The organism is Klebsiella sp. S69, assembly GCF_016516145.1.
GTDB lineage: Bacteria > Pseudomonadota > Gammaproteobacteria > Enterobacterales > Enterobacteriaceae > Klebsiella > Klebsiella oxytoca.
Genome location: NZ_JACVUU010000019.1, coordinates 115344 through 159276 on the forward strand (window position 1 = coordinate 115344; position 43933 = coordinate 159276).

At 55.9% G+C, this 43933-nt stretch carries 40 protein-coding genes (1 of these 40 running past the window's edge); 24 read left to right on the forward strand and 16 right to left on the reverse strand.

Annotated features, from left to right (window positions below; all coding sequences use genetic code 11):
• The 5 genes in view from pcaD to IAE27_RS19010 are tightly spaced (at most 10 nt apart) and all read right to left on the reverse strand, a layout consistent with a single transcriptional unit that may run on beyond the window.
• A protein-coding gene (pcaD, locus tag IAE27_RS18990; protein ID WP_004102547.1) for a 3-oxoadipate enol-lactonase crosses the window boundary here: on the reverse strand, positions 1–18 show its beginning. Its footprint begins 753 nt before the window's first position; 18 of the gene's 771 nt are visible here — the first part of the coding sequence; the start codon lies at positions 16–18; its stop codon lies off the left edge, out of view.
• Positions 8–1360, reverse strand: coding sequence for a 3-carboxy-cis,cis-muconate cycloisomerase (locus IAE27_RS18995; RefSeq protein ID WP_070557517.1), 1353 nt, complete (start codon positions 1358–1360; stop codon positions 8–10). The genes pcaD and IAE27_RS18995 overlap by 11 nt, the downstream gene beginning before the upstream one ends.
• 9 nt (positions 1361–1369) lie before the next feature.
• Positions 1370–2572 (reverse strand): 3-oxoadipyl-CoA thiolase, encoded by a 1203-nt coding sequence (gene pcaF / locus IAE27_RS19000; protein WP_004102552.1) that lies wholly within the window; start codon positions 2570–2572, stop codon positions 1370–1372.
• A 10-nt stretch (positions 2573–2582) separates the two neighbouring features.
• The gene (locus tag IAE27_RS19005) at positions 2583–3239 is read right to left on the reverse strand and encodes a 3-oxoacid CoA-transferase subunit B (protein WP_004102554.1); all 657 of its coding nucleotides are present in this window, start codon (positions 3237–3239) and stop codon (positions 2583–2585) included.
• A 10-nt stretch (positions 3240–3249) separates the two neighbouring features.
• On the reverse strand, positions 3250–3936 hold the full coding sequence (locus tag IAE27_RS19010) for a 3-oxoacid CoA-transferase subunit A (protein WP_004102556.1): 687 nt from the start codon (positions 3934–3936) through the stop codon (positions 3250–3252).
• 167 nt (positions 3937–4103) lie between these two features.
• On the opposite strand from IAE27_RS19010, the gene IAE27_RS19015 reads away from it, so the two are divergent.
• Positions 4104–4910 (forward strand): IclR family transcriptional regulator C-terminal domain-containing protein, encoded by an 807-nt coding sequence (locus IAE27_RS19015; RefSeq protein WP_004102558.1) that lies wholly within the window; start codon positions 4104–4106, stop codon positions 4908–4910.
• Here the strand turns inward: IAE27_RS19015 and smrA are convergent.
• Together smrA and IAE27_RS19025 are read right to left on the reverse strand one after the other, a co-directional pair.
• The gene (gene smrA, locus IAE27_RS19020) at positions 4907–5470 is read right to left on the reverse strand and encodes a DNA endonuclease SmrA (RefSeq protein WP_004102559.1); all 564 of its coding nucleotides are present in this window, start codon (positions 5468–5470) and stop codon (positions 4907–4909) included. The two genes, IAE27_RS19015 and smrA, sit on opposite strands and share 4 nt — an antisense overlap.
• A gap of 102 nt (positions 5471–5572) precedes the next feature.
• Entirely contained in the window at positions 5573–6481 is a 909-nt protein-coding gene (locus tag IAE27_RS19025; protein WP_004102561.1) for a LysR family transcriptional regulator, read from the reverse strand.
• Positions 6482–6647: 166 nt separating this feature from the next.
• Between IAE27_RS19025 and IAE27_RS19030 the strand changes: the two genes are divergently transcribed.
• The 6 genes from IAE27_RS19030 to uspE all read left to right on the forward strand — a co-directional run bounded on the left by IAE27_RS19030 (position 6648) and on the right by uspE (position 14055).
• On the forward strand, positions 6648–7958 hold the full coding sequence (locus IAE27_RS19030; protein ID WP_108704988.1) for a M20 family metallo-hydrolase: 1311 nt from the start codon (positions 6648–6650) through the stop codon (positions 7956–7958).
• Positions 7958–9403: a M20 family metallopeptidase gene (locus IAE27_RS19035; protein ID WP_108704987.1), complete on the forward strand. Its 1446-nt coding sequence runs from the start codon at positions 7958–7960 to the stop codon at positions 9401–9403. The genes IAE27_RS19030 and IAE27_RS19035 overlap by 1 nt, the downstream gene beginning before the upstream one ends.
• A 112-nt stretch (positions 9404–9515) precedes the next feature.
• Positions 9516–11042: a p-aminobenzoyl-glutamate transporter gene (gene abgT / locus IAE27_RS19040; protein ID WP_017145760.1), complete on the forward strand. Its 1527-nt coding sequence runs from the start codon at positions 9516–9518 to the stop codon at positions 11040–11042.
• Between the two features lie 462 nt (positions 11043–11504).
• Positions 11505–12020 carry a methylated-DNA--[protein]-cysteine S-methyltransferase gene (gene ogt, locus IAE27_RS19045; RefSeq protein ID WP_004113396.1) on the forward strand — a complete coding sequence of 172 codons (516 nt, stop codon included), beginning with the start codon at positions 11505–11507 and terminating at the stop codon, positions 12018–12020.
• A gap of 193 nt (positions 12021–12213) precedes the next feature.
• Entirely contained in the window at positions 12214–12966 is a 753-nt protein-coding gene (gene fnr / locus IAE27_RS19050) for a fumarate/nitrate reduction transcriptional regulator Fnr (protein ID WP_004102577.1), read from the forward strand.
• Positions 12967–13104: 138 nt separating this feature from the next.
• Entirely contained in the window at positions 13105–14055 is a 951-nt protein-coding gene (gene uspE / locus IAE27_RS19055) for a universal stress protein UspE (RefSeq protein ID WP_004102579.1), read from the forward strand.
• A 127-nt stretch (positions 14056–14182) separates the two neighbouring features.
• On the opposite strand, the gene IAE27_RS19060 is transcribed toward uspE, so the two are convergent.
• The 3 genes from IAE27_RS19060 to pntA form a co-directional block, all read right to left on the reverse strand.
• Entirely contained in the window at positions 14183–14371 is a 189-nt protein-coding gene (locus tag IAE27_RS19060; protein WP_004102581.1) for a YdiH family protein, read from the reverse strand.
• 145 nt (positions 14372–14516) lie between these two features.
• Positions 14517–15905: a Re/Si-specific NAD(P)(+) transhydrogenase subunit beta gene (pntB, locus tag IAE27_RS19065; protein ID WP_004102583.1), complete on the reverse strand. Its 1389-nt coding sequence runs from the start codon at positions 15903–15905 to the stop codon at positions 14517–14519.
• A 10-nt stretch (positions 15906–15915) separates the two neighbouring features.
• Entirely contained in the window at positions 15916–17445 is a 1530-nt protein-coding gene (gene pntA / locus IAE27_RS19070; protein WP_070557515.1) for a Re/Si-specific NAD(P)(+) transhydrogenase subunit alpha, read from the reverse strand.
• 522 nt (positions 17446–17967) lie between these two features.
• Between pntA and ydgH the strand changes: the two genes are divergently transcribed.
• The 3 genes from ydgH to folM all read left to right on the forward strand — a co-directional run bounded on the left by ydgH (position 17968) and on the right by folM (position 21242).
• A complete protein-coding gene (ydgH, locus tag IAE27_RS19080) occupies positions 17968–18918 on the forward strand; it encodes a DUF1471 family protein YdgH (protein WP_004102587.1) in 951 nt (316 codons plus the stop codon).
• Positions 18919–19097: 179 nt separating this feature from the next.
• The gene (locus tag IAE27_RS19085) at positions 19098–20480 is read left to right on the forward strand and encodes an amino acid permease (RefSeq protein ID WP_016810120.1); all 1383 of its coding nucleotides are present in this window, start codon (positions 19098–19100) and stop codon (positions 20478–20480) included.
• Between the two features lie 36 nt (positions 20481–20516).
• A complete protein-coding gene (gene folM, locus IAE27_RS19090) occupies positions 20517–21242 on the forward strand; it encodes a dihydromonapterin reductase (protein WP_016810119.1) in 726 nt (241 codons plus the stop codon).
• On the opposite strand, the gene IAE27_RS19095 is transcribed toward folM, so the two are convergent.
• On the reverse strand, positions 21239–21574 hold the full coding sequence (locus IAE27_RS19095; RefSeq protein ID WP_004102593.1) for a GlpM family protein: 336 nt from the start codon (positions 21572–21574) through the stop codon (positions 21239–21241). The genes folM and IAE27_RS19095 overlap by 4 nt on opposite strands.
• A gap of 1031 nt (positions 21575–22605) precedes the next feature.
• On the opposite strand from IAE27_RS19095, the gene iraM reads away from it, so the two are divergent.
• The 4 genes from iraM (at position 22606) to tus (ending at position 26309) form a co-directional block, all read left to right on the forward strand.
• Complete coding sequence (gene iraM, locus IAE27_RS19100) at positions 22606–22953, forward strand: anti-adapter protein IraM (RefSeq protein ID WP_004102595.1); 348 nt, start codon at positions 22606–22608, stop codon at positions 22951–22953.
• A gap of 310 nt (positions 22954–23263) precedes the next feature.
• Positions 23264–23983, forward strand: coding sequence for a two-component system response regulator RstA (gene rstA, locus IAE27_RS19105; RefSeq protein ID WP_004102597.1), 720 nt, complete (start codon positions 23264–23266; stop codon positions 23981–23983).
• A 15-nt stretch (positions 23984–23998) separates the two neighbouring features.
• Complete coding sequence (gene rstB / locus IAE27_RS19110) at positions 23999–25300, forward strand: two-component system sensor histidine kinase RstB (RefSeq protein ID WP_004113401.1); 1302 nt, start codon at positions 23999–24001, stop codon at positions 25298–25300.
• A gap of 76 nt (positions 25301–25376) precedes the next feature.
• Entirely contained in the window at positions 25377–26309 is a 933-nt protein-coding gene (gene tus / locus IAE27_RS19115) for a DNA replication terminus site-binding protein (RefSeq protein ID WP_004113404.1), read from the forward strand.
• Here tus and fumC read toward each other — a convergent pair.
• Both fumC and fumA read right to left on the reverse strand, forming a co-directional pair.
• Entirely contained in the window at positions 26299–27699 is a 1401-nt protein-coding gene (gene fumC / locus IAE27_RS19120; RefSeq protein ID WP_023329779.1) for a class II fumarate hydratase, read from the reverse strand. The genes tus and fumC overlap by 11 nt on opposite strands.
• Before the next feature lie 142 nt (positions 27700–27841).
• Positions 27842–29488 (reverse strand): class I fumarate hydratase FumA, encoded by a 1647-nt coding sequence (gene fumA, locus IAE27_RS19125; protein ID WP_004102605.1) that lies wholly within the window; start codon positions 29486–29488, stop codon positions 27842–27844.
• Positions 29489–29685: 197 nt separating this feature from the next.
• Between fumA and manA the strand changes: the two genes are divergently transcribed.
• Together manA and IAE27_RS19135 are read left to right on the forward strand one after the other, a co-directional pair.
• A complete protein-coding gene (manA, locus tag IAE27_RS19130) occupies positions 29686–30864 on the forward strand; it encodes a mannose-6-phosphate isomerase (RefSeq protein WP_070557513.1) in 1179 nt (392 codons plus the stop codon).
• A gap of 98 nt (positions 30865–30962) precedes the next feature.
• The gene (locus tag IAE27_RS19135; protein WP_017145757.1) at positions 30963–32510 is read left to right on the forward strand and encodes a YdgA family protein; all 1548 of its coding nucleotides are present in this window, start codon (positions 30963–30965) and stop codon (positions 32508–32510) included.
• 25 nt (positions 32511–32535) lie between these two features.
• On the opposite strand, the gene IAE27_RS19140 is transcribed toward IAE27_RS19135, so the two are convergent.
• Positions 32536–33564 (reverse strand): Mal regulon transcriptional regulator MalI, encoded by a 1029-nt coding sequence (locus tag IAE27_RS19140; RefSeq protein ID WP_017145756.1) that lies wholly within the window; start codon positions 33562–33564, stop codon positions 32536–32538.
• Positions 33565–33738: 174 nt separating this feature from the next.
• Between IAE27_RS19140 and malX the strand changes: the two genes are divergently transcribed.
• The 5 genes from malX to yedF all read left to right on the forward strand — a co-directional run bounded on the left by malX (position 33739) and on the right by yedF (position 38709).
• Positions 33739–35331 carry a maltose/glucose-specific PTS transporter subunit IIBC gene (malX, locus tag IAE27_RS19145; protein WP_017145755.1) on the forward strand — a complete coding sequence of 531 codons (1593 nt, stop codon included), beginning with the start codon at positions 33739–33741 and terminating at the stop codon, positions 35329–35331.
• Positions 35332–35378: 47 nt separating this feature from the next.
• Positions 35379–36551: a MalY/PatB family protein gene (locus tag IAE27_RS19150; protein WP_154022430.1), complete on the forward strand. Its 1173-nt coding sequence runs from the start codon at positions 35379–35381 to the stop codon at positions 36549–36551.
• A gap of 324 nt (positions 36552–36875) precedes the next feature.
• Positions 36876–37079 carry a putative selenium delivery protein YdfZ gene (ydfZ, locus tag IAE27_RS19155; protein ID WP_004102617.1) on the forward strand — a complete coding sequence of 68 codons (204 nt, stop codon included), beginning with the start codon at positions 36876–36878 and terminating at the stop codon, positions 37077–37079.
• Between the two features lie 188 nt (positions 37080–37267).
• Complete coding sequence (gene yedE, locus IAE27_RS19160) at positions 37268–38479, forward strand: selenium metabolism membrane protein YedE/FdhT (protein ID WP_004113413.1); 1212 nt, start codon at positions 37268–37270, stop codon at positions 38477–38479.
• Positions 38476–38709 carry a sulfurtransferase-like selenium metabolism protein YedF gene (yedF, locus tag IAE27_RS19165; protein ID WP_004102619.1) on the forward strand — a complete coding sequence of 78 codons (234 nt, stop codon included), beginning with the start codon at positions 38476–38478 and terminating at the stop codon, positions 38707–38709. Before yedE ends, yedF begins: the two co-directional genes overlap by 4 nt.
• An 82-nt stretch (positions 38710–38791) precedes the next feature.
• Here yedF and metQ read toward each other — a convergent pair whose 3' ends face one another.
• On the reverse strand, positions 38792–39607 hold the full coding sequence (gene metQ, locus IAE27_RS19170; protein ID WP_004102620.1) for a methionine ABC transporter substrate-binding lipoprotein MetQ: 816 nt from the start codon (positions 39605–39607) through the stop codon (positions 38792–38794).
• 272 nt (positions 39608–39879) lie between these two features.
• Between metQ and add the strand changes: the two genes are divergently transcribed.
• Positions 39880–40881 (forward strand): adenosine deaminase, encoded by a 1002-nt coding sequence (add, locus tag IAE27_RS19175; protein WP_135799976.1) that lies wholly within the window; start codon positions 39880–39882, stop codon positions 40879–40881.
• A 62-nt stretch (positions 40882–40943) separates the two neighbouring features.
• Here the strand turns inward: add and IAE27_RS19180 are convergent, their stop codons facing one another.
• Positions 40944–41984 (reverse strand): oxidoreductase, encoded by a 1041-nt coding sequence (locus IAE27_RS19180; protein WP_115239495.1) that lies wholly within the window; start codon positions 41982–41984, stop codon positions 40944–40946.
• Positions 41985–42168: 184 nt separating this feature from the next.
• Between IAE27_RS19180 and blr the strand changes: the two genes are divergently transcribed.
• Both blr and IAE27_RS19190 read left to right on the forward strand, forming a co-directional pair.
• Positions 42169–42318 carry a division septum protein Blr gene (blr, locus tag IAE27_RS19185; RefSeq protein WP_017145752.1) on the forward strand — a complete coding sequence of 50 codons (150 nt, stop codon included), beginning with the start codon at positions 42169–42171 and terminating at the stop codon, positions 42316–42318.
• 103 nt (positions 42319–42421) lie between these two features.
• Positions 42422–43792, forward strand: coding sequence for a GH1 family beta-glucosidase (locus IAE27_RS19190; protein ID WP_070557509.1), 1371 nt, complete (start codon positions 42422–42424; stop codon positions 43790–43792).
• Positions 43793–43933 lie beyond the last annotated feature (141 nt).

Here is a 43933-nt window from a genome sequence, read left to right on the forward strand (position 1 = left end):
CTGATAATCAACATTCAAGACGTTGCTCCTTATATCGCGCCACAACCTGGCGCACGAAGAGTGCTGAGCTGCCGGTCGCCGTTGCCGGGTCCAGCAGTTGGGTTAAGCGGCTGGCGGAAAGATGCTCGCTGACCAGCGGATCGTTTTCCAGCACGCTCAGCAATGAGCGAGACGTATCCTGCGCCTGACGACACAGCGCTTCAACCCGGTGATGGGCCTCGGCTTTACCGATAAATTCCGCCAGTGCCAGGGTAACAGCCTCAGCCATAATCAGGCCGTGGGTCATCTCAAGGTCGGCGCGCATCTTGTGCGCGAAGACCTGCATGTCGCTGACCAGCGCCTCGCTCTGCGTCAGCGCGCCGCCGACGAGGGTGATGAGCTCCGGCAGCGTTTCCCATTCCGCCTGCCAGCCGCCCAACGCCCGCTCATGCTGCTGGATCTGGCCAGCATACAGCGTCGCCACCAGGCCCGGCGTTCGCTGAGCGGCGGTCAAAATAGCGGCGCAGGAGATCGGGTTACGTTTGTGCGGCATGGTTGACGAACCGCCGCGACCTTCGGCAACCGGTTCACCCACCTCTGCCACTTCGGTTTGCATCAGTAGAGAAAAATCATTCGCGAATTTACCCAGCGTACCGCAGACGCCTGCGTACCATGCCCCGACTTCCAGCAGCCGGTCGCGCTGGCTGTGCCAGGGTGCGTCCGGAAGCAGCAGGTCGAGCGCTTTCGCCAGCGCGGCGGCGATCGGCGGCGCCTGCGTTTTTAGGGAATCCAGGGTGCCCGCTGCGCCGCCAAACTGCAGCGCCAGCACCCTTGCCCGCATCTCTCGCAGACGCACTTGCCAGCGCAGCAGCGCATCCAGCGTCCCGGCAAGCTTCAGGCCGAAAGTGACCGGCAGCGCATGCTGCATCCAGGTACGGCCAGGCATCACCGTATCCTGATGGCGCTCCGCCTGACGGGCTAATGCGTCGAGCAGACGCTGTAACAGAGACTCCGTTTCCGCCAGCGCGCCGCGCAGCTGTAGAATAAAACCGGTATCGATAGCATCCTGGCTGGTGGCCCCCCAGTGTACGTAGCGCGCTGCCGCCTCATTCCGCTCTTTGACCCGAGCGGTCAGCTGTTTGACCAGCGGGATCGCCAGATTCCCGGCGCTGGCGGCGGCCTGCCCCAGCGCGGAAAAGTCGATTTTTTCGTGCCGGCAGCTCTCGATGATGGGATTGAGCGCCGTCTGCGGCACGAGGCCGCATTCGACCTCGGCGCGAACCAGAGCGGCCTCAAAGTCCAGCATCCCCTGCACCCGCTGTACATCGCTGAACCAGTCTGTCAGCGGGCTGGTACGCAGCATCGGGGTCAACAAACTCATTATGGCTCCTTAAACGCGTTCAATTATCAGCGCGATCCCCTGACCAACGCCGATACACATAGTGCACAGCGCATAGCGCCCGCCGGTACGACGCAGTTGATACGCTGCGGTCATTGCCAGACGACCGCCGGAGGCGCCCAGCGGATGACCGAGGGCAATGGCGCCGCCGTTAGGATTGACGTGCGCCGCATCGTCGGGCAAACCCAGATCGCGCGTGACCGCCAGCGCCTGAGCGGCAAAGGCTTCATTCAGTTCAATGACGTCCATCTGCCCAAGCGTTAACCCGGTTTGCGCCAGCACTTTACGCACCGCCGGCGCCGGACCAAATCCCATAATTCGCGGCGCAACGCCTGCCGTCGCGACGCCCACTACGCGCGCCAGCGGCTGTAAATCATTGGCGGTCAGCGCCTGCTCGCTGGCTAACAGCAGCGCACAGGCGCCATCGTTAACTCCGGAGGCGTTGCCTGCCGTCACCGTACCGTCGGCGCGCACCACGCCGCGCAGCCTGGCCAGCGCCTCCGCCGTGGTGCTGCGCGGGTGCTCGTCGCGGCTAAAGAGTAGCGGTTCACCCTTACGCTGCGGCACCGAGACGGCGATCAGCTCGTCGGCAAATCGCCCCGCTTCCTGCGCCGCCGCCGTGCGCAGCTGGCTGCGCAGCGCAAACGCATCCTGATCGGCACGAGAAATGGCGAAATCACCGGCCACGTTTTCCGCCGTTTCCGGCATCGAATCCACGCCGTACAGCGCTTTCATCTGCGGGTTGATAAAGCGCCAGCCGATGGTGGTATCTTCCATCTGCATCGTGCGGCTAAAGGCGCTTTCGGCCTTGCCCATCACAAACGGCGCCCGCGACATGCTCTCCACGCCGCCGGCGACCATCAACTGAGTTTCGCCGCTTTTAATCGCGCGCGCTGCGATGCCGATCGCATCGAGGCTGGAACCGCACAGGCGATTGACGGTACTGCCCGGCACGCTTTCCGGCAAGCCAGCCAGCAGCAGCGCCATCCGCGCGACGTTGCGGTTATCTTCACCCGCCTGGTTAGCGCAGCCATAAATCACATCATCAATGCGCGCCGGATCGAGGCCCGGGTTGCGCTCCAGTAGCGCCTTGAGCGGCAGTGCCGCCAGATCGTCGGCGCGTACGGTGGCAAGAGTACCGCCAAAGCGACCAAACGGCGTACGCACCGCATCACAGATAAATGCCTGATTCATCATAGGTTCCTTACGCGCTTTCCGCCAGTTGTGCAAAAGTCAACGTCACCGGAGTGATGCGCTGCAGTTCCTCAAAAGAGAGGCCGTTAAAGATTTCCCGTACCACCGGGCCGCTTTCGCTGATATCGATGACCGCCAGGTCGGTATAGATGCGGCTTACGCAGCCGACGCCGGTCAGCGGATAGGTGCAGTGCTCTACCAGCTTGCATTCACCGTCGCGGGTCAGGTGATCCATCATCACGAAGACCTGACGAGCGCCAATGGCCAGATCCATCGCCCCGCCAACGGCAGGTATCGCGTCGGGCGCGCCGGTACTCCAGTTCGCCAGATCGCCGCTGGCGGAGACCTGGTAAGCGCCGAGTACGCAGATATCGAGATGACCGCCGCGCATCATGGCGAAGGAGTCGCCGTGATGGAAATAGCAGCCCCCCTCAAGCAAAGTCACATACTCTTTTCCGGCGTTAATCAGCTCCGGGTCCTCTTCCCCCGGTAGCGGTTTCGGCCCCATCCCCAGCAGGCCATTTTCGCTGTGCAGAAAGATTTCTTTATCAGCGGGAAGATAGTTAGCAATGCGGGTAGGCAAGCCGATCCCCAGATTGACATAAGCGCCTTCAGGTATATCGCGAGCCACGCGCTGGGCCATCTCATCGCGAGTCAGTTTTTGCATAACGGGGTCCTCAGGCGCTTTTAGCGGCAATCAGGTTTTCCAGGGAGAAGACGCGCTGAACAAAAATGCCCGGGGTAATGATGCTCTCCGGGTCAAGGCTACCGAGGGGCACCAGCTGCGAGACTTCCACGATAGTGGTTTTCGCGGCGGTCGCCATAATCGGGCCGAAGTTGCGCGCCGCCTTGCGGTATACCAGGTTTCCCCAGCGGTCGCCTTGATGGGCTTTGATCAACGCAAAGTCGGCCTTGATAGGATATTCGAGCACATAGTGACGCCCGTCGATCTCGCGAGTCTCTTTCCCTTCCGCCAGCGGCGTACCGTAGCCGGTTGGAGTGAAAACCGCGCCGAGGCCCGCCCCTGCCGCCTGAATACGCGCCGCGAGGTTCCCCTGCGGAACCAGCTCCAGCTCGACTTTGCCGCGGCGATAGAGGTCATCGAAAATCTGCGAGTCAACCTGCCGAGGGAACGAGCAGATCATTTTGCGCACCCGCCCGGCTTTCAGCAGCGCCGCCAGTCCCACTTCGCCATTGCCCGCATTGTTGTTGATAATGGTTAAATCGCGGGCCCCCTGTTCTATCAAGGCATCTATCAGGTACGTTGGCTGGCCGGCGGGGCCAAAACCGCCAATCATAATCGTCGCCCCGTCGTGGATCCCGGCGATGGCATCACTTAGCGTCGACACGCTTTTATCAATCATCAGGTCGCTCCCGTATGTGCGGTAATCGCACTTTTATTCGTTGTTCGCACAAAATGTGACCCGCTTAACGATGCTGGTCAAGGGCGATAATCGAAATATGGTGCGATAATCGAACATCGTGTATGTTTAGCGAAAGAATGTGATCGACGGCAAATTGGGAGAGGAAAATGGAGAAACATCCAGACGATTTATTGACCGGCGATAGCGAGCCGTTTAAGGGCGATCCCAACTTCATGGCCTCGCTGGCGCGCGGGCTGGAAGTGATCCAGGCGTTCACTCCGCAGCGCCCGCTGCTCTCTATTTCGCAAATCAGTCAAAAAACCGGCATTCCGCGCGCGGCGGTACGTCGCTGTCTGTATACGCTGAGCAAGCTGGGGTTTGTGTACGCCGAAGATGGTAAAAATTTCCAGCTGCGGCCGAAAATTCTGGCGCTGGGCCACGCCTGGCTGGCCTCCACGCCGCTGGCGCGCTCGGCGCAGCCGGTACTCAAGCATTTAAGCGAAATGCTCAATGAATCCTGCTCTATCGCCACCCTCGACGGCGACGATATTCTTTATATCGCCCGCGCCTCCAGCTCGCGAATTATGACCATCGACCTGGACATCGGCAGCCGCCTGCCGGCATGGGCAACGTCAATGGGGCGCGTGCTCCTGAGCTATCAGCCGGAAGAGAAGCTGAACGATATGCTGGGTCGGGTTACGATGATTCGCTACACCCCGCAAACCGTTGATTCGGTCGCCAGGCTGCGCGCTGAGCTCAAACGCGTACGTCAGCAGGGTTATGCGCTCAACGATCAGGAGCTGGAGATGGGGCTGCGCTCGCTGGCGGTACCGCTGTTTAATCCCCAGGGCCAGATTCAGGCGGCGCTGAACGTCGGGGTGCACGCCGGGCAGGTTTCCGCCCAGGAGATGCTCGAACGCGTATTACCCGAGCTCCAGAAGGCAGCCCGGGAATTAACGCTGCTGATGCGCTAGCGGCTGCGCTTGGCGTGGCGCTCCCGGTTCTCCAGCTTAGCCTCGGGCGATTTTCGTAGCGCCACGTAGCAGGCGCCGCTGCCGCCGTGGTGCGGTAGCGCCGCGCAGAATGCCTGGACTTCCGGTAGCTCCACCAGCCAGCGCGCCAGGTAGCTACGGATAATATTGGCGTGCGCGTTGTCGTCGCGCCCTTTGCCATGAACGATCAGCAGATTCCGCAGCCCCTCTTTTTGCGCCTGAACCACAAAAGCAAATAACATCTGTCGGCACTTTTCCACCGGCTGACGCAGCAGATTAAGGCTCGCCTGCTGGCCATATTTGCCGCGCCGGAGCTTCTCCAGCACGCCGCTTTGCAGCCCTTCGCGTTTAAACTCCAGCGCGGTGGCCAGCGGCACGATATCGAGATAACCGGTGGTCAAAAAGTTATCCAGCTGCAGGGTGTCAACCCGCTGTACGGCGCGGGTTTTCCGCTCGGGATGCCAGTGAACATCGTTGTTGCGTTTCAGAGGCTGAACGTCCTCCATGGCGCCAAGAAATAGGGATTTGTCGTCAAGGTTCATGCGCGTTCCTCCAGCTACTACCGGGAGGGTACTATAGCCGCCTCACGACGCCTCCTCAACGCGTTTAGCCATTTATGCTGGCAAATCGGAGGCCCGAGGCGATTAGGGAAACAGTTGACGGCTTTGGCGACGAAACAGGGTGATTAATGATGCCGTCAAAGGCGTTTGCCGCATATCGCGGCGCTGAATCAGATAGTAGGTGGCTTTGGGTAATGCTTCGCAGATGGGGATCATCACCAGCTTATCCGCCATCATCGGGTCGTTACCCAGTTCTACTGGCAGAATGCTGAGAAAATCGCTTTTCACCACCAGACTGATGCACGAAGAGAAAGTCTCGCAAACGATATCCACTTTCGGCGCCAGTCCGGCCTGGTTAAACATTTCCTGTAACTGTTTGAAATAGCTGCCACGCGGCGTCGGCATCGTCCAGTGATGTTCGAGCAACGCCTTGAGTGAAGTCGCTTTTGCCGCCGGGTGACCGGCGCGGGCGAATACCGCAAAGGGTTTCTCAAATAGCTTCTCAAAACTGAATTCATGATCGTACGGACCGGGATAGTAAGTATTGATAGTGAAGTCCAGCTCACCCTGCCGCAGTTCATTAATCATCGCCAGCAGCTGACCTTCCATAATCCGCACCTTCACCAGCGGATGCTGCTGATGAAAACGGCAAATGACCGAAGGCATCAGCGATCGCGCTACGCTGGCGCCAAGGCCGATATTAATCTGCCCGGCCTTTTCTCCCTGGCGCTGCAGCAACTCATCCTGCGCCGCCCGTAGCTCTTCCAGAATCAGGCTCGCATGTTGATAAAAGCTTTCGCCGTTTTCAGTCAGCGCCACCCCCTGGCTACGGCGCACAAACAGCTGTGCGGAGAGCCCTTCTTCCAGCTCTTTAATCGCTTTAGTTAACGCCGGCTGCGAAATCGCCAACGCCCGACTGGCACCGCGAATACTGCCTTCACGCGCGACCTCAACAAAGGCGCGAATCTGATGAAATTTAATCTGAAATGACATATCGCAAGTGATAACCAATGTTTATCAGACAGAAGAAAATGACATCTACTGTAATCGATCATGCTGTGGCAGGTTAAGGGTGAGTATGCATGAAAGGGCATAGCGATAAGCAAACGCTATCACTTCGTGAACACTATCACAGTTTTTGATTATGACAGGAAAGGTTATGCCGCAACTTAATGAATTCATCCGCCAGCTGGCGCCAAAAATGATCGAATGGCGTCGCGATTTTCACCTGCATGCGGAATCCGGCTGGCTGGAGTTCCGCACTGCCAGCAAGGTGGCGGAGATATTAGACGCTCTGGGTTATCAGCTGGCGCTGGGGCGCGACGTTATCGATGCCGATAGCCGTATGGGGCTGCCTGATGAAGAGACGCTGGCGCAGGCGTTCCAGCGCGCTCGCGCCCAGGGTGCACCGGGGCGCTGGCTACCTGCGTTTGAAGGCGGCTTCGCCGGGGTGGTAGCGACGCTCGACACCGGGCGGCCCGGGCCGACTTTGGCGTTTCGCGTCGATATGGATGCGCTCGATCTCAACGAGCAGCACGACGATAATCATCGTCCGCATCGCGATCGTTTTGCCTCCTGCAACGAAGGCATGATGCATGCCTGCGGCCACGACGGTCATACCGCAATCGGCCTGGGGCTGGCGCACGTGCTCAAGGAATATGCCGCGCAGCTCAACGGGACGATTAAGCTGATTTTCCAGCCGGCAGAAGAAGGTACCCGCGGCGCTCGCGCCATGGTGGCGGCGGGCGTACTTGATGACGTGGACTACTTCACCGCCATTCATATCGGTACCGGCGTCCCTGCCGGCACCGTCGTTTGCGGCGGCGATAACTTTATGGCCACCACCAAATTCGATGTGCAGTTCAGCGGCGTCGCCGCCCACGCTGGCGGTAAACCTGAAGATGGACGTAATGCGCTGCTGGCTGCGGCTCAAGCCGCCCTTGCCCTGCATGCCATCGCGCCACATAGCGCCGGGGCATCAAGGGTTAACGTCGGCGTCATGCAGGCCGGTACCGGGCGTAACATAGTTCCCTCCTCCGCGCTATTAAAAGTCGAAACCCGGGGCGAAACCGACGCTATTAACCAGTACGTATTTGAGCGGGCTAAGCAGGCTATCGCCGGCGCGGCGACGATGTATGCAGCCAGCTACCAGCTGCACCTGATGGGCGCGGCCACCTCCAGCGCCCCGTCGCCGGCGTGGGTGGACTATCTGCGTCAACAGACAGCGCAGGTCCCCGGCGTTAAACAGGCCGTCGATCGTATCGCTGCCCCGGCGGGTTCCGAAGATGCCACCCTGATGATGGCCCGGGTCCAGGAGCGCGGCGGTCTCGCCTCATACATGATATTCGGCACGGAACTGAGCGCTGGCCACCACAACGAAAAATTCGATTTCGACGAAAGCGTGATGACCCAGGCCGTCGCCACGTTAGCGCGCATCGCCCTGAACTTTCCCTGGCAGCGAGGTGTGTAATGGAACAGGTTTATCAATTTGTCGATGACATTATTGAGGGGCGGCGCAACGATTTTTGCGCCATTGCCGATGATATCTGGGATCATCCGGAAACCCGCTTTCAGGAGTTCTGGTCCGCCGCGCGTTTGGCCGATGCGCTGGAAGCGGAAGGTTTTCAATTGACCCGCAATGCGGGCGGGATCCCCAACGCCTTTATCGCCAGCTTTGGTGAAGGCCAACCGGTAATTGCCCTGCTCGGCGAATTTGACGCCCTGGCGGGGCTCAGCCAGCAGGCTTACTGCGCAGCGCCCGCATCTCCAACGCCGGGGGAAAACGGCCATGGGTGCGGGCATAACCTGCTTGGTACGGCGGCGGTCGCCGCGGCGGTCGCCGCCAGGAACTGGCTGCTGCAACAAGGCGGCGTCGGCACGCTTCGTTTCTACGGATGTCCCGGCGAGGAAGGCGGTTCCGGGAAGACCTTTATGGTCCGCGAGGGGTTATTCGATGACATCGACGCCGCCCTGACCTGGCACCCGGAAGCCTGGGCCGGGATGTTCAGCACCAGTACCCTTGCCAACATTCAGGCGGCATGGCGGTTTACTGGCACCGCGGCGCACGCGGCAAACTCTCCGCATCTTGGCCGCAGCGCGCTGGATGCCGTGACGCTGATGACCACCGGCAGCAACTTCCTTAACGAACATATTATCGAAAAGGCGCGGGTGCACTACGCCATCACCGATACCGGCGGCGTCTCTCCTAACGTTGTTCAGGCGCAGGCGGAAGTGCTGTATCTCATTCGCGCCCCGGAAATGGCCGACGCACAGCAAATCTTCGCCCGGATCGAAAAAATCGCCCAGGGCGCCGCGCTGATGACCGAGACCAGCGTCAGCTGTCGCTTCGAAAAAGCCTGTTCCAGCTATCTCCCCAACCGCACCCTGGAAGCGGCGATGTATCAGGCGGTATGCCATTACGGCACGCCGCACTGGAGCGAGGAAGAGCGCGCTTTCGCCGCCGAAATTCGCGCGACCTTAAGCGCTAACGATATTCATAACAGCCTGAAAAACATTGCCGATACCAGCGGAGACAAGGGGAAAGCATTCGCCCGCCGCCACCGCGAGACGATCCTTATCGATGAAGTGGCGCCGTGGGCGGCTACTGATAACATCCTTGCGGGCTCTACCGACGTCGGCGACGTAAGCTGGAAAGCTCCCGTAGCCCAATGCTTCAGCCCCTGCTTTGCCGTCGGGACGCCGCTGCATACCTGGCAACTGGTGAGCCAGGGCAGAACCTCCATCGCTCACAAAGGAATGCTTCTGGCGGGGAAAATACTGGCGGCAACGGCCATTCGTTTGTTCAGCGACAGGTCGCTACTGACTACCAGTCAGCAGGAACTGGCACAGGTTTTAGCCGAAAGGCCCTACCGGTGTCCGATCCCGCAGGACGTTAAACCTTCGATTTTAAAATAATAAAAGACCTCCGGATGGAGTACAGCAACGCGTTAAGCGCAAAAAAAACAACTGCTGACACGCCCTGGGGTTAAGAGACAAACAACACAACAACGACAACTGAGGAACGCCCATGAGTATGTCATCCATACCGTCGCCTTCCCCCACCGGTAAGCTCTATGGCTGGGTTGAAAAAATTGGTAATAAGGTCCCGCATCCGTTTTTACTGTTTATCTATCTGATCGTGGTATTAATGGCCGCCACCGCCATCCTGTCGGCGCTGAACGTCAGCGTCCAGAACCCCACCGACGGCTCGCGAGTGGTGGTGAAAAATCTGCTCAGCATTGAAGGATTACATTGGTTTTTGCCGAACGTGATTAAAAACTTCAGCGGTTTCGCGCCGCTGGGAGCCATTCTGGCTCTGGTTCTGGGGGCTGGATTTGCTGAACGAGTGGGCCTGCTGCCTTCGCTGATGGCAAAAATGTCATCACACGTTAGCGCCCGTTACGCCAGCTATATGGTGCTGTTTATCGCCTTCTTTAGCCATATCTCTTCCGATGCCGCGCTGGTGATTATGCCGCCGTTAGGCGCCCTGATGTTCCTCGCCGTCGGCCGCCACCCGGTTGCCGGGCTGCTGGCGGCAATCGCCGGGGTCGGCTGCGGCTTCACGGCCAACCTGCTCATCGTCACCACCGATGTCCTGCTCTCAGGAATCAGTACCGAAGCGGCCAAAACCCTTGACGCCTCGCTGCACGTCAGCGTGATCGATAACTGGTACTTTATGGCAACTTCGGTGATCGTTCTCACTCTGGTCGGTGGATTGATTACCGATAAGCTGGTCGAGCCGCGCTTAGGTCAATGGCAAGGCAAAAGCGATGAAACGCTGCAATCGTTAACGCCAGAACAGCGCTTCGGCCTGCGCGTGGCCGGTATTGCCGCGCTGTTATTCATGGCGGTTATCGCGCTGATGGTCGTGCCGGAAAACGGTATTTTGCGTGACCCTATTAAGCATACCGTGATGCCTTCGCCATTTATAAAAGGGATCGTCCCGCTCATCATCTTTTTCTTCTTCGTCGTCTCACTGGCTTACGGCATTGCCACCGGCAAAATTCGCCGCCAGGCCGATCTGCCTCCGCTGATGATTGAACCCATGAAAGAGATGGCAGGTTTTATCGTGATGGTCTTCCCGCTGGCCCAGTTCGTCGCCATGTTTAACTGGAGCAATATGGGAAAATTTATGGCCGTCGGTTTAACGGACCTGCTGGAGAGCGCGGGAATGAGCGGCGTGCCGGCGTTCGTCGGCCTGGCGCTGCTATCCGCCTTTTTGTGTATGTTCATCGCCAGCGGTTCGGCAATCTGGTCGATTCTGGCGCCGATCTTCGTGCCGATGTTTATGCTGCTGGGCTTTCACCCGGCATTCGCGCAGATTCTGTTTCGTATTGCCGACTCATCGGTGCTGCCGCTGGCGCCGGTATCGCCGTTTGTGCCGCTATTTCTCGGCTTCTTACAGCGCTACCGGCCCGAGGCTAAACTGGGGACCTACTACTCGCTGGTCTTGCCTTATCCACTCATTTTCCTTGTCGTCTGGCTACTGTTGCTGGTGGTCTGGTATCTCGCGGGACTCCCTATCGGTCCGGGTATTTATCCGCGATTGCCTTAACGTCGCCAAAGGCCAGGGAAGGCCGCCAAACGTTAGCGCCAGGTCGTGCGGTTACGGATAACTTTATACAGGCCCTCAATCGCCAAAGAGATCAGATGAATTGCTAAGCCGCTGATAATCACTACTACAACGCCAGTCATCATATATTGCATATCACCACCTTTGTTGAAAAAACAGCGAAGAAACGCCAGGAAATATGGCCTCAAAGAATGCCAGTCAATTCATAAAGAGTACCGGCGCCTGCCGGTAAATAGCCCTCTCTGTACAGGAAAATTCGCCGCCGGATAACATCGCATTGCCCGCGCGCCAGTTAGTGAATACCGCAATAAACATCGCTTTACTCACATCATAATTAATAGTCCATGTTGACCCTCTCTGTTGACCTTTTCGGGGTATAGTTTGCCAACCTCGCCTCATGCTATGGTGATGTCCTGTCAAACTAACCTCGATGAAGGATTACCGATGCTGACGCTGCTACAAGATAAAATTGACACCCCGCTGGGGCCGCTCTGGGTGATTTGCGATGAGCAGTTCAACCTGCGGGCCGTTGAGTGGGATCAGCATCGCGATCGCATGGAGCAACTGCTGGATGTTCATTATCGGCATGAAGGTTACCAACGGGTAGATTCCCGCAATCCCGGTAACCTGAGCAGTAAGCTCAGTGATTATTTCGCGGGCGATCTCGCCATTATTGATACGCTTCCTACCGCCACCGCAGGCACCCCTTTTCAACGGGAAGTCTGGAAAACGCTGCGCACTATCCCCTGCGGTCAGGTCATGCATTACGGTCAACTGGCGGAGGCGCTGGGCCGACCGGGCGCAGCGCGCGCCGTGGGCGCTGCTAATGGTTCAAATCCGGTCAGCATAGTGGTGCCCTGCCATCGGGTGATCGGACGCAACGGAACCATGACCGGCTATGCCGGAGGCGTGCAGCGAAAAGAGTGGTTATTGCGCCATGAGGGGTATCTGCTTCTTTGACCGTAAGTGCCTTTTTGGAAGCTTCCGGTAACTTTACAATCCAAATTAGCCAGATAACCTATTAATAATCAAATGGATAACTAACAAAATGGATTTACCCTCTTAATATTACGTGTTTCAGAGGTTCGAGGCTTACCTGCTCACCAAAAAGATGTTAAAATTGACCAATATCAATTAAAGCCTGAGCAGACTTATGATCCCGGAAAAGCGAATTATACGACGCATTCAGTCTGGCGGTTGTGCAATCCATTGCCAGGATTGCAGCATTAGCCAGCTTTGCATCCCTTTTACTCTGAACGAGCATGAGCTTGATCAGCTTGATAACATTATCGAGCGGAAAAAGCCTATCCAGAAAGGACAGACCTTGTTCAAAGCCGGTGATGAGCTGAAATCGCTGTATGCAATTCGTTCTGGCACCATTAAAAGCTACACCATTACCGAACAGGGTGATGAGCAGATCACCGGTTTCCATCTGGCGGGCGATCTGGTCGGCTTTGACGCTATCGGCACCGGCCACCACCCGAGCTTTGCTCAGGCGCTGGAAACCTCAATGGTCTGCGAAATTCCGTTCGAAACGCTCGACGACCTATCCGGCAAGATGCCGAATCTGCGTCAGCAGATGATGCGTCTGATGAGCGGTGAGATCAAAGGCGATCAGGATATGATCCTGCTGCTTTCCAAAAAGAACGCAGAAGAGCGCCTGGCGGCCTTCATCTACAACCTGTCCCGCCGTTTTGCACAGCGTGGTTTCTCCCCGCGAGAGTTCCGCCTCACCATGACGCGCGGCGATATCGGCAACTATTTGGGCCTGACGGTTGAAACCATCAGCCGCCTGCTGGGTCGTTTCCAGAAAAGCGGTATGCTGGCGGTTAAAGGAAAATACATCACTATCGAAAACAGCGACCTGCTGGCGCAGCTTGCTGGTCAGGCCCGCAACGTCGCCTGACAGTTCCTTCCTATCCGGCCAGATCGCGAATTTTTTTCTCATTTGTTGATCTGGCCAGGCTTATCCCCTGTTTCATTTCATCCATATAGGTTATCTTTTTAATTACAGACTGTAGTTACAGTTGTAAGGAGACCCTGTATGGCGAAGTATCAGAACATGCTGGTAGTAATCGACCCCAATCAGGACGACCAGCCTGCATTGCGGCGTGCGGTGTATCTGCACCAACGGATTGGTGGACGCATCAAAGCCTTTTTGCCGATCTATGATTTTTCCTATGAAATGACCACACTGCTCTCCCCGGACGAGCGTACCGCTATGCGCCAGGGCGTAATCGGGCAGCGTACCGCCTGGATTCGCGAGCAGGCCAAATTTTATATTGAGTCCGGCGTACCCATTGACATCAAAGTGGTGTGGCATAACCGCCCCTTCGAAGCCATTATTCAGGAAATCATAAGCGAGAAGCATGATTTGGTTCTGAAGATGGCGCATCAGCACGACAAGCTGGAAGCGGTGATTTTCACGCCTACGGACTGGCATCTGCTGCGCAAATGTCCGTGCCCGGTCTGGATGGTTAAAGATCAGCCGTGGCCGGAAGGCGGCAAAGCGCTGGTGGCGGTTAATCTCGCCAGTGAAGAGAACTACCACAACGCGCTCAATGAAAAGCTGGTAAGAGAAACCATTGAGCTGGCGGAACAGGTTAACCATACTGAGGTCCATCTGGTGGGCGCCTATCCGGTTACGCCTATCAATATTGCCATTGAGCTACCGGATTTTGACCCCAGCGTCTACAACGACGCCATTCGCGGCCAGCACCTGCTGGCCATGAAAGCGCTGCGGCAGAAATTCGGCATCGATGAAAACCGTACTCATGTTGAAAAAGGGTTACCTGAAGAGGTCATTCCAGACCTGTCGGAGCATCTCCAGGCGGGGATCGTGGTGCTGGGTACGATTGGCCGTACCGGGCTTTCAGCAGCTTTCCTCGGCAATACCGCTGAACAGGTAATCGACCACCTGCGCTGCGATCTGCTGGCGCTGAAACCGGATCAGTATCAGACGCCGGTTGAGCTTGATGACGAAGAAGACGATTAACCAGCGCCGTTTATCGCTGTCATAACAATCATCCCCCGCCCGCGCGGGGGATTTTTTTGCAATGTCGATAGCAAAAATAAAGGGCCTCATGGCCCTTATTTCAACAGCTATATCGGTAACGAAAACGTTAGTGGATACCTAAACGCCAGGCGTGATCGATCTCTTCTTTAAGCTCCATGGATGAGAGCGCCATCAAATCAGCAAACTCAAGTTCCAGTAGTTTCAGCTTTTTCAGATACTGCGCGGGGGTTAGTGCAGCGGGGTCACGACGCAGAAATTCGATAGCCAGTTGCGTGGGGGTTAACTCGGTATCCATAATATCCTCAGTTTGGGTGAAAAACAGGCGTATTATATCACTCTGAACTGATGATTTTATGAGCAAATCATGGCTTCGCTGGCTATATAAAAAAGCCGTCTCAGAAGAGACGGCTTAAGAAGCACAGGTTTTAAAAGACCTGACTCTACAGCGCTTTCAGAATCGCATCGACGCTGGCTTTGGCATCGCCAAACAGCATGTGGGTGTTCTCTTTGAAGAACAGCGGGTTCTGTACACCTGCATAGCCGGTGTTCATTGAACGCTTGAATACAATCACGTTCTGCGCTTTCCACACTTCCAGCACCGGCATACCGGCGATTGGGCTGCCCGGATCGTCCTGCGCCGCCGGGTTAACGGTATCATTAGCGCCGATAACCAGCACGGTGTCAGTGTCGGAGAAATCATCGTTGATCTCGTCCATTTCCAGCACGATGTCATACGGGACTTTCGCTTCCGCCAGCAGGACGTTCATATGGCCCGGCAGACGTCCGGCGACCGGATGAATACCAAACCGGACTTTGATTCCGCGCGCGCGCAGTCGTTCGGTGATTTCCGCTACCGGATACTGGGCCTGCGCAACCGCCATGCCGTAGCCCGGAGTGATAATGACCGACTGGGAACTTTTCAGCATCTCAGCGGTTTCTTCAGCGCTGATTTCGCGATGCTCGCCCACTTCTTCATCTCCTGTGGACGCCGTACCGTCAGAACCAAAACCACCGGCAATAACGCTGAAGAACGAACGGTTCATCGCCTTACACATGATATAAGACAGAATCGCACCGGAAGAACCCACCAGCGCACCAGTGACAATCAGCAGGTCGTTGCTGAGCATAAAGCCCGCCGCCGCCGCCGCCCAACCGGAGTAGGAGTTCAGCATTGACACCACCACCGGCATATCCGCGCCGCCAATGGAGGCCACAAGGTGCCAGCCAAAGGCCAGCGCGATGACGGTCATCACCAGCAGGCACAGCACCTGCATGCCAATGCTGTCGGTACGCACGAAGACGATCAGCAGCAGGAAGGATACGACCAGCGCCGCCAGGTTCAGCTTGTGGCGGTTCGGCAGCATCAGCGGCTTAGAGGACATCTTGCCGCACAGCTTGCCAAAGGCAACCACGGACCCCGTAAAGGTGACCGCACCGATGAAGATGCCGAGGAACACTTCGGTCAGATGAATATTGACCAGAATCTGTTCCATACCGGTTTCGTGCTGCAGATAGCTGTTAAAGCCAACCAGCACCGCCGCCAGGCCAACGAAGCTGTGCAGAATCGCCACCAGCTCCGGCATCTCGGTCATTTCGACTTTCTTCGCCAGACGAATACCGATAGCGCCGCCGATGACCATCGCCAGCAGGATCCACGCGACGTTGCTGCTGTCCGGCCCCAGAATGGTCGCCACCAGCGCAATCGCCATCCCGGCAATACCGTAGTAGTTGCCCTGCTGGGAGGTTTCGTGTTTGGAAAGCCCCGCCAGGCTAAAAATAAACAGAATCGCGGCAACAATGTATGCAGCTGTAACTAATCCACCAGACATTTGTTACCCCTTATCCTTTGCGGAACATTTTCAGCATGCGCTGAGTGACGGTGAAACCACCAAAAATATTAATGCTGGCGATCAGCACCGCGATAAAGCTCAGAAAGCTGACCCAGCCGCCGTGGCCTATCTGCAATAATGCCCCGACGACGATAATGCCGGAGATGGCGTTGGTGACCGACATCAGCGGCGTATGCAGCGCATGGGAGACGTTCCAGACTACGTAATAACCGACCACGCAGGAGAGCGCGAAGACGGTAAAGTGGCCGAGAAACTCTTTCGGCGCGACGCTTGCCAGCCAGCCGAACAGAATAATCGCCAGCGCCATCAGCGCATACTTGCGCAGCGGCGAGCTCGGTTTCTCCTCTGCTTTTGGCGCTTCAACCTTTTTCGCTGCCGCCTGCGGCTGAGCAGAAACCTGAATGGGCGGAGCGGGCCAGGTGATTTCACCCTCGCGAACCACGGTAACGCCGCGGATAACGACATCATCAAAATCGATAACGACATTGCCGTCTTTCTCTTTACACAGCAGTTTAAGCAGGTTAACCAGGTTAGTGCCGTACAGCTGCGACGACTGCGTCGGCAGACGTCCCGGCAGATCGGTATAACCGATGATCTTCACGCCGTTAGCGGTGGTGACCACTTCGCCCGGTACGGTGTATTCGCAGTTGCCGCCGTTTTGTGATGCCAGATCCACCACTACGCTGCCCGGTTTCATGGAGTCAACCATTTCGCGGGTGATCAGCTTCGGCGCCGGTTTGCCCGGAATCAGGGCGGTGGTGACAATAATATCAACATCTTTGGCCTGCGCGGCAAAGAGCGCCATCTCGGCTTTGATAAAGGCTTCGGACATGACTTTGGCATAACCGTCGCCGCTGCCCGCCTCCTCTTTAAAATCCAGCTCAAGGAACTCGGCGCCCATACTCTGCACCTGCTCTTTGACTTCCGGGCGGGTATCGAACGCGCGGACAATCGCGCCCAAGCTGTTCGCCGCACCGATGGCCGCGAGCCCGGCAACCCCTGCGCCGATGACCATTACCTTCGCAGGAGGAACTTTACCTGCTGCGGTAATCTGCCCGGTAAAGAAGCGACCAAACTCATGGGCGGCCTCAACAATCGCGCGGTAGCCGGCGATGTTGGCCATCGAACTTAACGCATCCAGCGACTGCGCGCGCGAAATACGCGGCACCGAATCCATCGCCATCACGTTAATATTCCGCGCCGCCAGTTTTTCCATCAGCTGCGGATTTTGCGCGGGCCAGATGAAGCTGATCAGCGTCGTGCCCGGATTCAGCAGCAGAATTTCATCGTCATCAGGGGCGTTAACTTTCAGAATGACGTCAGACTGCCACACGTCATTACCGCTCACGATCTCCGCTCCAGCCTGAACGAAGGCTTCGTCGTCGAAACTGGCCAGTTTACCGGCGCCGCTTTCTACCGCGACGCTGAACCCGAGTTTCAGCAGCTGCTCCACCGTTTTCGGCGTTGCGGCGGCCCGGGTTTCCAGGGCGAGTCTCTCTCTTGGTACACCAATACGCATAGTTTTCCCTTCCATCGGTTTTTGATGATGGTTTACTTTTCTTACAAACGACCGTTGCGAAGGCGGATGAACGCACCTGGCAACATATGTCTGAAAAAATGAAACAGTAACAAACTTTTTATAACCTACTGAAAATACCGATTGTGATCTACAGCGATAAAACAGAAATTTTGATTTTATTGGTAAAACGCACGGCTAACCGTGTCAGGCAGCAATATTTACCTCATTTTCATGCCAGCACCTGATAATTCGCCTGGATGAGGGGTTAATTCACCATTTATCGCCATCTGGATCATAGTATTAACATTACATTAACTTATGAAAGTGATATTGATTATCGATTTTGCTGGTCAAGCGGCTGTTTTTTCAACATATCGAAAAATGTTATATTTCTGCACTATACGTTTAGAGCGACAACTGAAAATTGACGCAGACAGTCACTCACGATAAATGCAATAATCAAACGTTTTCAGTCAACAACAACACCAGTACATGGTTTGCGCAAGGCAAAGGATTATTTTTATGAAGCTTAAGAACTCACTCCTGGCGTCTGCTCTTCTGGCTACAACCGCGTTGTCTGCCCACGCAGCGACCGAGCTGACCCCGGAGCAGGCGGCGGCGCTGAAGCCCTACGATCGCGTAGTGGTCACCGGTCGTTTTAACGCCATTGGCGACGCCGTGCAGGCAGTTTCCCGTAAAGCGGACAAAGAAGGCGCAGCTTCCTTTTATGTTGTCGACACGTCTGATTTTGGCAGCGGCGGCAACCTGCGCGTAACGGCCGATTTTTATAAAGAAAACGCCCCGCAGGCCGACGCGCCTAAAAATCGCATTATCAACGGCGTGATGGAATTACCGAAAGACCAGGCCGTTGAGCTGGAACCGTTCGATACCGTTACCGTGCAAGGTTTCTACCGCAGCCAGCCGGAAGTCAACGACGCCATCACTAAAGCGGCTAAGGCCAAGGGCGCCGCCTCTTTCTTTATCGTGCGCCAGGTTGATGCTAACCAGGGCGGCAACCAGCGTATCACCGCTTATATCTACAAAGCGGATGCCAAAAAGCGCGTTCTGCAAAGCCCGGATGCGATCCCGGCCGATTCTGAAGCCGGACGCGCCGCGCTGGCAGAAGGCGGAGAAGCGGCTAAGAAAGTGGAAATTCCGGGCGTTGCGACGACCGCAGCGGTCGGTTCCGGCACTGGCGTAGGCCGTTTCTTTGAAACGCAATCCTCTAAAGGTGGACGTTACACCGTCACGCTCCCGGACGGCACCAAAGTTGAGGAAGTGAACAAAATTACCGCCGCGCAGATGGTTCCTTATGACAGCATCAAGTTCACCGGTAATTTCGGTAACATGACGGAAATCTCCTACCAGACGGCTAAGCGCGCCGCGAAGAAAGGCGCGAAGTACTATCACATCACACGCCAGTGGCAGGAGCGCGGTGGCAACATCACTATCAGCGCCGACCTGTATAAATAACGGCGTCTGAACTGAACAAAAAGGCGGCGATCTGTCGCCTTTTCTTTTTTTTTCATTTATCTCCATTGCATGCATACAAAACACTCCGTAAAATCCCGCGCCTTAGCGTAATCCTCCATTTTTATGCGATTCCGCCAAATAAATATTCTTAGATTGATGATTGTCACCTCGGGAACGCCATGGAAAAGAAACTGGGCCTTAGCGCCCTGACCGCGCTGGTACTCAGCTCGATGCTGGGCGCGGGTGTATTCAGTCTGCCGCAAAACATGGCGGCCGTCGCCAGTCCTTCCGCGCTGCTGATTGGCTGGGGCATTACCGGCGTGGGGATCCTGTTCCTCGCCTTCGCTATGCTGCTGCTTACCCGCATCCGCCCCGACCTCGATGGCGGCATATTTACCTACGCCCGCGAAGGCTTCGGTGAACTGATTGGTTTCTGCTCCGCCTGGGGCTACTGGCTGTGCGCGGTTATCGCGAATGTTTCCTATCTGGTTATCGTGTTCTCGGCGCTAAGCTTTTTTACCGATACTCCCGAGCTACGCCTGTTCGGCGATGGCAACACCTGGCAAGCTATCGTCGGCGCATCCGCGCTGCTGTGGATTGTCCATTTCCTGGTGCTGCGCGGCGTCCAGACGGCGGCGGGTATCAATCTCGCCGCGACGCTTGCCAAGCTGCTGCCGCTCGGCGCATTTGTCGCGCTGGCCGCCTTTGCGTTTCGCATGGAGACCTTCCGGATTGATTTTAGCGGTCTGGCGCTGGGCGTGCCGGTATGGGAGCAGGTGAAAAACACCATGCTGATCACCCTGTGGGTATTCATCGGCGTGGAAGGCGCGGTCGTGGTTTCCGCTCGCGCGCGTAATAAACGGGATGTCGGACGCGCAACGCTGCTGGCGGTACTCTCCGCGCTGGCGGTCTACCTGCTGGTGACGCTTCTCTCTTTAGGCGTCGTACCGCGGAGCGAGCTGGCGGAAATACGCAATCCGTCAATGGCCGGGCTGATGGTGCAAATGATGGGCCCGTGGGGCGAGATCGTGATCGCTGCCGGGCTGATTATCTCCGTCTGCGGCGCTTACCTGAGCTGGACGATAATGGCGGCGGAAGTCCCCTATCTGGCTGCAACCCATAAAGCCTTTCCGCGTCTGTTCGCGCGCACCAACAAAAACAATGCGCCGTCGTCTTCGCTGTGGCTCACCAATATCAGCGTGCAGGCTTCACTGGTATTGATTTGGCTGACCGGCTCGGATTACAACACGCTGCTGACGATCGCCTCAGAGATGATTCTGGTCCCTTATTTTCTGGTCGGCGCATTTCTGCTGAAGATTGCCCGGCGCCCGCTGCACAAGGCGGTAGGCGTCGGAGCCTGCATTTATGGCTTATGGTTATTATATGCGTCCGGCCCTGTGCATTTATTGTTGTCAGTGATACTTTACGCTCCGGGTCTTCTGGTGTTCCTGTATGCCCGTCGTACACACCAGCACGATCGCCCGCTTAAACGCCGTGACCTGGCATTAATTGGTTTTTTGCTGGTTGCCGCCGTACCGGCAACGTGGATGTTGGTAGGGTAAGCGGTTACCCTGCCGCTGAACTCATAGGAGATACCCATGGCTGACATCCAGCCTCGCCCGATCCTGATTACCGGTGGAGGCCGTCGCATCGGTCTCGCCCTGGCTCGCCATTTTCTGGCCCGGCAGCAGCCCGTTATGATCAGCTACCGCACATGGTATCCGGCCATCGACGAACTGCGTAATGCGGGTGCCGTTTGTCTGCACGCGGATTTCAGCACTGACGACAGCATTCTGGCGTTCGCCGAAGAAGTAAAAGCGCAGGCCGCCGCCGGCCTGCGCGCCGTCATTCATAACGCCAGCGGCTGGATGGCTGAAAAACCGGGGATCCCGTTAACCACGGTGCTCGCCAGCATGATGCAAATTCACGTCAACGCCCCTTACCTGCTCAACCATGCGCTGGAGAGCCTGCTACGCGGTCACGGACAGGCCGCCAGCGATATTATTCACATTACCGACTACGTCGTGGAGCGCGGCAGCGACAAGCATATTGCCTATGCGGCCAGCAAGGCGGCAATGGATAATATGAGCCGCTCGTTCGCTCGCAAGCTGGCGCCGGAAATCAAAGTTAATGCCATCGCCCCATCGCTGATTTTATTTAATGAAGGCGATGATGCGGAGTACCGCAAACAGGCCCTCGACAAATCGCTGATGAAAATCGCGCCGGGTGAAAAAGAGATCGTTGATCTGATCGAGTATCTCTTCGGCAGTCACTACGTTACCGGGCGCTCGTTTGCCGTCGACGGCGGACGACATCTGCGCTAGTGAAAACGGCTCCAGCCGATAATCAACAGCCACGCGCACAGGCTCCAGCACACCACCGCGCCTGCCAGAGCAAACGGCAGGCGCATGATGCCGGTGAAATACCATAGCGAAAGCAAATAGATAAAGTACGGAATGATCGACCACATTCCGAATACGATGGTGGTTCGCAGCGCCTCGATCCCCCGCTCGCTGGCAACGATATAGTGCGCAATCAGGGCGAAAGTGGGAAAGAGCGGAATCAAGCCGGCGATATAGTAATTCTTCGTTTTAGAAAGTACGCCGATCAACACGACGACCAGCGCGCCGAGCAGCGCTTTTATCAACAGCCCCATTCCTTTGCCTTAACATTTAAACAACAAGAACCTGCAGCATAACCTAAGTCCCGCTGTTGATAAATGTGCAAACGCAGACACCATGGCGCAGAATCCGCCAGCGCCCTGAATCCCATCATCACAATGGCCTCGCCTATCACTCTGATGCCTTATGAACAGTTATTAATGCTTGCCGTAGTGACAATTTACCAGGAAACAGAGTCTGCTATTTCCGGCTAATTTTACGCCTGCTAACCCCATGAGCTTAAATAAATTATTTTATCAAACGAGGCGTAAAGGATTAGTCGATTTTTCGTTCATTATAGCGGATTAAGATTTATCGCAAGCATTATTGCTCATCCATTTAGCGTTTTTCTTTTTTGCAGCCTCCGCAGGCAAAGCCCCCTTCCTGAACGCCGGCCTTGCGTTTTTACGGGCCTACAAAAGAAATAAATATCAATTATATCGTGCGTTAAATAGAGCTATTATCTGGAACTAAATGATACACATCAATACCTACTAAATATGGTAGAAACCATTTATTGACATGGATGGTTTTTCATCTTAATCGCTTGCTTTTGCGTTATTCTACTTGCGCATAACCTTAAATAGCGCACGTAGCCTTTTTTGAGAAAAAGAGCACAATAAGGCACAATTTATTGACTTAGATCAATATAAAACCGATTTCATATAAAAGCATACTTTGCCATTAATCAAAGCAACCGCAGTGAATAAGATCGTAATTAACTGATTTTACGATCTTTCGATCTAAACACAATATCCATTGCAGAATATAATTCTGTTCATAACATGCATTTCAGTTTATTAGTTCACTCCTGCCGAGTTTTTCGAATCTTTTACTTGTTGCTATTATCTTTACTAGTATTAGACACTCATATAACCGCAATCATTTTATATTAGCCTGAATAAGAACCAGCTAAAGGAATCTTCATGTTCGGACCTGCGTTATACACAATCCAAAAGCCTCTGAAACTCATTAAACTATATTTATCAACGCGAAAATGCTCGTGAATTACTGGAGAGCGTCTAGCATGGAGTGGAATATTGAAAATAGTCTTGTATGTCCTTTAACTGGAACAGGATTTTCAGTTGCGGCCAGTGCCAGAAATCTGAAATTAATTATATGGTATAATGGAGATTATTTTTTGAACATCGGTTCGGTTATTAACATCACGCAAGATGACGTCTTCATAAACGGTGAGCCCGGCGACTTACAGGTTATTCATGCTTTTCCCTATAGCGAAAAGCTATGGTCAACGCTGACAAAGTTTATCCAGTGCCCCGGCAATCAAAATCCAACGCTGCTAATTTGCAACCGAAGAAGCATCTGCAAATTCGTCCTCTGCCCCTACGGCGCCAGGCAAAAGAGCATGGAATAAGGCAGCTTCGATCTCACCTTAATTTAGCAGCATCTATTTTGTACGGGCAGAAGCTCTTCAGCCAGTCCTGCCCGCATCCAGCACGATGCGCAAAACGCGCGGCAAAGCATAAATCTGATCAATCATTGCGCGAATTCAGCCATCATAGCGAATTTCATCGCTAACTCATAGCTCATATTGATGCCCGAATAGTTTACAATGGCAACAGTGAATTAACGGGCTACGCCCTGATGATGCCTTAAGCGTGGCACTGACCGCGCCTAAGGACAACAAATTCAATCAGCCAGAGATGAGTGTAAGCATACACGCTATGAATAAAATTGTTTTCGTTGAGGATGATGCCGAAGTAGGCGCGCTGATTGCGGCCTATCTCGGGAAACATGATATGGACGTCGTGGTTGAGCCTCGCGGTGACCGTGCCGAAGAGGTTATCGCGCGCGAAAAGCCCGATCTGGTGCTGCTGGATATCATGCTGCCTGGTAAAGATGGGATGACGTTGTGCCGGGATTTACGCGGCCAGTGGCAAGGGCCCATCGTGCTGCTTACGTCACTGGATAGCGATATGAACCATATCCTGTCGCTCGAAATGGGCGCCAGCGATTATATTCTGAAAACAACGCCACCCGCAGTGCTGTTAGCCCGACTGCGTCTGCATTTGCGCCAGCATGTCCCCCCCCAGGACAGTAGCGGCGTCCCCTCCTCGCTGACGCCGCATAAAGCGATCGCTTTTGGTTCGCTGAGTATCGATCCGGTCAATCGTCAGGTTATGCTCAGCGGGGAAAACGTCGCGTTGTCCACCGCGGATTTCGATCTGTTATGGGAGCTGGCGACCCACGCAGGACAAATTATGGATCGGGATGCGCTATTAAAAAACCTGCGCGGCGTAAGCTACGATGGTATGGACCGCAGCGTCGACGTCGCCATTTCGCGTTTGCGCAAAAAGCTTCTCGACAACGCGACTGAGCCTTATCGCATCAAAACGGTACGCAATAAAGGCTATTTATTCGCCCCGCACGCGTGGGACAATTAATTTACGGATCTGGCTATGAAAAAGCTGTTTGTGCAGTTTTACCTCCTGCTGTTCGTCTGTTTTCTGGTAATGACGATGATGGTCGGCCTGGTGTACAAATTTACCGCCGAGCGAGCAGGCCGCCAGTCGCTGGATGATTTGATGAAGAGCTCGCTGTATCTGATGCGCAGCGAGCTGCGCGAGATCCCGCCGCGCGACTGGAGCAAAACGCTCAAAGAGCTGGACCTTAATCTTTCATTCGATCTGCATATCGAGCCTATCAGCAAATTCAAGCTCTCGGAAAACTCGATGCAGCATCTGCGCGCTGGCGATATCGTAGCCCTGGACGATCAGTACACCTTTATTCAGCGCATCCCTCGTAGCCACTACGTGCTCTCCGTCGGCCCGGTACCGTATCTCTATTTTTTGCATGAGATGCGCCTGCTGGATCTGGCTCTGATGGCCTTCATCGCTATTTCGCTGGCCTTTCCCGTATTCATCTGGATGCGCCCCCACTGGCAGGATATGCTGCGTATCGAAACCGCCGCTCAGCGCTTCGGCGACGGGCATCTTAGCGAGCGGATCCACTTCGATAGCATGTCCAGCTTCGAACGGCTGGGCGTGGCGTTTAATCAGATGGCCGATAATATCAACGCGCTTATCGCCAGCAAAAAACAGCTGATCGACGGTATTGCCCATGAACTGCGCACCCCGCTGGTGCGTCTGCGCTACCGCCTGGAGATGAGCGAGAACCTTACAGAAGCCGAATCACAGGCGTTAAATCGCGATATCGGCCAGCTGGAGGCCCTGATTGAAGAGCTGCTGACCTATGCGCGCCTCGATCGCCCGCAGAATGAACTGAAGCTGACGACCCCCAATTTCCCGGCGTGGCTCGGCGATCGCGTAGAAGATATTCAGGCGGTGAATCCCCAGCGCGACGTTGCGCTAAGCGAAGTCGTGGACGGAAATTACGGCGCGCTGGACATGCGCTTAATGGAACGGGTGCTGGATAACCTCGTGAACAACGCCCTGCGCTACAGTAACCAGCGTATTCAGGTCAGCCTGACGCTGCAGGGTTCGCGCGCAACGCTGCGCGTCGAAGATGATGGTCCAGGTATCGCGCCCGCTGAGCGGGAGAAAGTGTTCGAGCCGTTTGTTCGTCTCGACCCCAGCCGCGATCGCGCCACCGGCGGCTGCGGTCTTGGTTTGGCTATCGTCCACAGTATTGCCCAGGCAATGGCTGGCGAAGTCCATTGCCAGGCGAGCGAGCTCGGTGGCGCCTGTTTTTGTTTTAGCTGGCCGGTTTATCATCAGCTGCCGAATTTTACCTCGGCCTGATGAGCCCTTGCGCAGGAGCTGAGGTCTGCTATAGTTTAAAAAAACATAAAGTATGTTGTAACTAAGGTGGAGAAATATGGCCAGCTATGACCTCGTTGAACGTCTGAACGACACCTTTCGCCAGCTCGAGCGTGAACTGCAGGCGCTTAAACAGGCCCTGAGCCAGTGCCGTCTGCTGGCTGCGCGCGTCTTTGAGCTGCCGCCGGTCAGCAAAGATGCCGAACACCAGCCGCTGGAGAACATCAACGTGGTTCAGCACACCGGTAAACCCGCGCTGGAGATGGCGCTCAAACACTATAGCCACCTGTTTATCCAGCAACAGTCGGAAACCCGCAGCAGTAAGGCTGCCGTGCGTTTGCCCGGCGCGATCTGCCTGCGAACTGAGGCCAGCGAGCAGGCAGAACTATTACGCAAGATCGCCCATATCAACGTTCTTAAAGCGACCTTCGAGAAGATTATCACCGTCGATTCCGGTCTTCCCGCTACCGCACGATTTGAGTGGGTCCATCGCCACCTGCCGGGACTGATCACGCTGAGCGCCTATCGCACGCTCACCCCGTTAATTGACCCGAGCACTATCCGCTTCGGCTGGGCCAATAAGCATGTGATTAAAAATCTCACCCGCGACCAGGTTCTCATGCAACTGGAAAAAAGTCTTCAGTCGCCCCGCGCGGTTCCGCCCTGGACGCGCGAACAGTGGCAAAGCAAGCTGGAGCGAGAGTACCAGGATATTGCCGCCCTGCCGCAGCGGGCGAAGCTGAAGATAAAGAGGCCGGTAAAGGTTCAGCCTATCGCCAGGGTGTGGTATAGCGGGCAGCAAAAGCAGGTGCAATACGCCTGTCCAGGGCCGATGATCGCGCTGATATCCGGCACGCAGGGCGTTAGCGTGCCGGACCTCGGAGAGCTTCTGAACTATGACGCCGGGAACGTGCAGTATCGTTATAAACCGCAGGCGCAATCGCTCAGGCTAATGATTCCGCGACTGCACCTGTGGCTGGCTAGCGAATAGCCATACTGCCTACCATCTCTTCAGGGCGAACCCAGCGGTCAAATTCCTCTTCCGTCAGGTAGCCGAGCGCCAGCGCGGAGGCCTTGAGCGTTAACCCCTCTTTATGCGCCTTTTTGGCAATTTCCGCCGCTTTGTCGTAGCCAATATGGGTATTCAAGGCGGTAACCAGCATCAGCGACTCATTGAGCAACTGGCTGATGCGCTCGCGGTTAGGTTCAATGCCTGACGCGCAGTGCTCATTAAAGCTCGCCATCCCATCAGCCAGCAGCCGCACCGATTGCAGGAAATTGTGGATCACCATCGGGCGGTAAACGTTGAGCTCAAAGTTGCCCGAAGCGCCGCCGATGTTTACCGCGACATCGTTACCCATCACCTGACAGCAGACCATAGTGAGGGCCTCGCACTGGGTCGGGTTAACCTTGCCCGGCATAATCGACGACCCCGGTTCATTTTCCGGGATCGCAATTTCGCCGATGCCGCAGCGCGGACCGGAGGCCAGCCAGCGCACATCGTTGGCGATTTTCATCAGCGAAGCGGCCAGCCCTTTCAGCGCGCCGTGGGCATGCACCAGCGCATCAACGGTCGCCAGCGCTTCAAACTTGTTCGGCGCGGTCACAAACGGTTGGCCGCTCAGGGCCGCCAGCTCGGCGGCGACGCGTACCGCGTATTCCGGATGGGTATTAAGCCCGGTTCCCACCGCCGTGCCGCCCAGCGCCAGTTCCGCCAGATGGGGCAAGCTATGGTCAATATGCCGGAGGTTATGCTCGAGCATGGCGACCCAGCCTGAGATCTCCTGGCCGAGCGTCAGCGGCGTCGCATCCTGCAGGTGGGTGCGGCCGATTTTGACAATATCGTTGAAGGCCAGGGATTTATCATTAAGCGTTTGCTTCAGAATGTTGAGCTGCGGGATCAGCTTTACCCGAAGTGCAATTATCGCCGCTACGTGCATCGCCGTCGGGAAAACGTCGTTAGAGCTCTGGCTCTTGTTAACATCATCGTTAGGATGAACCTTACGCTCCATCCCGCGTACCCCGCCCAGCAGTTCACTCGCACGATTAGCCAGCACCTCATTCATATTCATGTTGCTTTGCGTACCGGAGCCGGTTTGCCAGATAGCCAGCGGAAACTCGTCCGGATGCTTGCCTGCCAACACTTCATCCGCAGCCTGAATAATCACCTGCGCTTTTTCTGCGCTCAGAAGACCGAGATCGTTATTCACCTTTGCCGCCGCACGCTTGGTCAGCGCCAGCGCATGAATAAGCTCGACCGGCATTTTTTCCGTCGAGATGCGGAAATGTTCCAGCGAGCGCTGAGTCTGCGCGCCCCAAAGCCTATCGGCAGGCACATCGATTGCGCCCATAGAGTCTTTTTCACTGCGATGCGTTGTCATTACTTTCTCCTTGGATTCAAAGTGCGTAATAGCGACAAAGCTCACCTGCTTAAAGCGTAAAGTATGGGTCAGATTTATAAGTTGTTTTGGTGGTTCGTGCCGCTAAGCGGCATAAAAAAACCGCCCCGAAGGGCGGCTGAGCTTATTTCACGCAGCGGGCGCACTGCGAACTCTGGATCTGCTGGAAGAAGTCATTGCCCTTATCATCCACGAGGATAAACGCCGGGAAGTCTTCAACTTCAATTTTCCAGATAGCCTCCATCCCCAGCTCCGGCCAGGCCACGCACTCCAGACTACGGATGCTCTGCTGCGCCAGTACCGCCGCCGGACCGCCGATGCTGCCGAGGTAGAAACCGCCGTGCTTGTGACAGGCGTCGGTCACCTGCTGGCTGCGGTTACCTTTGGCTAACATGATTTTACTCGCTCCATGCGCCTGCAGCAGATCGACGTAGGAGTCCATGCGGCCTGCGGTGGTCGGGCCAAGAGAACCGGAAGCGTAGCCGTCAGGGGTTTTCGCCGGGCCCGCGTAGTAAATCGGGTGGTCCTTGACGTACTGCGGCAATTCCTCGCCATTATCGATAAGCTCTTTCAGCCTGGCGTGGGCGATATCGCGCGCCACGATAATCGTACCGCTCAGCGACAGGCGGGTCGACACCGGATACTGCGACAGCAGCGCCAGAATATCGCTCATCGGCTGGTTCAGATTGACCTTAACTGCTTCTCCCTCGCCGGCCTGACGCAGATGCTCGGGAATATACTTGCCCGGATTGCTCTCCAGTTTCTCAATCCAGATCCCCTCGCGGTTGATCTTCGCTTTGATGTTGCGATCCGCGGAGCAGGAAACGCCCATGCCCACCGGACAGGAGGCGCCGTGGCGCGGCAGGCGGATGACGCGAATATCGTGGGCGAAATATTTACCGCCGAACTGCGCACCGAGGCCAAGGTTCTGCGCTTCCAGCAACAGCTCGTTTTCGAGCTGAATATCGCGGAAGGCCTGGCCGTGCTCGTTGCCCTCGGTCGGCAGACCATCGTAATACTTCGTTGAGGCCAGCTTAACGGTTTTCAGAGTAGACTCCGCCGACGTGCCGCCAATCACAAAAGCAATATGGTACGGCGGGCAGGCCGCGGTCCCCAGCGTGCGCATCTTCTCGACGAGGTAATTTTTCAGCTTCGCCGGAGTAATTAACGCTTTGGTTTCCTGATACAGATAGGTTTTGTTAGCCGAGCCGCCGCCTTTGGCGATGCAGAGGAATTTGTACTCCTCGCCGTCGGTAGCGTAGAGGTCGATTTGCGCAGGCAGGTTAGTGCCGGTGTTGACCTCTTTATACATATCCAGCGGCGCGTTCTGCGAATAGCGCAGGTTATCCTGGATATAGGTGTTGTACACGCCCTGCGCCAGCGCGGCTTCATCACCGCCGCCGGTCCACACGCGCTGACCTTTCTTGCCGGTGATAATTGCGGTACCGGTGTCCTGGCAGGTCGGCAGCACGCCTTTGGCGGCAATATCCGAGTTGCGCAAGAACTGTAGCGCCACGTATTTATCGTTGTCGCTGGCTTCCGGGTCGTTGAGAATATCGGCGACCTGCTGCTGGTGCGCCGGGCGAAGCATAAAGGAGGCGTCGTGGAAAGCGTGCTGTGCCAGTAAAGTTAGCGCCTGTGGTTCAACTTTCAGAACTTCCTGGCCGGCGAATTCGGCGACGGAGACGTAATCACTGCTGAGGAGGTAATACTCGGTATCGTCCTTTTTCAGTGGAAAAGGATCCTGATATACAAAGGGTTTATTCGACATTGTGCTCTCACTTACTGCTTGGCTGATTATATTTCAGGCAGACACTCCATTTGCCCGTAGAAAAGCGAGTCGATCGATTCTACACAATTTTTTAACAAAAACTGAGACAAGGACGACTTTTTCTTCGCACCGGTTGCTTCTCGGGCGTTTGCTGGTTTAATAGTGCCATTACTATCAAGTGGAAACAGGGATTGAGAATGCAAAAACTCATCAACTCAGTGCAAAATTACGCCTGGGGAAGTCATACCGCCTTAACCGAACTTTATGGCATTGCTAACCCAAACAACCTGCCGATGGCGGAGCTGTGGATGGGCGCGCATCCGAAGAGCAGCTCGCAAATTCTCGATGACGCCGGAACGCCGCGTTCTCTGCGCGATGCAATCGAGAGCGATAAAACGACCCTGCTTGGCGCCAAAGTTGCCGAGCGTTTTGGTGAACTGCCGTTCCTGTTTAAAGTGCTGTGCGCCGCCCAGCCGCTCTCTATTCAGGTTCACCCGAACAAACGGGCCTCGGAAATCGGGTTTGCCAAAGAGAATGCCGCCGGGATCCCGCTTGATGCCGCCGAACGTAACTATAAAGATCCGAACCACAAGCCGGAGCTGGTTTTCGCGTTAACGCCGTTCCTTGCCATGAACGCCTTCCGCGAGTTTTCCGAAATCGTGAAGCTGCTGCAGCCGGTAGCTGAAGCGCATCCGGCAATAGCGCAGTTCCTGGCGCAGCCTGACGCCGCCCATCTGAGCCAGCTGTTTGCCAGCCTGCTGAACATGAAAGGCGACGAAAAAGCGCACGCCCTGAGCGTACTGCAGAGAGCGCTGGAGAGCGAGCAGGGAGAACCGTGGCAGACTATCCGCCTGATCGCCGAGTTCTATCCGGACGATAGCGGCCTTTTCTCTCCGCTACTGCTCAACGTGGTCAAGCTGAATCCCGGCGAGGCGATGTTCCTGTTTGCGGAAACGCCGCACGCCTACCTGCAGGGCGTGGCGCTGGAGGTGATGGCCAACTCCGATAACGTCCTGCGCGCGGGATTGACGCCGAAGTACATTGATATTCCGGAGCTGGTGGCAAACGTCAAATTTGAACCCAAACCCGCTGGCGAACTCCTGACCCAGCCGGTCATTCACGGCGCGGAGCTGGACTTCCCCATCCCGGTTGACGATTTTGCTTTCTCACTGCACGACCTTTCAGCGCAGGCATCAACCATCGCCCAGGAGAGCGCGGCGATCCTGTTCTGCGTCGAGGGTGAAGCAACGATCGTGAAAGGCGAACAGCGTCTGACGCTGAAGCCGGGCGAGTCGGCTTTCGTGGCGCACAACGAATCACCGGTACAGGTCAGCGGCAGCGGTCGCGTGGCGCGCGTGTTTAATAAGCTCCAGTAAGTTACTGAACTTTTTAGCCACAGTTGCTAGACTTTCACTCATCACGACAACACTACCAGGCGGCCCAATCCGCCTGGTTTCATTTATGGACAAATGCTATGAAAAAATCGCTGGTCGCAGCAGGAATTATCATCGCGCTGGGCGTCGTCTGGACGGGCGGCGCGTGGTACACAGGGAAGCAGCTGGAAAGCCGCATTGCCGATATGGTGCAGCAGGCGAATGCTCAGCTGCAAAGCAGCGCGCCGCAGGCTGGCGTAGAGCTCACCTATCAGGACTATCAGCGCGGTCTGTTCAGCAGCCGTTTACAACTGGTCCTGAAACCCATCGCCGGCAAAGCGCCCCGCTGGCTGGCCGCCGGACAGTCGCTGGTGTTTGACGAAGTTGTCGATCACGGCCCCTTCCCGCTGGCTTCACTGAAATCCTTTAACCTCGCCCCGGCGATGGCATCCGTCAAAACCACCTTAGTGAACAACGAGGCCAGCAAGTCGCTGTTTGACATTGCAAAAGGCGAAACGCCGTTTACTATCGATACCCGCATCGCCTACAGCGGCGACAACCAGTCCGCTATCGTGCTGAAACCGCTTGATTACGCGAAAGACGACGAGAAAGTCACTTTTAGCGGCGGTCAGTTCCAGCTTAACGCCGATCGAGAGGGAAAAACCCTCAGCCTGAGCGGCGAAGCGGGCAGCGGGCAAATTAACGCGGTCAACGAATACAATCAGAAGGTACAGCTCACCTTTAATAATCTGAAAACCGACGGTTCCACCGAAATGGCCAGCTTCAACGAGCGTATTGGCAAGCAGGCCATCTCGCTGGATAAACTGGCGATTGGCGTTGAAGGAAAAGAGCTGGCGCTGTTTGAAGGGATGAAAATCGACGGCAACTCTTCGCTGACCGCCGACGGCAAAGGGATTAACAGCCAGCTGGACTACACCGTCAACAGCCTGAAGCTGCAAAATCAGGATATCGGTAGCGGCAGGCTGACCCTGAAGCTGGACAATATTGATGGTGAAGCTTTCCATCAGTTCAGCCAGAAGTACAATGCCGACGCCCAGGCGCTGATGGCGGACCCTCAGCTGGCGCAGAATCCTGAGCTGTACCAGCAGGCGCTAACGCAAACCTTCTTTAGCTCACTGCCGATGATGCTGAAAGGCAGCCCGTCCCTGACCATTTCTCCGCTAAGCTGGCGCAACGCGAAGGGCGAAACCACCCTGAATCTATCGATTCTGCTCAAAGATCCGTCGCTGACTACCACTCCGCCGCAGACGCTGGCCGAGGAAGTGGATCGTAGCGTCAAATCTCTCGACGGCAAGCTGGTGATCCCGGTCGATATGGCGACGGCGTTTATGACTCAGATTGCCGGGCTGGAAGGCTATCAGCCCGCCGACGCCGCTAAGCTTGCAGAGCAGCAGGTGAAAGGCCTGGCGGCGATGGGACAGATGTTCCGTATTACCACTATGGAAGATAACGCCATCACCTCCAGCCTGCAGTATGCTGACGGCCAGGTGACGCTGAACGGGCAGAAAATGCCGCTGGATGAGTTTGCCGGGATGTTCGGTTTAGCGCTTCCCCCTGTCCCGGCGCCCGCTGAGCCGCAGGAGACGCTGCCGCAAGAAGTGGTACCGCCAGTCGCGCCGCAGCAATAAATGACATATAGCCCCTCACCAGGGGCTATTTACGCGTAATCAGCCGGGGAGAGATGATCTGGTTTCGCGCCGCTCCCTGCCCCTCTTCCATACGCCGTAAAATACACTCCGCCAGGCTTTGCCCCATCTCCCGGGCGGGAGTCGTAACCCAGGTCAGCGGCAGATCATCCAGCGCCTCCTCGGGTAATTCCGCAAATGCCGCCAGCGCGACCCGCTGTTCGAAATAGCTTTCAACGCCATCCTCTCCGCTCTGTCGCCCGGCGCGCATCAGGCCAAACCACGCCCCGGTCGCGATCACGCTGTTATAACAGAGCACGGCGCTAATGGTCGGGTTTTGCCGCAGCAGGGCCGTCATCGCCTCCGCCGCCTGCTTCTGGCTTGAGCCGCACTCCACCACCCACTCGCTATGAAACGGCAGGCCATATTTCAGCAGGGTGGCGCAGTAGCCGCCAACCCGTTCGGCGCGCGTCAGGGATGAACTTTGCCCTCCCAGCCAGGCAATGCGCTGATGACCGCGGCGGATCAGGTGCTCGGTGACAATTTGCGCCGCCTGCATATTATCCGGGCGGATCAGATCCACATCGTCGAGATAGCTGGCGCGGGAGGCGAAGACCAGCGGCATTCCGGCTTCCGCCGCGCGATCGCGCAGTTCGCCCCCCCGATCGATGGCGCCGGCAATCACTACGCCATCGACCCCCTGTGAAACCAGGGTATCAAAACGCTGGAGCATTTTTTCTCCGCTGTGCCCGCCCTGGGTGAGGAAGACCATTCTACCCTGCGACTCAAGCGCATCGGTCAATCCGGCGGTCATCTCCGCGTAGAAAGGCTTCGACAAGTCGCTGACGATCAGGCCAATCACCCCGCTATGGCCGCCGCGCAGGGACGCCGCCTGGCGGTTACGCACAAAGCCCAGCTGTTCAATGGCGTGATTGACGCGCTCGCCGGTTGCCGACGAAATACGCCCCTTGCCGCTCAGTACCAGCGAGACGGTACTGACGGATACCCCCGCCGCCTGCGCGACATCATTAATGGTAATTTTTTTCGCGATAGCCATAACTGCAGGCCGACTCCCCTTGGCTGTCGATAAAACGTTTTATCAGGATGCCCTCTTTATAAACTTTATTATCGCTGGAATATGTGATTTTTATCGCACTAAAGTTTGGTAAAACGTTTTATCTTTTCGTGGCGTTGCATCCTACCGATAACTTTTAGAACCAGGATTCATGTTATGACGGCGAAAACAGCAAACAAAATTACCTTGTGGGAGTTTTTCCAGCAGCTCGGGAAAACCTTCATGTTACCCGTAGCATTACTCTCCTTTTGCGGGATCATGCTGGGGATCGGCAGCTCTCTGAGCAGCCATGATGTCCTGACGCTTCTGCCGTGGCTGGACGTGCCGTTGCTGCAGGCCGTTTTCGTCTGGATGGGCAAAGTCGGCTCCTTTGCCTTCAGCTTTCTGCCGGTGATGTTTTGTATCGCCATTCCGCTGGGTCTGGCGCGAGAAAACAAAGGCGTCGCCGCGTTTGCCGGTTTTGTCGGCTACGCGGTAATGAACCTGGCGGTAAACTTCTGGCTGACGGCCAAAGGTATTCTGCCGACCACCGATGCCGCCATCCTCAAAGCCAATAACATCCAGAACATTATCGGTATTCAATCGATCGACACCGGGATCCTCGGCGCGGTGATCGCCGGGATCATCGTCTGGATGCTGCACGAACGTTTCCATAACATCCGCCTGCCCGACGCGCTGGCCTTTTTTGGCGGTACCCGCTTTGTGCCCATTATTACGACCGTGGTTCTCGGCCTGGTCGGTCTGGTGATCCCGCTAATATGGCCCGTTTTCGCCATGGGGATTAACGCACTCGGCCAGGTCATCAATAGCGCAGGTGATTTCGGACCGATGATCTTCGGCACCGGTGAACGCCTGCTGCTGCCTTTTGGCCTGCATCATATTCTGGTGGCGCTGATCCGCTTTACCGAAGCGGGCGGCACCCTGGACGTTTGCGGTCATAGCGTCAGCGGCGCGCTGACGATTTTCCAGGCCCAGCTAAGCTGCCCGACCAGCCACGGCTTCGCCGAGAGCGCGACCCGCTTCCTGTCACAGGGTAAAATGCCGGCATTCCTCGGCGGCCTGCCGGGCGCAGCGCTGGCGATGTATCACTGCGCGCGTCCGGAAAATCGCCATAAGATTAAAGGCCTGCTGATTTCCGGCGTTATCGCCTGCGTGGTAGGCGGCACCACCGAACCGCTGGAATTCCTGTTCCTGTTCGTCGCGCCGGTTCTCTACGTTATCCATGCGTTACTGACCGGCCTGGGCTTTACCGTAATGGCGATCCTCGGCGTGACAATCGGCAACACCGACGGCAACGTTATCGACTTTGTGGTATTCGGCATTCTGCATGGTCTGTCCACCAAGTGGTACATGGTACCGGTGGTTGCGGCCATCTGGTTTGCGGTTTACTACGGTATCTTCCGTTTCGCAATCTCCCGCTTTAACCTGAAAACGCCGGGACGCGATATTGAAACAACGAGCGCATTTGAGAAGGCTGTCACCGGCGTGACCGGCAAATCAGGGTATAACGTTCCGGCGATTCTGGCCGCGCTCGGCGGCGCGGAAAATATCGTTTCGCTCGATAACTGCATTACCCGCCTGCGTCTGTCGGTTAACGATATGAGCAAAGTCGACAGCGCCGCGCTGAAAGCGAATCGCGCCATCGGCGTGGTTCAGCTCAACCAGCATAACCTGCAGGTAGTGATTGGCCCGCAGGTGCAGTCGGTAAAAGATGAAATGGCTGTCCTGATGAATACCGTCGAGGCATAAGCTCCGCCCCCGCCTTGCGGCAGGGGGCCAGGATTAAGGAAGTTGCGATGTTTGATTTTTCAAAGCAGATCGACCGTCACGGTACCTGGTGCACGCAGTGGGATTACGTCGCCGACCGTTTTGGCGTAGCCGACCTGCTGCCCTTTACGATCTCCGACATGGATTTCGCCACCGCCCCCTGTATTCTTGATGCCGTCAGCAAACGTCTGGGGCACGGTGTTTTTGGCTACAGCCGGTGGAAAAATGATGAATTCCTCGGCGCGGTGAGCCACTGGTTTGCCAGCCGTTTTCATAGCCCAATCAACCGCGAAGCGATTGTTTACGGGCCATCGGTGATCTATATGGTCGCGGAGATGATTCGTCAGTGGTCGGCAGTGGGCGACGGCATCATGGTACACACTCCGGCCTACGATGCCTTTTATAAAACCATTGAAGGCAACCAGCGGCGCGTCGCGGCCGTGCCGCTCTCTCTCGACAACCATCACTGGCGCTGCGATATGGCGGCCCTGGAGCGGGTACTGGCTCAGCCGCGTAATACCGTTCTGCTGCTGTGCAGCCCGCACAACCCCACCGGCAAGGTCTGGACCCGTGAAGAGCTGGAAACCATGGCGCAGCTGTGTGAGAAGCATGGGGTAAAAGTGATTAGCGACGAGATCCATATGGACATGGTCTGGGACGGGCAGCAGCACATCCCGTGGTGCGACGTGGCCCGCAGCCCCTGGGCGCTATTCACCTCCGGCTCGAAAAGCTTCAACATTCCGGCATTTACCGGCGCATACGGGTTGATTGACGATCCCGCCGTGCGCGAAAGCTATCTGCACGCGCTGAAGAGCCGCGATGGCCTCTCATCACCTTCCGTGCCGGCGCTGGTCGCCCATATTGCCGCCTATCGTGAGGGGGCGCACTGGCTGGATGCCCTGCGCGGTTATTTGCAGGAAAATATGCGCTTCATCGCTGGCGAACTGAATCAGGCGTTTCCGGAGCTAGGCTGGCAGCCACCGCAGGCGACTTACCTGGCGTGGATTGACCTGCGCCCGCTGGCCGTTGACGATCGCGCCCTGCAAAAAGCACTTATCGAGGAGCAGAAGGTCGCCATTATGCCCGGCTACACTTACGGCGAAGAGGGTAAGGGCTTTGTCCGTCTCAACGCCGGTTGCCCACGCGAGAAGCTGGAAAAAGGCGTGCAGGGATTAATCGCCGCCCTGCGTTCGCTGCGCTAATTATTTTTCCTTCAATAATCAGGTAGCGGGCTCCCCGCTACCGCTGGCGTTTATTTCACCGGCGCTTTGCGCGGTACGAACATTAAGCGCGAATAAAATTATAGTTCTCTCTGTGCCACGCCGATGAGATTCACCTGGCCGCGGGAAAAATAACCTCTGGCTTATTAACCGTCTCAATCCCGCTCCCCTGCCTGCCCCCGACCTAAGAGTCTCCGGGCATAATGAGACCAAATTTTGACGAGACGCAAAAAAATTCGCGCCGCAAAGGTGTATTTAATTGCCGCTTTTCATTCCCGTCAAAGTATTAATCAGGAGGACGAAATTATGAAAACTTACGATCGTAACCGTAATGCTATCTCTACCGGCAGCATGGTTATGGTAGCCGATAGCGGCGCGACGGGCGTCATTAAGGCCATCCACGCTGAAGGTAAAACGGCGGAGCAGATCCGTCGTGCTGATTGCGTGGAAATAGACGGACACGAAGGGTTATTTAGCCCGCTGAACCTGATTCGTCTGGGCTTTAACTGAATTCGCGTACCGTCATTAACAGCAGGCCGCGAATAAGCGGTCGTGAAAGGCCACCAGCGCGTGGCCTTTTATATTCTCTTTATCGGTCAATTTGATCCTGTCGAGCGTTTTCAGGAACTAAACAGCGTAGTATCGCCCCTCTTCAACCCGCTACGGGTAATATACCTTCTGAGTTCAGAGGCATCTTCATGACATGGCAACAATTCAAACAGACGTGGCTGATTAAATTCTGGTCACCCGTTCCCGCCGTTATCGCCGCGGGGATTCTCTCAACCTACTACTTCGGCATTACCGGCACTTTTTGGGCCGTCACCGGCGAATTTACCCGCTGGGGCGGACAATTGCTGCAACTTATCGGCGTGCACAGCGAAGAGTGGGGGTACTACAAACTCATTCATCTTGAGGGCACCCCGCTCACTCGCATCGACGGCATGATGATCATCGGCATGTTCGGCGGCTGTTTCGCCGCTGCGCTGTGGGCGAATAACGTGAAGCTGCGTTTTCCTCGCAGCCGGGTGCGTATTCTGCAGGCCGTCGCCGGAGGCATCATTGCCGGCTTCGGCGCCCGTCTGGCGATGGGCTGTAACCTGGCCGCCTTCTTCACCGGTATCCCGCAGTTTTCTCTGCACGCCTGGTTCTTTGCCATCGCCACGGCTATCGGCACCTGGTTCGGCGCGCGTTTTACCTTGCTGCCCATCTTCCGTATTCCGGTTAGGATGCAAAAAGTGTCGCAGGCGTCGCCGCTGACGCAAAAACCTGACCAGGCGCGACGCCGGTTCCGTCTCGGGATGGTGGTCTTTTTTGCCATGATCGCCTGGGGTCTGCTCACCGCGGCTAACCAGCCGAAGCTCGGCCTGGCGCTGCTGTTTGGCGTCGGGTTTGGCCTGCTTATCGAACGCGCGCAGATCTGCTTTACCTCTGCCTTTCGCGATATGTGGATCACCGGACGCACCAATATGGCGAAGGCGATCATTTTCGGTATGGCGGCCAGCGCCATCGGGATCTTCAGCTACGTGCAGCTTGGCATGGAACCAAAAATTATGTGGGCCGGCCCCAACGCGGTCATCGGCGGTCTGCTGTTCGGCTTTGGAATCGTCCTGGCGGGCGGCTGCGAAACCGGCTGGATGTACCGCGCGGTGGAAGGCCAGGTGCACTTCTGGTGGGTTGGGCTGGGCAACGTGATAGGTTCAACGATCCTGGCATACTACTGGGACGGACTCTCCCCGGCGCTGGCCACAAGCTGGGATAAAATCAACCTGCTGGCGACATTCGGGCCTTTCGGCGGCCTGCTGGTGACCTATCTCCTGCTGCTGATCGCGCTGGGTTTGGTTATTGGCTGGGAAAAACGCTTTTTCCGCCGCAAATCTCTCGCCACCTCGACGGTTAAGGAAAGCGCATGAAAACTCTGGTCCCGGACTATCGCCTGGATATGGTTGGCGAACCCTGCCCCTATCCTGCCATCGCCACGCTTGAAGCGATGCCCTCGCTGAAGAAAGGCGAAATTCTTGAAGTGGTCAGCGACTGCCCGCAGTCGATTAACAATATCCCGCTGGATGCCAAAAATCACGGCTATACCGTGCTCGATATTCAGCAAGATGGGCCAACCATCCGCTATTTGATTCAAAAATAGCCATCAAAAAGCCGGTAGCACGCTACCGGCCGTTATATGCGCTTGCCCGTCGGCGGCTGACGCCATACCGGGTATGAAACGATTACCAGCCCTTAACCGCATCGCCTTTATAAAGCTGTTCTGCCGCCGCGGCCACCTCATCGCTCTGGTAGGCCTTCACCAGATTTTTTACCTTTTCGCTATCTTTGTTTTCGATGCGGCTGGCAAAGATATTGACGTAGGGCGAATCTTTGCTTTCCACAAACAGGCCGTTGCGCGACGGTGACAGGCCCACCTGGCTTGAGAAAGTGGTATTAATTATCGCCATGGTTATCTGCTGGTCGTCCAGCGCGCGGGTAAGCTGCGGCGCCTCAATCTCGACGATTTTTAAGTTTTTCGGGTTATTAATGATATCAAGCGAAGTGGGCAGCAGACCGGTGCCCTCCTTCAATGTAATCAGCCCCTGCTTTTGCAGTAGCAGCAGCGAGCGTCCGAGGTTAGTTGGATCGTTGGGAACGGCCACCTGCGCGCCATCGGGCAGTTGGTCGACCGAACTGATTTTCTTCGAATAGGCGGCAATCGGATAAACGAACGTCGTGCCAACCTGAACCAGCTTATAGCCGCGCTCCTGAATTTGTTTATCCAGATAAGGCTTATGCTGGAAAGCATTAGCATCAAGATCGCCGTTGTTCAGCGCTTCGTTGGGCAGGACGAAATCATTAAACGTCACCACTTCGACGTCGAGATTGTACTTCTCTTTTGCCACTTTTTGCGCCACCGCCCAGACCTCCTGGTCAACGCCTGCGCTAATGCCCACTTTGATGTGGTTAGGGTCCTGCTCGCCAGGTTTGCAGGCTGCCAGCAACAGCGAGCTTGCGACAACCAGCGGTACTGCAATTTTTTTTAACGTAAAGATCATATTCCCAGGGTCCTTTTTAAAATAGCCTGCCATTCATTGCAGGAAAACCAGCGCCAGAGACTATAGAAAATCACACGGGCGAAATTAAATACTGATTCACTATGATTAATAGCGTTTTGCTATGAGCGAATGCGACATGCGGCTCAGAGAGAGGGGAATCTTTCCTCACCACTCCCTTTTTCATTGATTTATTCGGTATTTTTCTCCTCTTTTAACCATTTATCGTTCTGATGTACAATGACGCGCACTTTAACTAAAAAAAGAGTGCGACCATGATTGATTTAACTTTGCCATTAACCGACATCCATCGCCATCTTGACGGTAATATCCGGGCCCAAACTATTCTCGATCTTGGCCGCCAGTATAACCTCGCACTTCCGGCAAATACGCTCGAAACATTACGTCCTCATGTACAGGTCACCAGCAATGAGCCCGACCTGGTCAGCTTCCTCTCTAAGCTGGATTGGGGTGTAAAAATGCTCGCTTCTCTGGATGCCTGCCGCCGCGTTGCCTATGAAAACCTTGAAGATGCCGCGCGCAACGGACTGCATTACGTCGAACTGCGTTTCTCTCCGCGCTATATGGCGATGACCCACCAGCTGCCGGTAGCGGGCGTCGTCGAAGCGGTGATCGCTGGGGTAAAAGAAGGCAGCCGCGACTTTAACGTTGAAGCCCGTCTGATCGGTATTCTGAGCCGCACCTTCGGCGAAGCGGCGTGCGAGGAAGAGCTCGAAGCCCTGCTCGCCCACCGCGACGGCATTACCGCCCTCGACCTCGCCGGCGATGAACTTGGCTTCCCAGGGAATCTGTTTATGGAGCACTTCCGCCGCGCGCGCGATGCGGGCTGGCGGATCACGGTCCATGCAGGCGAAGCCGCCGGTCCGGAAAGCATCTGGCAGGCCATTCGCGAGCTGGGAGCCGAACGCATCGGCCACGGTGTGAAGGCGGTGCAGGACCAGGCGCTGATGGACTATCTCGCCGCGCAGCGCATCGGCATTGAGTCCTGTCTGACCTCCAATATCCAGACCAGCACCGTGCCGTCGCTGGCCCGGCATCCGCTGAAAACTTTCCTCGCGCACGGCGTGTTGGCCTGCATTAATACCGACGACCCCGCCGTCCAGGGCGTCGATATTATCCACGAATATACGGTTGCCGCCCCGGCTGCCGGCCTGAGCCGCGAGCAGATTCGCCAGGCGCAGATCAACGGCCTGGAACTCGCCTTTTTAAGCGCCGGGGAAAAAGCAGCGCTGATGCAGCGCGTTCAGCAGGCTTGATCGACTCCCCCGTGATAAACGGGGGTCATTCAACGCCGGGCGGTTGTTGTCGCCGGGATGACCTAATTCAGACACAGCGTCGTTCGATGTCTGGCCGACTCGAGGCCAAGCTCAATCAGCTCCATAATCTGAATCGCCTGGCTTGCCGGAACCGGATTAGTGCCGCTTCCGTTAAGTGCATCGCGAATAGCGGCATAATAGGCCGGATAGTTACCCGGCAGCGTTAGCCACGACTCCTCGGTTATGTCCTCGCCCTCCGCTCGCGTCAGCACCCCGTCGCGCATATCGTATCCCCAGTCTTCCTGCGGCAGGCGTTCGCCGCTTTTCAGCCGCTCCTCCTGCGGGTCGAGACCGTATTTCACATAGCTTCCTCGCGAACCGTGGATAATAAAGCGCGCCGTTTCCGCCGCAGCGACCAGAGTTCCGTGCAGCACGACGCGACGCTGCGGCCAGGCTAAAACCGCATGAAAATAGTCGGTGGACTGGGAGCCCGGACGTAACTGCGCCAGATCAACCTGCATGCTAACCGGCAGGCCGAAGAGATTTACCACCTGGTCCAGCAGATGCGGGGCAAGATCGTACCAGATGCCGCTCCCCGGTCCGCCTTGTTCACGCCAGCGATTACGCACCTGCGGTCGATAGCGATCGAAATGAGACTCAAAGTATCCTACTTCCCCCAGTAGCCCTTCGTTAATCAGCGCTTTTACCGTCAGAAAATCGCTGTCCCAGCGGCGGTTATGGAATACCGACAGCAGCCGCCCGCCGCTTTTTGCCAGCGCTTCAAGCTCACGCGCCTGTGACAGTGTCACGGTAAAGGGTTTATCGACGACTACGTGCTTGCCCGCCTCCAGCGCGGCCTTTGCCAGCGGAAAATGGGTGGCGTTTGGGGTCGGGATCACCACCAGATCGATATTGGGGTCATTCAAAATCCGCTCTGGCCCGCTAACCACCGGCATTGCAGGCCAATCGGCATGCACTTTATTTTCATCGCTGCTGGCCACGGCGGCCAGCGTCATCCCTGGCGTACCGCTGATTAACGGCGCATGAAAGGTCTTGCTCGCGTAGCCATAACCGATTAATCCTACCCGGATAGCATCACTCATTTTTTACCCCCTTAACGAGAATAACGGTGTCCCAGTTACGCTGCGGATAAGACCTCTGTTAACGCATGTTGCCCGCGTTATCGCGCAGCATTACGTCATTTGCGCAACTAAGTTCATGTAACACTTGCGTTACTTCAATCCTCTAGTACCATTTCCTTCTGGTTTCACAATTTGCTACAGAGTTATGGAAAACGTTTTTAACCGTATTGTAGAACTTATTGGCTGGATTGTTTTGGGCGTCTCAGCCCTGCTTTTAGTTATCGCTCATCATATTGATAACTACCAGTCCCCACCTACCGTTGATACTGTTCAGGCGAAGCCGCTGGCGAAATAAACAGTGACCCGCTTCGCAACTATGCAACCGGTTTCTGAAACCGGTTGCATAGCGGTACAGGGTTTTATTACACTCTCCTTATCAATCGATAAGGAGTTTCTTCATGTCCGGATTTCCGCAGCATTTTTTATGGGGAGCCGCTACCGCAGCCTGGCAGGTTGAGGGCGGACACGATGCCGACGGCAAAGGCCCTTCTATCTGGGATATCTACTCCCATCTCCCAGGCACCACTTTTCAGGGCACCACCGGCGATATCGCCGTAGACCATTACCATCGCTTTCGCGAAGATGTTGCGCTGATGGCGGAAATGGGTCTGCAAAGCTATCGCTTCTCAATTTCATGGCCGCGTCTGCTGCCCGGAGGCCGCGGCGAGGTTAACGAGGCTGGGGTTCAGTTCTACAGCGATCTGATTGATGAGCTGCTGGCGCATAATATTGAACCGATGATCACCCTGTATCACTGGGATCTTCCGCAGGCGCTGCAGGAGGAAGGCGGCTGGGAAGCGCGCAGTACGGCGGAAGCGTTCGCTGGGTACGCCCGCCTCTGCTATCAGCGCTTCGGCTCGCGGGTCAAATTGTGGGCGACCTTCAACGAAACTATCGTCTTTATCGGGCATGGCTATATTAACGGCATCCACCCGCCAGCGGTGCGCGACCCTGCGCGCGCGATTCAGGCCTGCCACCACGTCTTTATCGCCCATGCGCTGGCCGTGAAAGCGTTTCGTGAAATGGCAGTCGAGGGGCAGATAGGTTTTGTCAACGTACTGCAGCCGCATACCCCTTTAACCAACAGCGAGGAGGATATGCGCGCGACGGCGATGGCGGATGCTATTCACACCCACTGGCTTTACGATCCGGTGCTAAAAGGTCAATACCCTGAAGAGCTCCTGCAACAAACCCAGACGCTGTGGGGCGTTCCGGCTTTTGCCGCGGGCGACGATGCGCTGCTGCGTGAAAACCGCTGTGATTTTATCGGCCTGAACTACTACCGCCGCGAAACCGTCTCAGCGCAGCCCCCGGAGGTTCCGACCGGCGGCGAACCCGGCGTCGAGGGGCTGTTCTATTTTGTACGCAACCCGCAAAGTACCTATACCGAATGGGGCTGGGAAATTTGGCCTCAGGGGTTAACCGACGGGATCATGATGATTAAAGCGCGCTACGGTGACATACCGATTTACATCACCGAAAACGGACTCGGGGCCATTGACCCGATCATCGATGGCGAAATCGTCGACGACCCGCGTATTGACTATCTGAGTAGCCACATAACTGCGCTGGAAAAAGCGCTGGAACTGGGCGCTGACGTGCGCGGCTATTATCCCTGGTCCTTTATTGATCTATTAAGCTGGCTCAACGGTTATAAAAAACAGTACGGCTTTGTTTATGTCGATCATCAGAACAATCTGGCGCGTAAACGTAAAAAGAGCTTTTTCTGGTACCAAAACGTTATTGCCAGCCGAGGCGAACAGCGTTAATCTTCTCTCCCAGGCGCCATCCGGCGCCTGATTCAGTTCTGGAATACTCTTAAATTCCTTTTTACCAGGCCAGAAACATCATCTGTTCTTGTTCCGGGTATTTACAACCGAAATAATTCCATACAGTTTACCGAAAAAAAG

Excerpts from the sequence above, each read along its gene's own strand:
- ydgH (WP_004102587.1), top strand. The coding sequence starts at position 17,968 with ATGAAGCTTAAGAACTCACTCCTGGCGTCTGCTCTTCTGGCTACAACC.
- rstB (WP_004113401.1), top strand. The coding sequence starts at position 23,999 with ATGAAAAAGCTGTTTGTGCAGTTTTACCTCCTGCTGTTCGTCTGTTTT.
- fnr (WP_004102577.1), top strand. The coding sequence starts at position 12,214 with ATGATCCCGGAAAAGCGAATTATACGACGCATTCAGTCTGGCGGTTGT.
- pntA (WP_070557515.1), bottom strand. The coding sequence starts at position 17,445 with ATGCGTATTGGTGTACCAAGAGAGAGACTCGCCCTGGAAACCCGGGCC.
- IAE27_RS19025 (WP_004102561.1), bottom strand. The coding sequence starts at position 6,481 with ATGTCATTTCAGATTAAATTTCATCAGATTCGCGCCTTTGTTGAGGTC.
- ogt (WP_004113396.1), top strand. The coding sequence starts at position 11,505 with ATGCTGACGCTGCTACAAGATAAAATTGACACCCCGCTGGGGCCGCTC.
- fumC (WP_023329779.1), bottom strand. The coding sequence starts at position 27,699 with ATGACAACGCATCGCAGTGAAAAAGACTCTATGGGCGCAATCGATGTG.
- rstA (WP_004102597.1), top strand. The coding sequence starts at position 23,264 with ATGAATAAAATTGTTTTCGTTGAGGATGATGCCGAAGTAGGCGCGCTG.
- smrA (WP_004102559.1), bottom strand. The coding sequence starts at position 5,470 with ATGAACCTTGACGACAAATCCCTATTTCTTGGCGCCATGGAGGACGTT.
- IAE27_RS18995 (WP_070557517.1), bottom strand. The coding sequence starts at position 1,360 with ATGAGTTTGTTGACCCCGATGCTGCGTACCAGCCCGCTGACAGACTGG.
- manA (WP_070557513.1), top strand. The coding sequence starts at position 29,686 with ATGCAAAAACTCATCAACTCAGTGCAAAATTACGCCTGGGGAAGTCAT.
- ydfZ (WP_004102617.1), top strand. The coding sequence starts at position 36,876 with ATGAAAACTTACGATCGTAACCGTAATGCTATCTCTACCGGCAGCATG.
- IAE27_RS19135 (WP_017145757.1), top strand. The coding sequence starts at position 30,963 with ATGAAAAAATCGCTGGTCGCAGCAGGAATTATCATCGCGCTGGGCGTC.
- IAE27_RS19035 (WP_108704987.1), top strand. The coding sequence starts at position 7,958 with ATGGAACAGGTTTATCAATTTGTCGATGACATTATTGAGGGGCGGCGC.
- IAE27_RS19190 (WP_070557509.1), top strand. The coding sequence starts at position 42,422 with ATGTCCGGATTTCCGCAGCATTTTTTATGGGGAGCCGCTACCGCAGCC.
- metQ (WP_004102620.1), bottom strand. The coding sequence starts at position 39,607 with ATGATCTTTACGTTAAAAAAAATTGCAGTACCGCTGGTTGTCGCAAGC.
- IAE27_RS19005 (WP_004102554.1), bottom strand. The coding sequence starts at position 3,239 with ATGCAAAAACTGACTCGCGATGAGATGGCCCAGCGCGTGGCTCGCGAT.
- IAE27_RS19180 (WP_115239495.1), bottom strand. The coding sequence starts at position 41,984 with ATGAGTGATGCTATCCGGGTAGGATTAATCGGTTATGGCTACGCGAGC.
- pcaF (WP_004102552.1), bottom strand. The coding sequence starts at position 2,572 with ATGAATCAGGCATTTATCTGTGATGCGGTGCGTACGCCGTTTGGTCGC.
- blr (WP_017145752.1), top strand. The coding sequence starts at position 42,169 with ATGGAAAACGTTTTTAACCGTATTGTAGAACTTATTGGCTGGATTGTT.
- abgT (WP_017145760.1), top strand. The coding sequence starts at position 9,516 with ATGAGTATGTCATCCATACCGTCGCCTTCCCCCACCGGTAAGCTCTAT.
- tus (WP_004113404.1), top strand. The coding sequence starts at position 25,377 with ATGGCCAGCTATGACCTCGTTGAACGTCTGAACGACACCTTTCGCCAG.
- add (WP_135799976.1), top strand. The coding sequence starts at position 39,880 with ATGATTGATTTAACTTTGCCATTAACCGACATCCATCGCCATCTTGAC.
- IAE27_RS19015 (WP_004102558.1), top strand. The coding sequence starts at position 4,104 with ATGGAGAAACATCCAGACGATTTATTGACCGGCGATAGCGAGCCGTTT.
- IAE27_RS19150 (WP_154022430.1), top strand. The coding sequence starts at position 35,379 with ATGTTTGATTTTTCAAAGCAGATCGACCGTCACGGTACCTGGTGCACG.
- pntB (WP_004102583.1), bottom strand. The coding sequence starts at position 15,905 with ATGTCTGGTGGATTAGTTACAGCTGCATACATTGTTGCCGCGATTCTG.
- iraM (WP_004102595.1), top strand. The coding sequence starts at position 22,606 with ATGGAGTGGAATATTGAAAATAGTCTTGTATGTCCTTTAACTGGAACA.
- yedE (WP_004113413.1), top strand. The coding sequence starts at position 37,268 with ATGACATGGCAACAATTCAAACAGACGTGGCTGATTAAATTCTGGTCA.
- IAE27_RS19030 (WP_108704988.1), top strand. The coding sequence starts at position 6,648 with ATGCCGCAACTTAATGAATTCATCCGCCAGCTGGCGCCAAAAATGATC.
- IAE27_RS19010 (WP_004102556.1), bottom strand. The coding sequence starts at position 3,936 with ATGATTGATAAAAGCGTGTCGACGCTAAGTGATGCCATCGCCGGGATC.
- folM (WP_016810119.1), top strand. The coding sequence starts at position 20,517 with ATGGCTGACATCCAGCCTCGCCCGATCCTGATTACCGGTGGAGGCCGT.
- IAE27_RS19095 (WP_004102593.1), bottom strand. The coding sequence starts at position 21,574 with ATGGGGCTGTTGATAAAAGCGCTGCTCGGCGCGCTGGTCGTCGTGTTG.
- fumA (WP_004102605.1), bottom strand. The coding sequence starts at position 29,488 with ATGTCGAATAAACCCTTTGTATATCAGGATCCTTTTCCACTGAAAAAG.
- IAE27_RS19085 (WP_016810120.1), top strand. The coding sequence starts at position 19,098 with ATGGAAAAGAAACTGGGCCTTAGCGCCCTGACCGCGCTGGTACTCAGC.
- malX (WP_017145755.1), top strand. The coding sequence starts at position 33,739 with ATGACGGCGAAAACAGCAAACAAAATTACCTTGTGGGAGTTTTTCCAG.
- IAE27_RS19140 (WP_017145756.1), bottom strand. The coding sequence starts at position 33,564 with ATGGCTATCGCGAAAAAAATTACCATTAATGATGTCGCGCAGGCGGCG.
- yedF (WP_004102619.1), top strand. The coding sequence starts at position 38,476 with ATGAAAACTCTGGTCCCGGACTATCGCCTGGATATGGTTGGCGAACCC.
- IAE27_RS19060 (WP_004102581.1), bottom strand. The coding sequence starts at position 14,371 with ATGGATACCGAGTTAACCCCCACGCAACTGGCTATCGAATTTCTGCGT.
- uspE (WP_004102579.1), top strand. The coding sequence starts at position 13,105 with ATGGCGAAGTATCAGAACATGCTGGTAGTAATCGACCCCAATCAGGAC.